Consider the following 56,752-nt stretch of genomic DNA (forward strand, 5'->3'; position numbering starts at 1 on the left):
CCGTCTCCAACAACAGCGGGTCCGGCCTGACCAAGACCTGGGAGAAGCTCGACCACGGCTGCTGGACGAACGACATGCTGCCGCCCGACTACGTCCCCAACTCGAAGTCCGCCACCTGGCAGAGCGAGTCCTGCGGGTTCGCGACCGGGACGGAGGGGAGCATCACCTACACGCTCTCCGACGGCGGCGAGGTCAAGCTGCACTGGAACAACCCCTACTGGGGCTCCAACGACTACAGCTGCACCGTCCCGTACGGCTACACCTGTTCCCGCAGCGGCGGCAGCGGGGACAACACCTCGGTCTCGTTCTCCATCGGGCGCGCCTCGTTCGCCGCCGCGTCCCCGGCCGCTGCGGAGGCCCCCGCCCTCACCAGTGCCGCCCGCAGCACCTCCGTCAACTTCACCAACAACTCGGGCAAGCTGCTCACCCGTTCCGGCGCGAGCCTGCAGTGGGGGATCTGGTCCGACAACGGGATGCCGCCGTCCATGATCCAGTCCGGCGTCACCGCGAAGTGGGAGAGCGAGTCGGACGGCTTCATGACCGGCACCGAGGGCGACGTCACCTTCGACGTCCTCGGCGAGCAGGGCAAGGTGAAGGTGCACTGGAACAACCCCTACACGGGCAGCAACAGCTACAGCTGCGACGCCCCCTGGGGGTACAAGTGCACCTGGCAGGGCGGCGGTGGCGACAACGCCGCGGTCTCCTTCACCCTGTCGAAGTCCTGATCGCGCCGGCCTGACCTGAGCCGCTCCGCCCGGGTTCATCCGCACCCGGGCGGAGCGGCGTGCTCCTACTGCCCCAGCACCGCGACCAGTTGGGTCCGCCGGGCGATCCGCAGCTTGCGGTAGGCGTTGGTGAGGTGCGTCTCCACGGTGCGGCGGGTGAGGAAGAGCGCGTCGGAGATCTGGGCGTTGGTGTGCCCCGCCGCCGCCAGTTCGGCCACCCGCCGCTCGGCGGGGGTCAGTTCGTGCCCGGCGCTCCGGTTGCGCACCCCGCCCTCGCGCAGCGCCCGCGCCGTCAGGTCGAGCAGTCGGCCGGTGGCCGGCGCCCCGTTCTCCGCGGCGGGCCCGGCCAGCCGCAGCGCCACGGCGTGCGCCTCGCGCAGCGTGTCGCGGCCCTTGCGGGCGTTGCCCGCCCCGATCCGGGCCCGGCCCAGGTCGACCAGGACCTCCACGAGTTCCACCGGCGCGCAAGCCGGCCTGAGCAGCTCGGCGCCCTCCGTCAGCGCCCCCAGGGCCACTCGGCCGCCGACGGTCGCGGCGAAGGCCCGCAGCGCCCGGCCGACGGCTCGCGCGGTCCCCCAGGTCCGGGCGTGGCGCAGCTCCTCCTCGGCGAGTTCCCGGGCCTCCTCCCGCCGCCCGAGCCGCACCAGGGCGAGCGCCGCCCCGGAACGCCACGGCGTGGCGACCGGGCTGACGAAGTCACGGGCGCTCTGGCCGGCTCCGCAGCGCAGGTGGTCGTCGAGCGCCGCCTGCCAGTCGCCGTCCGCCGCGTGCAACAGGGCCCGGGCGTGGCTGAGTTCGTTCCACTCCCAGGAACTGTCGCTGCCGCAGGGGCCGGCGAGGTCCACGGCCTGCCACGCCCCGGCGCGCCGCCCGGTCTCGCACCGGGCGGTCGCCACCATGGCCGCCAGGTGCGGCAGCCGGACGCCCCGCCCGGCGGTCGCCTCCACCAGGGGCGCGTTCTCGGCGACGACCCGCTCGAACTCGCCCGCCCAGAGCGTCGCTTCGGCCCGGACGCTGAGCAGGCTCTGGAGGCCCGCGTCCGTCAGATCCGGCGGGACGGGCGGGGCGGGCAGGCAGAGGCCGGTCAGCTCGCGCGCCTCCGCCAGGCGGTCCGCCCACTGCAACAGGGTGGCCGCGCTGCCCAGCCAGGCGGTCCGCAGCCGCGGGTCCACCGGCGCCGCCAGCCGCGGCCGGACCCGGGCGAGCGCCTCGGCCGCCGAGCAGAGGCCGGCTCCGGCTTCGTACTCGGTGATCAGTCCGCACACCAGCGGCTCGATGGCCGGGGCTGCCGTGGGGGCGAGCGCGCGCAGGCCCGCGACGGCGCCGCGCCACGCGTCGCCGTCGTGCGAGGAGACCAACGCGCCGAGGGTCTGCAACACCTGGACGAGCTCGTCGTCGGTGGCGCCCCGGCCGGCCTGGTGGAGGATCCGCAGGGCGGTGTCCGGGTCCCGGCCGGCGACGAGGGCCGCGCTGAGGGCGGTCGCCGCGGTCGCCCGGTCCCGGAGATCGGTGTGCAGGTCCAGTCCGGTGTGGAGCCTGCGGATGCCGGCGGTCGCGTTGCTCGGGAGTTCCAGCGCGCCGAGGCGCATGGTGAGGGCGGCGCGCCGATCCGGGTCGAGCGGGCCGCTCAGGGCGTGGCGCAGGTACGCGGCGGACTCCGCGACGTGGCCGGCGCGCATCGCCTCCTCGGCGGCCTCGGCCAGCGAACGGGCCATCCACACCTCGCCGGGCCGGTCCACCCGCAGGAGCCGGGCGGCCACCGCCCTCGCGGGCGCACCGCTCTCGTCGAGCAGTTCCGCGATGCGGGCGCGCAGTGCGGCGATCTCCTCCGGCTCCGCGGCGGCGAGGACGGCCTGCCGCGCGAGGGGGTGGCTCAGCAGTCTGCTCAGGCGACGCACCGGCCGCTCGCCCGGGGAACGCCACGACGGGCGGCGGCCGGAGAGCCGGCGGAGCAGGCCGGGGCCGGCCGGCATCCCCTCCTCGGCCGCGGCGGCGAGCGCGAGGCAGGCGTGGCGTAAGCACGGATCGGCCCCCCTCAGCCAGTCGGCGATCGTGTCGCGGTAGCGGCTGCGGGACCGGGCGGACGGTCGGCGGGGGATCCGTCCGTCGCCGAGGTCGGCGGCGAGGGCCCGTACCAGGGCCGGGTTTCCGGCGCTCGCCTCGACGCAGGTCACGGTGGACCCCTGGTCCAGGCCGGCGGCCCGGGCGATCCGGGCGACCGCGGACGCGCTGAGGGGGCGGAGGGCGACGGACACGCCCGTGGGGCCCGGGAAGGGGGCCGGACCGCACGGGTCGGCGCGCTCGGTGGCCACCAGCAGGACGGGGATCCCGCCGATCCGGCGGGCGAGGTAGCCGATCCAGCGCCGGGACGGCTCGTCGGCGTGGTGGAGGTCGTCCACCGCGAGCAGCGTCGGCCGTTCGGCGGCCGAGCGGGTCAGCCGTGTCGTCAGCCGGTGGAACAGCCGCTGTTCGTCCGGCCCGGCCGGCGCCGAGAAGGGGACGGCCTCGTCGTCCGCGAAGAGCTGCCGGACGAGCCCGAACGGGAACGCCGTCTCCTCCGGCACACCGCGCGCGCGGCCCACCCGCATCGCGTCGCCGTCCGCCTGCTGCCGGACGATCGCCTCCAGGGCGGCGCTGCGCCCCATGCCCGCCACCGGCGCCGAGAGCAGGACCCAGCGTCCGCTGCCCGCCCGCGCGGCGGCCGCGGCCGCCGCGGCCGCCCCCAGCACCTCGTCGCGCTCCAGGAGCATCTGATCCCATCCCCTTCTTCCTGTTCACCACAGGAATGTCCGCCACCGGAATACCGTGACCGTCTCCCCTCGTCGGATCCTCACCCGGTTACGGCACGAACCGACTCGCCGCACGGAAAACGGCGCGATCACGCGCGTGGCGGAGCCTGATCTCGCCGCTGTTATCACGTTTCACCCACGAACTTTCCGCCCGCGCCGACCGAGCACCGGAATTCACCGGCCGGGTCAGAGCCAGCCCTCCTTCGCCGCGCGCACCCCCGCCTCGAAGCGGCTGCGCGCGCCCAGCCGGTTCATCAGCTGGGAGCTCATCCGGCGCACCGTGCGCAGCGACAGCCCGAGCCGCCGCGAGGCCGCCTCGTCGGTGCAGCCGATGCTCAGCAGGAGCAGCAACTCCCGTTCCTGGGGCGTCAGGTCGTGCTCGTTGCGGGGCGGGTCCTGGCCGAACGGCGTGCCCGCCGCCCAGAACTGCTCGAACAGCAGGGCCAGCGCGGTCACCACCCCCGGGGTGCGGACCTCCAGCGCGCCGGCGCGGCCGTCCTGCGGGTCGATCGGCACCAGCGCCGTCTCCCGGTCCACCACCACCAGGAGCATCGGCAGCAGGGGCACCGTGCGGGCCTCGCCGCCGAGCCGGGTGAACCAGCGGACGTACTCCAGCGTCGGCGGGTCGTTGCGGAAGCTCTCCTGGTAGACGCTCCTGATCCGCACCCCGCGTTCCAGCGCCTGCCGGTCCAGCGGTTCGCTGGCGTCCATGGTGTCCGGCAGCTGGGCGCCGCCGGGCAGCAGCGAGAGGCACTCGCGCTCGGCGGTGGAGGCCAGGTCCTCCAGGCGCTTGCGGACCACGTCCAGCCCCTCCAGCCGGTGGATGATCTCGTGCCGGGACGGCCGGTTGGCGTTGAACCGGGCGCTCAGCGCGGTCACGGCCTGCTCGGCGGACTCGATCTGCCGCTGTCGGCGGCTGAGGTCGGCGGTGGCGCGCGAGAGCAGGAACCCGAAGCCGATGTCCGGGTTGAACGGCACCGCGTCCAGGCAGCCGTCCTCCAGGTTCACCAGGTCGAGCTCGGCGAGCTGGTTCAACGCGGAGCGCACCCGCTCCTCGCTCCACCCCAGCCGCTCGGCCATGTCGCCGATCCGGAATCCCGGCTCGTCGACGAGCAGCCGGTACACCGCCTCGGCCGATGGTTCGATGCCCAGAACTTCAAGCACAGCGTTCCCCCGCCTGATCCCGCCCGATTCTTCAGGGAGGCTAAGCCAGCTCGCCGATCAGGTCTAGACCAAGTTTCCTCGGATGCCCGCCGTCCGGCCATCCCCGGGCCGGGCTCCGTTCAGTCGCGGTCCGTTCCCGCCGGGCCGGCCCGGCGCCCGCGCCGCCCGAACGGCGCCGGCTCCCCGCCGTGCCCGTCGCGGGCCGGGTCGGGGCGGCGACGAAATCCGTCCGCGGCGTCATCCGGTCGCTTTTCCCCGGCATTCGGACGGCACCCGCCGACACCGCTCGCCGGAATTCCCTCCGCGGCGTGCCCGTTGAACCGCAATCCCGCATCGGGCGCCGCCGCATCACGCCACGCCCCCCTCGTTCACGACCCTCCGCCCCCCGCGGAACGACGGAACGACCCTCAGGCCCCGGCGACCAGCATCCCGCCCATGGCCAGCATGGTCGCCGCGACCACTCCGTCCAGCACCCGCCAGGCCTTCGGCCGGGACAGCACGCCGCTCAGCAGCCGGGCGCCGAAGCCGAGGGCGGCGAACCAGCCCAGGCTGGCCAGCGCCGCGCCCGCGCCGAAGGCCCAGCGCAGGTCGCCGCGGTGGGAGGCGAGCGAGCCCAGCAGGACCACGGTGTCGAGGTAGACGTGCGGGTTCAGCCAGGTCATCGCCAGGCAGGTGAGGACCGCCCGCCGGACGGAGCCCGCCCCCGGCCCGCCCTCGGTGAGCGCGGCGGCCGGGTCCGGGCGCAGCACCCGCCGGGCCGCCAGGACGCCGTAGCAGAGCAGGAAGGCCCCGCCCGCCAGGCCCACCGCGGTCAGCGCCGTCGGCCAGGCCGTGACCACCGCGCCCACCCCGGTCACGCCGAGGGTGATCAGGACCGCGTCGGAGAGCGCGCAGATGGCGACCACGGCCAGGACGGCCTGCCGGCGGGCGCCCTGGCGCAGGACGAAGGCGTTCTGGGCCCCGATGGCCACGATGAGGGAGAGCCCGGTGCCGAAACCGGCGACCACGGCCGCGATGGTGCTGCTGTTCATGGCTCCGACCGTAGGGATCGCCCGGCCATGAGTACAGCTAAGAATTTTTACGTATCCTTAGCCCCACTTATGGACGAACTCCCCCTGGACCAGGTCCGGACCCTGCTCGCGGTGGTCGACGAAGGCACCTTCGACGCCGCGGCCACCGCCCTGCACGTGACCCCCTCCGCCGTCAGCCAGCGCGTCAAGGCCCTGGAACAGCGCACCGGGCGGGTGCTGCTGATGCGCACCAAGCCGGTACGGCTGACCGATTCCGGCGAGGTGGTGGTCCGGTTCGCCCGCCAGCTGGCCCGCCTGGAGCGGGACGCCCGCGCCGAACTGGGCCTGGCGGCCGAGCAGGGCCCGGCCCGGGTGCCGATCGCGGTCAACGCCGACTCCCTCGCCACGTGGTTCCTGCCCGCGCTCACCCGGGTGCCGCAGGACCCGCCGATCTGCTTCGAGCTGCACCGGGAGGACGAGGCCCACACCACCGCCCTGCTGCGCGAGGGCCAGGTGATGGCGGCCGTCACCTCCTCGCCCGACCCGGTGGCCGGCTGCACCGTGCGGCGGCTCGGCCTGGCCCGCTACCTGGCCGTGGCCACCCCGGAGTTCGCCGCCCGCTGGCTCACCGGCGACGTGGCCGAGGACCTGTGCGAGGCACCCACCGTGGTCTTCGACCGGCGCGACGAGCTCCAGGACGCGTTCGTCCGCTCCCTCACCCGGGGGCGGTCCGGCGCCGGCCGGATCCGCCACATGGTGCCCGCCTCGGACGGGTTCCGGGACGCGGTGGCCGCCGGTCTCGGCTGGGGCCTGGTACCCGAACCGCAGGCCGAACCGCTGCTGCGCTCCGGCCGACTGGTGGAGCTGGCACCCGGTCGGCCCATGGACGTCCCGCTGTACTGGCAGCAGTGGAAGCTGGACTCGCCCGCCCTGTCCACCGTCGCGGAGGTGGTCGCGACGGCCGCCGCGGAGGCCCTGCGGGCCGGTTGACGGCGCGGGAGGGCCTGGGCGGCGGAGCGGGCGCACGGAGTGCGGCGCCCAGCCTGTGAGCTGGACTCACAGGATCACCGCCTGTCTGGCTGGGCGTCCCGCCGGTCCGCAGGATGGCCGCATCGGACCTCTGTCAGCCGTCGCGCGGCCGCTTCCGCCTGCCGTCCGAGGGCCCGGCCGCGCCCCCGTACGAGAAGGCGGTACTTCGCCGTGAGCAGCATCTCCGACCCGCCCCGGCCCTCCGACGAGGCCGAGGACGTCCCCCAACTGCCCGCGTCGGCGCGGGCCTTCGACCGGTGGCGCTACGCCGGGGTGTTCCTCCTGCTGTTCCTGTTCGGCACCGAGACCTTCCTGGTCTCGCCCCTGCTGCCGACCATCGCGGACTCGGTCCGCACCAGCGAGGCCGCCGCCGCCTCCAGCGTCACCGCCTACGTGCTGGTGTACGCCGTCGCGGCGCCCTTCCTCGGGCTGCTGAGCGACCGTCTGGGCCGCCGCCGGACGCTGGTCGCGGGCACCCTGCTGTTCGTCCTGTCGAACGCGGCGGCGGCCCTGTCCACCGGGCTGACCCTGCTGGTGGTCTCCCGCGCGGTGGCCGGGCTGGCGGCGGCCGCGGCCGGGCCGGCCATCTGGGCGCACATCGCCGAGAGCGCGCCGGAGGCGGTGCGCGGGCGCGCACTGGGCCTCGGCATGGCCCTGTTCTCCTGCGGCCAGGTGATCGGTGTGCCGCTCGGCGGCTTCCTGGCCGGGCTGGCCGGCTGGCGCTCGGCGTTCTGGGCGCTGGCCGTCGGCACCGCCGCGGCCGTGCCGCTGCTGCTGCGCCAGGTCCGGGGCCGTACGGAGGAGCAGGCGCAACAGGCGGCCGCGCCGCGGGTGGGCGCCGTCCGGGCGATCCTGGCGGGCTGGGCCGATCCCACGCTGCGCCGCGCCCTGCTGGTCAACACCGTCTTCAACACCGCCAACCTGGGCGCCTACACCTTCCTCGGCGCGCTGCTGGTGCAGCGCTTCGACCTGTCGGTGCAGGCGCTCGGCCTGGTGGGCGTGCTGGTCGGCGCGGGCAGCGTGGCCGGCTCGCTGCTCGGCGGGCGGCTCGGCGACCGGGCCAGGACCGCCGGCCGCTCCGACCTGCCGCTGCTGCCGCTGTGGGGCGTCCTGCTGGCGGTGGGCGTCGCGGTGGCGGCCGAGGGGCCGGGCCTGGTGCTCGCCCTGGCCGGGGTGACGGTGTGGTTCGTGGCCTCGGGCGGCTTCGTGACGGACCAGCAGACGCTCGCGGGCACCATCGCCCCGGAGCTGCGCGCGACCTCCAGCGCGTGGCTGACCTCGACCATGTACGCGGGCACCGGGGTCGGCGCCTGGGCGGTGGGCACCTTCGACGACGTCGCGGACGGCATTCTGGTGATCGGCGCGGGGCTCGCGCTGCCGGCCGCGCTCGGCGCCCTGGCGGTCAGCCTGGGGCTGCGCCGGGCCGCCGGACGGAAGGCCTGAGATCCGGGCTCAGCCGACCCGGCGCTCCCCCTCCGCGTCGCCGACCGCGCGCAACGGGTGCTCGACGAGTTCGGCCATCCGCGCCCGGTCGGCGGCGCCGCTCGGGGTGAACAGCAGCACCGTCGCCGAGGGGTCGTCCACCGGGTGGAAGGAGGACAGGGCCATCCGGACGGGGCCGAGCCCGGCCGGCTCGACCGTGACGGTGCGGACGGTCAGCTCCGCCACCGAGTGGCACCCCCACCAGTGGCGGAGCTCCGGCGCGTCCTCGTCCAGGTGCCGGTAGACCTCACCGGTGCGGGCCTCGGCCAGAGCGGCGCCCGCCTGGGCCCGGAAGTGCTGGAAGACGTTCATCGCGAGCGGTTCCCAGTCCCGCAGCACCGCGCGGACCCGGCGGTCGGCGGCCATCACCCACATCAGGTTGCGCCGGTCGGCGGGCACGAACTCGGGCGAGCCCCACAGCGCCGCCCACGCCGCGTTCCAGCCGCGCAGGTCGAAGTGGCGGTCCAGCAGGACGGCCGGGCTGGTGGGCCAGGAGTCCAGGACGTGCTGGATGGCCCCGGTGATGCGGTCGGTGCCCTCCGGGCCGGCGTCCGGCGCCGGCTCGTGGAAGCCGGCCAGGCGCAGGGCGTGCCGCAGGCCGGCGTCGTCCAGCTTCAGCACCCGGGCGATCGCCTCCAGCACCTGCCGGGAGGCGGCGACCCTGCCCTGCTCGATCCAGGTGTACCAGGCGAGGCCGACGCCGGAGAGGGAGGCGACCTCCTCGCGGCGCAGCCCGGGGGTGCGGCGGCGGGTGGTGGCGGTGAGGCCGACGTCGGCAGGCTTGAGGAGTTCGCGGTGGGCGCGCAGGAAGGCGCCGAGTTCCCGTCCGGTGGGGGGAGTTGACACGGTGGGGCTCCTCGGCCAGGTCCGGTGGTGCGGGTTCGTGACGAACCCCAGCGTAAGGCGCGGCCCGCCGCCCGTCCCAGGGATGAGCGGCGGGCTACACACGCTGTTAACGAGGGGTGAGCGTCCAGAGCAGGACGGGCATGCTGCTGACGTGTCCCCGCTCGCGCTGCCGGCGCCAGGCGCTCTCGCCCACGGCGCGGAAGAACGCGGCCCGCCGCTCCTCCGGCACCAGGCGGCTGTAGTAGTCGCCGAAGGTGGCGGCGTGGAAGTGCTCGTACTGCTCGGCGCTGTCGATGGTGACGACGGCGTCGCGCTCCAGCCGCCCGGCCACCCGGAGGTGCGGGCCGATCACCGCCGCGAGGTCCTCGGCGGTCCTGGTGCGGGTCGCGATCGGCAGCACCCCGTGGCGCGCGAACACCGCGGGCACCTCCTGGTGGGGGGTGCCGAGGGCGACCAGGGCGTCGCGGACCAGCTCGTCCTCGCCGCCGAGGCCGTGCTCGTCCCGGGCGGGGTGGTAGGTGGTGAGCAGGAAGCTGCCGTCGGGGGTGAGGTGGGCGGCGGCCCAGGCGAAGACGCGCTCCTCGTCCGGGTGGAGCCAGTGCAGCACCGAGGTCTGGGTGATCACCTCAGCCCGGAACGGCAGCGGCTCGGGCGCGGTGAGGTCGGCCCGGTGCAGGGCGACGCGGTCGCCGTACGGGCGCAGCCGGTCGGCGGCCTCGGCGAGGCGGTGTTCGGAGCGTTCCAGGCCGACGGCGCGCCGCAGGGTGGGGAACCGTTCCAGCGCGGCCTGCAGCAGCTGGCCGATCCCGCTGCCCAGGTCGATCAGGGACTCGGGGGTGCCGGTGATCCGGTCGAGCACCCAGTCGCGGTCCTGGACCTGGCGCAGTCGGCTGGCGTCGGCGTACCCGGCGAGGGTGCGGGCCTGGATCTCGACGGCGGACGGGCTCACTTCTGGTCCTCCTCGGTGCCTGCGGGCCGGTCGACCAGCTGGAGCAGGCGCTCACGGGCGCCGCTCTGGTCGTACCGCTTGAAGATGTTGATCCGGTTGCGGGTCAGGTCGCCCCGGTGGACGTACTCGTAGAGGTCCTGGCGCTGGCCGAAGCCGTCGCCGGTGAGCTCCCAGGCGATCCGGAACAGCCGGGACTTGCGCTCGGCGTCGATGCCGCGCCCGCGCATGTAGCGGTCCAGGTGCGGGCGCAGCCGGGGGTGGGCGAGGTCGGCGGCGGTGGGCTGGATGAGCAGCCCGGAGGCGCCGATCCGGCGGACGATCTCGACGGCGCTGCCGGCCACCTCGGCGGACCAGACCCGGGAGGCGGCGGTGTCGCCGGGGGCGAACAGGCCGCCGTCGGTGGGGCCGCCGCGGGCCTCGGCGGCGTCCAGGAAGTACTCGGTCAGCTCGGCGTAGCCGGCGAGGCGGCCGAGGTCCTCCTGGATGTTGCGGAAGCCGTCCACCCCGATCGACTCGGCGACGAGGGTGGCGGTGGCGAGCAGGGTGCGCAGCCGCTCGCGGTAGCGGATGTGGCCGACGTAGGCGCTCCAGGCGTTGATCCGGCCGAGGCCGAGCCGGGCGAGGCCGGCGTCGCGCAGCAGGAAGACGCGGTCCCAGGGCACCAGGACGTCGTCGAAGAAGAGCATCGCGTCCTGCTCGTCGTACCGCGCGCCGAGCGGATGGGCGTGGCCCCAGGGGGCGCCGCCGAGCGGCTCGCGGGCGAGCGTGACCAGCCCGGGCGTGTTCAGCGGCAGGGCGAACCAGCTCACGAACTGCTCGCCGCGGCCCTCGGTGAAGGAGGCCGAGAGGTAGACCAGCACCTCGTGGGCGAGCGGGGCGAGGGTGGTGAGCTGCTTGGCGCCGCGCACCACGATGCCCCGGTCGTTCTCCTCGATGACGCGCAGGGCGAGGTCCGGGTCGTCGACCGGGTCGGCGGAGCGGTCGATCTGCGGGTCGCCGAGGGCGTGCGAGAGGACGAGGTCGTTGGTGGCGCAGTGGCGGTACCAGGCTTCGGCGTTGGCGCCGAAGCGCGGGTCGGCGGCGGCCAGCCGGTGCCGGAAGTCGTAGACGCCGACGGCGATGGAGGCCATGAAGGCGGGCGAGCGGCCCTGCTGTCCGAGCGCCTCGGCGTGCCAGAACTCGGCGCTGCGGCGCTGGAGCCGGAGCTCGTCGAGGGTGCGCGGGGGCTGGTAGGCGCGGGCGAGGCGCAGGCCGCTGTCCGGGTCCTGCCAGGTGAGCAGGTCGCGGTGGTCGGGGTGGTGCTGGAGGTCGAGCAGGCGGGCCAGCTCGTCCACGGCCGGGCGGAACGCGGGGTGTCCGGCGGGGTCGGTGATCCGCCGGCCGTCGAGGTAGAGCTCGCGCCCGTCGTCGAGTTCGGCCCGGTAGCGGTCGCCGGTGAGCAGGCCTCGGGCGGTGGCGGGCGCGCCGCGACCGGGGGCGGTGTCCAACAGTGTCATGCGCCAACTCCGGTGGGATTCAGGGGTGTCGGGGCCAGTACGCGGTACCGGGCGTCGTGGTAGAGCAGGGGTGCGCCGGCGCCGTGGTCCGCGGCGGCGACCAGGCCGACCAGGATGGTGTGGTCGCCGCCGGGCAGGGCGGCGTGCAGCCGGCAGTCGAACCAGGCGAGGGCGGACTCGACGAGCGGGGCGCCGGTGGCGGCGGTCCTCGTCGGCACGGCGGCGAAGGCGCCCGCGGCGGTGAAGTCACCGAGCGCGCGGCCGGCTCCGGGGGTGGCGAACCGCCGGGCGACCGGTTCCTGACGGTCCGTCAGGACGGACAGGGCGAATCGTCCGGCGGTCCGGGCGGCCGCGACCAGCGGGCTGTGCCGGCCGACCGCGACGGTGACCAGCGGCGGGTCGAGGGAGAGGGTGCTGAAGGAGGAGACCGTCTTGGCGAAGACCTCCTCGCCCGCGCGGGTGGTGACCACCGCGACCCCGCTGGTCCAGCCCCGGGAGGCGGCCCGGAAGTCCTCCTCGGTGACGTGCTCGGCGGCCGGCCGGGCGGCGGGCTGAGCGGTGGGCTCGGCGGAGGTCTCGGCGGCGGGCTGGGCGGCCCGGGTGAGGGCGCCGCTCACCGCAGCCCCACCCGGTAGGCGCGCAGCCACTCGTCGACCTGCACCAGGTGGTCGAGGCCGCCGACCGGGTTCGGCGCGGTGCGCGGGCTGGGCAGCGGACGGCCCTCGGCGAGCAGTCGGCGGACCGCTCCACGGTCCACCAGCTCGAAGACCGGCGCGTTCGGGTCGGCCAGCAGGTCCCGTGCCCGGCTCGTGAGCACCTCGGCGTAGCGGACGGCCGGGGTGGACGGGTAGCCGCTCTTGGGCCGGTCGGCGACCTGCGGCGGAAGGAGGTCCCGGACGGCGTCGCGCAGCAGCCCCTTGGCCCGCCCGTCCGGCGCCTTGAGCGCCCACGGGACGTTCCACAGGTACTCCACCAGGCGGTGGTCGCAGAACGGCACCCGTACCTCCAGCCCGACCGACATCGACACCCGGTCCACCCGGTCCAGCAGCGGGGGCAGCCAGCGGGTGAGCGCGAGGTGGAAGACCTCGCGGGTGCGCGCGTCGGCGGCCGACTCGCCGGGCAGGCGCGGCACTTCACCGAGCGAGCGCCGGTACGCGGCGGCGGTGTACTCCTCGGGGCGCACCTCGGCCCGGACGTCCGGGCGCAGCAGGTCCGCCGGGGTCGCCCTGCCGTGCAGCCACGGGAAGGTCGGGGCGGCGAGCGCGTCGGCGTCGTGGAAGTACGGGTAGCCGCCGAAGATCTCGTCCGCGGCCTCGCCGGAGAGGGCGACGGTGGAGCGCCGCCGGACCTCGCGGAAGAGCAGGTGCAGGGAGGCGTCCATCTCGCCCCAGCCGGGGCGGTCGCGGGCGCGCAGGACGGCGTCGCGGGCGTCCAGCAGGTCGTCGTCGGGCACCAGGACGGTGGTGTGCAGGGTGCCGATGTGCTCGGCTGCGGCCGCCACGTAGGGGGCGTCCAGGGTGGTCCGCCAGGCGTCGGGGGTGCGGTCGGCGCTGCCGGGGAAGTCGACGGAGAAGCTGGTGATCTTCCCCTGGCCGGCGCGTTCGCGGGCGGCGGCGGCCAGGGCGGTGACGGCGCTGGAGTCGACGCCGCCGGAGAGCAGGGTGCACAGCGGCACGTCGCTGACCAGCTGGCGCTCGACGGCGTCGGCGAGCAGCTCGCGGACGGTCGCCCGGGTGGTCGCGGCGTCGTCCCGGTGCTCGGCGGACTCCAGCCGCCAGTACCGGACTTCGCGGGTGGCGGCGCGGGTGGCGACCACCAGGTGGCCGGGCCGGACCTCGTGCAGGCCGCGGAAGATCCCGTGGCCGGCGCTCGGCGCGGCGGGCAGCGCGAACAGTTCGGCGACGCCCTCGGCGTCCAGCTCGGCGCGGAACAGCGGGTTGGCGAGGACGGCCTTCGGCTCGGAGCCGAACAGCAGGCCGCCGCGGTGGGCGTGCCAGTAGAGCGGCTTGACACCGAGGTGGTCGCGGACCAGCAGCAGTTCCTCGCGCCGGGCGTCCCACAGGGCGTAGGCGAAGATGCCGTTGAACCTGGTCGGCGCCTCCTTCCCCCACTGGAGGTGGGCGCGCAGGACCACCTCGGTGTCCGAGCGGGTCCGGAAGGCGTGCCCGAGGGCCTCCAGTTCGGTGCGCAGCTCGCGGTGGTTGTACAGCTCGCCGTTGTAGGAGAGGACGGCCGCGGCGTCCGGCCCGGGGCGGTCGGCGAGCGGCTGGGCGCCGCCGTCCGGGTCGATCACGGAGAGCCGGCGGTGGCCGAGGGCGGCGTGCCGGGAGAGCCAGACGCCGTCGGCATCCGGGCCCCGGCAGGCCAGGGTGGCGGTCATCTCCCGGACGGTCCGGGCCTGGTGGAGCAGGTCGGTGTCCCAGTCGATCCAACCGGTGATTCCGCACATGTCAGGACTCCCCGGGGTCGTCGGTGGCGGTGGGCGCGGCGGCGGTGGCGGCGGGCGTCGCGGTGGCGGCGGTCTCGGCGGTGGCGGCCGGCCCGTTCGCGGCGGTGGCCTCCCAGCGGCAGCCGTGGCCGGTCGGGCCGTGGGTCAGCCGGTGCGCCGGCCGGTAGCCCTTGGCGCGGATGTTGGCGGACAGCGCCTCGGTGCAGTACGTGCAGGGCGAGGCGAGGGTCAGCCGTACGCCCGAGCGCCGGGCCTTCTCCCGGTAGTCCCAGATCGCGCAGTGCGTGATGGTGAGCGCCGCGCGCTCCCGGCCGGGCGCCGCGTCGTCGTCGAACTCGTAGTCGGAGCCGTACAGTTCGGCCTGCCGGGCGATCCGGTGGATCGGGTCGGCGGCGCCCCGGCCGTGGTCGGGCTCGACCTCGCGGTGCACCTCGGCGTTCGACCGGGCCCAGTCCCCGAGGACCTCCTCGCCGTAGCGCAGGACGAGGAAGCGCTCCATCAGGGCCTGGTCGCGGAAGAACACCCGCTGCCACTCGACGGCCGGGGCGTCCGGCTCGGGCAGGTCGGCGAAGAGCTCGGACTGCAGCACGAACCAGTCGGTGAGGTGCGGTTCGTGCCCGCGCGACACCAGGTAGCGGGTCAGCCCGGCCTCGGCCTCGTGCAGCCGCTGCCGCCAGAGCGCGGACCGCTCGGCGTCCGCCATCGCGCGGTACGGGGACCTCGGCTGCTCCGCACCGGGGCCGCCGCCCCGGATCGACGCGGCGGCCAGCACCGCCGTGACCGGACCGGCCTCGACACCCGCCCCGTCACCGGCGCCGGTCGGACCGCCGGTCCCGTCGGACACACCCCCCATCGGGCCATCTCCCTTCGGCTGGACGATCCTTCGGACCGTCGTGTCGTCGTCGTTCCCGCCACGCTACGAAGCGGCTCGGGCGCCCCGGTAGCCCCGAACGGCGCCGGTCAGGGCGCCGATCGTCGCCGTGCGGATGCTCCGAAGGTCGCCCCGCGCCGAGCGGGTGGACGGACACGACGGAGGGCGGGCCCCGCGGACCGGCGGGACCCGCCCTCGGGCGGTGTGGGTGGGCGGAGGCGGAACTACCCGGCGAGCCCGTGCCGGTGGGCGTACAGCGCGGCGCGCAGCCGGTCGGGCTGCCCGATCTTGCGCATCGCCTGGGTGAGGTGCTTCTTCACGGTGGCCTCGGCCAGGGCGAGTTCGCGCCCGATCTCGGCGTTGCTCAGCCCCTGTCCGAGCTTGACCAGCACCTCCCGCTCGCGCTCGGTCAGCCCGGCCTGCTGCGGCGGCAGCTCGCCGAGGTGCCGCGCCGGGGCGGCCGGGTGGATCCGGGCCGACGGCGGGGCCGGCAGGAACACCGACCCCCCTGCGGCGGCGAGTTGGACCGCTCCGATGATCCGTTCCCCCGCCAGGTCGAGCGGGAAGCAGCCGCCGGCCCCGGCCAGCAGCATCCGGCTCGCCTCGGCGGTCGACTCGGCGCGGCGCAGCAGCAGGACCCGGGCGTCGGGCGCCCCGTCCGGTCCGCGCAGTGCCACCACGGCCGCGAGGTCCTCCTCCAGGCTCGCGCCGCGGCCGAGCAGGACGACGTCGGGGGCGGTGCGGCGCACGGCCGGCACCGCGCGCAGCCGGTCGCCGGTGGAGCCGACCACCGTCAGTCCGGGCGCGGTGGCCAGCACGCTGCGCAGTCCGGCGCTGGTCACCGGGTGCCGCTCGACCAGGAACACCCGGGCCGCCGCGGTGCGTTCGCGGTCCTCGTCCACGCACATCGGGTGGCCGCAGCCGCACCCGGCAGCGGCCCGGGCCGCGCCGGGCGGTGCGGGTTCGGCCAGCAGCTGGTGGCCGGCGATCAGGTCGAGCGGATTGTCGATCTCGGCGTGCAGCGGGGGCGCTCCCGTGGCGGGGGCGTCTCCCGGGCCGGTGCCGCCGCAGGCGCCGCGGCGGGCGGGGTACCGGCGGCCGCGCGGGCCGGCCGGGGCAGCGAAGGTGCTCACTGCTGCCATCGGGCACCTCCGGGAACGGAGGCAGGACGTCTGTGGTCGGGCATGGCTCTGCGGTCCCCCTTGCTGGTGGCCGGTCGGCCCCGTGAACGCGGGTGCGACGCGGTGCGCGACGCGGTCCGCTGCCGGACGTCGCGTGCGGAGCGGCACGCTGCGACAGGGATCGGCCGGCGACGCGGACGGGCGTCGGGTGTGGATCCGGGTGAGGAGAGGGCGTCGACCGCGGCGGGTGTGGAGCAGGGCGGTCAGCGCGTCGCGCGCGGTCGACAGAGCTCGTCGAAGCACCTGCGGTGCCACGAGCCGCCGATCCCGACCAAGGTGAAGTCGGTCCGCCGAATAGCCATGCGGGCACCCTAGGTCCGGTTCCTTGTGCAGGTCAAGGACGGGACCGGGCCTCGGCGGCCCGGGCAGCGGTACTGCGGGTCACTGCGGATGCTGTGAGCCGGAGTAACAGCATCAGGAGCTGACTGGCTGTCCGGGCCGTCCGTCCGCGACGCTCCTCCCAGCGGCCGCGGCCCTCGCGGCGTCGCCCCGACGCCCGGTGGCGGCCGCCGCCCCCGTGCCGGACCCGCGCTCGCCGACGCCGAGACGACGGCACCACTCGTCCCCGCCTCCCGTCCGAGGACTCCGACGCCCGAAGGAGCAGCAGCGCCATGCCCGCCCCGCCCCACCGGCCCGCCGCCGGCCCGTCCGGCGCCCCGCCCCGGAGGGCCGACGGGTGACCCGGTTCCTGCTGCGCCGGCTCCTGCTGGCCGTCCCCACGCTGCTCGGCGTCACCGCCGTCGTCTTCGCGACCGTCGCGCTCGTCCCCGGCGACCCGGTCACCGCCTTCCTCGGCCCGGGCGCGCCGCCCGAGGCCCGTCGGCAGCTCGCCGAACGGCTCGGCCTGGACCAGCCGTTGCCGGTCCGCTACGCCGACTGGCTCGGCCACGCGCTCACCGGCGACCTCGGCACCTCGGTCTCGGGCCAGCGCCCGGTCGCCGACCTCTTGCTGCCCGCGCTCGGCCAGACCCTCACCCTGACCGCGGCCGCGTTCGTCCTGGTCCTGGCCGGCGGGGTGGCGCTCGGCGCCGTCGGCGCGCTGCGCCCGCGCGGCCCCGGCGGGCGGATCTCCGGCGCGCTCTCCACCCTCGCGGTGTCCGCCCCGCAGTACTCGGTGGCGCTGCTGCTGATCGCCGTCTTCGCGGTCGGGCTGCGCTGGCTCCCGGCCGGCGGCACCCACGACGCGTTCGGCTCCGGCGGCCCGGCCGACCTCGCCCGTCACCTGGTCCTCCCGGCGGTCGCCGCCGCGCTGGTGCCGCTCGGGCTCACCGCTCGGGTGTTCCGGGCCGCGCTGGGCACCGTCCTGGCCGGTGAGCTGGCCGACTCGCTGCGCGCCCGCGGCCTGCGCCCGGCCGCCGTGCTGCGGCACTGCGCGCACAACGCCTCCCCCGCGCTGCTGACCATCGGCGGCCTGCAACTCGCCTACCTGCTGGAGGGAGTGGTCTTCGTGGAGACCCTGTTCACCTGGCCCGGCGTCGGCCGGCTGCTGTACGACGCGCTCACCGCCCGGGACCTGCCACTGGTGCAGGGCGGGGTGCTCGTGGTGGCGGTCGCGTTCGTCGGCGTCAACCTCCTGGTGGACGCGGCGCACGCGGCCGTCGACCCGCGGGTGAGGGCCTGACATGACGTCGCACCCGCCCGTCGCACGCCACCTCGGCCTGGTCGTCCCCGCCGCCCTCGCCGTCCTGCTCGTCCTGCTCGCCCTCGCCGCACCGCTGGTCGCCCCGTACGACCCGGCCGCCGGCCGGCTCGCGGACCGGCTGCTCGACCCCGGCAGCCCCGGCCACCCGCTCGGCACCGACGGACAGGGCCGCGACCTGCTGAGCCGGCTGGTCTGGGCCGGACGCGCCTCGCTCACCGGCGCCCTGGTACCGGTCACCGTCGCCACCCTCGCCGGCACGCTGCTCGGCATCGCGGCCGGCCTCGGCGGCCGGCTCACCGAACAGGCCCTGCTGCGCACGCTGGACGTGCTCTACGCCTTCCCCGGGGTGCTGCTGGCGATCGCCGTCGCCTCCCTGCTCACCCCCGGCCTGGGCGCGACCGTGCTCGCGCTGTCCGTGGTGCTCACCCCCGCGGTCGCCCGGGTCGCATTCACCGAGACCCGGCGGATCCGGTCCGCCGAGTACCTGGAGGCCGCCCGGGTCAGCGGCGCCGGCTGGGGCGCGCTGGTGCTCCGCCAGGTCGCGCCCGTGGTGGCGCCGGTGGTGCTGGTGTACGCCTCCTCGCTGGTCGGGCTGGCCGTCGTGTACGCCGCCGGGCTGTCCTTCCTCGGGCTCGGGGTCGCCCCGCCCGCCGCCGAGTGGGGCGCGATGCTGGACGAGCTGCGGCCCGCGCTGCTCACCCACCCCTGGGTGGCGGTGCTGCCGGCCCTCGTCATCCTCGCGGTCTCGGTCGTGTTCAACACCCTCGGCGAGGCGCTGCGCACCCGCATCGGCGACGCCGCCGCCCACCTGCCGCGGGCCGCCCCGCCGGCACCGCGACGAGCCCCGAAGCAGGTGACCCGGTGAAGGAGTTGCTGGAGGTCGACGCCCTGACCGTCGAGTACCCCGGAGGCGTCCGGGCCGTCGACGGGGTCTCCCTCACCCTGCGCCCCGGCGGCGCCCTGGTACTGCTCGGCGAGTCCGGCAGCGGAAAGACCACCGTCGCCCGGACGGTGCTCGGCCTGCCCGGCCGGGGCGCCGCCGTCACCGGGGGCGTCCGGCTCGGCGGAACCGACCTGCGGGCGCTCGACGAACGCGCGCTCTCAAACGTCCGCGGCCGGCGGATCGGCTACGTGCCGCAGGACCCGAGCGCCTCGCTCGACCCGCTGCGCCGGATCGGCCCGCAGCTCGCCGAGGTGCTGCGCCGGCACGGGGTCGCCGACGGCCGCCGGGCCGCCCGCGCCGCCGTGCCCGGGCTGCTCGCCACCGCGGGCGTCCCGGACCCGGAGCGGGTCGCCCGGGCGTACCCGCACGAGCTCTCCGGCGGGCTGCGCCAGCGCGCCGCGATCGCCCTCGCGGTCTGCTGCGGCCCGGAGCTGCTGATCGCCGACGAGCCGACCACCGCGCTGGACGCCCTGGTCCGCGGCCGGATCCTGGACCTGTTCGCCACCCTGCGCGCCGACTGCGGCATCGCCCTGCTGCTGGTCACCCACGACCTCGCCGTCGCCCGCCGGACCGGCGGCACGGTGGCGGTCATGCGGGCCGGCCGGGTCGTCGAACTCGGGCCCGCCGAGCGGGTGCTCGGCGAGCCCGACCACGCCTTCACCGCCGCCCTGGTGGCCGCCGACCCGGGAGCACGCCGATGAACCCGGCCCCGCCCGCCCTGCTCACCCTGGACGCCGTCGGCAAGCGCTACGGCGACCGGACCGCCGTGGACGGCGTCAGCCTCGCCGTCGCGCCCGGCGAGACCGTCGGCCTGGTCGGCGAGTCCGGCTCCGGCAAGTCCACCCTGGCCCGGCTCGCCCTCGGCCTGCTCGCCGCCGACTCCGGCACCGTCCGTTTCGCCGGCCGGGACCCGTACCGGCTGCGCGGCCGCGCCGACCGCGCGCTGCGGGGCCGCCTGCAGTACGTCCCGCAGCACCCGCGCGGCTCGCTCAACCCCGCTCTGCGGGCCGGGGAGGCGGTCGCCTTCGCGCTGCGGCTGCACGGCACACCGCGCGCCGAGCGCGCCGCCGCCGTCGCCCGGCTCTTCGACCGGGTCGGCCTGGAGCCCGCGCTCGCCGCCCGCTACCCGCGCGAGCTGTCCGGCGGGCAGCTCCAGCGGGTGGCCGTCGCCCGGGCCCTGGCCACCGGGCCTGAGCTGCTGGTCTGCGACGAACCGACCTCCGCCCTGGACCGCGGCGTGCAGGCCCGGCTGCTCGACCTGCTCACCGAGCTGCGCGAACGCACCGGCCTGGCCTACCTGTTCATCTCCCACGACCTCGCCGTCGTACGCCGGCTCGCCCACCGGGTGCTGGTGCTGCGGCACGGCCGGGTGGTCGAGGAGGGCCCCGCCGACCGCCTCTGGGACTCCCCCGCGCACCCGTACACCCGCGCCCTGCTGGAAGCCGCCACCGGCACCGCCCGACCCACGACCTGACGCCCCCCGAACGCCGAACCACGAACCACGAACCACGAACCACCGAACCGACGAGGACCCGCCATGACGCGCACCGCCCGTACCCGCTCCAGAGCCGTCGCCCTGCCGGCCGCCGTCGCCCTGCTCACCGCGGCCGCCGGCTGCGCCGGAACCGACGGCGCCGGCACCGGGGCGGGCGGCGGCGACGGCCGCGGCGGGACGCTGGTCATCGGCGCCACCGGCAAGCTGCCCAACCCCGACACCGTGATCGGCGGCGCGGGCTTCGAGGGCAAGCGCCTGGTCTCCTTCCAGCTCTACGAGGGCCTCACCCGCTACGAGCTGCTCCAGGGCACCGACAGGCCGCCGGTCGTCACCGGCGCCCTGGCCACCGACTGGCAGGTCGCCGCCGACCACAGGACCTGGACGTTCACCCTCCGCAAGGGCGTCACCTTCCAGGACGGCACCCCCTTCGACGCCGACGCCGTGGTCTTCAACCTGGCGCGCTACCTCGACAAGGGCAGCCCCGAGTACACCGACGCCCTCGGAGCCGCCGCCGCGGAGTACGCGGGCGACATCGCCTCCTACCGCAAGACCGACGCCGACCACGTCGAACTCGTCACCAAGCAGCCCAACGGCCACTTCCCGGAGGACCTCGCGCACGTCCTGATCGCCAGCCCCACCGCCGTCCGCCGGACCGGCTCGGCGAACTTCGCCCAACACCCCGTCGGCACCGGCCCGTTCAGCTTCGTCTCGCAGACCGAGGGCCAGCAGATCGAGCTCGCCGCCAACAAGGGCTACTGGCGCGGCGCCCCCAGGCTGGACCGGCTCGTGGTCAAGGCGCTGCCGGACGCCGCCGCCCGCACCGCGGCCCTGCGCTCCGGCGGCGCGAACTGGATCGAGTACCCGAACCCCGACGACCTCGACAGCCTCCGGGCCGACGGCGTCACGGTCGCCACCAACAGCTACGACCACCTCTGGTACTGGATCCTGGACACCTCCAAGGCCCCCTGGAACAACCCGCTGGTGCGCCGGGCCGCCAACTACGCCATCGACCGCGGGGCGATCGCCGACACCCTGCTGCACGGCACCGCCGACCCGGCCTACCAGGCCGCGCCGCGCGCCACCGCCGCCTACGACCCCGCCGGGGACGCCTACTCCTACGACCCGGCCAGAGCACGGCAGTTGCTCGCCGAGGCCGGCGTCCCGAACGGCTTCGCCACCTCCGTCACCGTGCCCACCGGCGGCAGCGGCAACCTGCTCCCGGTACCGATCGCCGAGGCGATCCAGCGCGACCTCGCCGCCGTCGGCATCAGGGCCGAACTGCGCACCACCGACTGGACCACCCTGATCGGCGCCGAGGCCAAGGGCCAGGTGGCGCTCGGCTCCGACGCCGTCGCCCAGTCCACCACGCTGTTCCAGTCCGAGGCGCTGCTGCCGCTGTTCGTCGGCTCCGGGAGCCCGTTCTGGACCGGCCACTACGCGAACCCGCAGGTCGACGAACTGCTCGCCGCCTCGGCCGCCGACACCGACCAGAGTGCCCGGCAGGCCGGCTACCGCAAGGCACTCGCCCTCGTCACCCAGGACGCGCCCTGGCTCTTCGTCGTCAACGACCGCAATCCGCGGGCGCTTTCGCCGAAGGTCCACGGGCTGGTGCAGCCGCGGTCCTGGTTCATCGACCTCACCACGGTGTGGGTCCGCTGAAGCCCGCTCCCCCTCTCCCGAGCCCCACAGAACGGACACCCGCCCGATGACCACCCCGCACCCGCCGCACCACCACCCCGAGGCCGAACCGCCCAAGTGGGGCATCACCCTGCCGCTGCCGGGCCTGACCATCGACCGGCACCGCTTCCTGGTCGAGCGGCTGCCCGAGCTCGGCTACACCGACGTGTGGAGCGCCGAGGGCGGCGGCACCGACGCCTTCACCCCGCTGGCCGCCACCGCCGCGTGGTCCCCGTCGCTGCGGATCGCCACCGGCATCGTCCCGGTGCACACCCGCGGCCCGGCCGTGCTCGCCCAGACCGCCGCGACGCTCGCCCAACTCGCCCCCGGCCGCGTCCTGCTGGGCATCGGCGCCTCCGTCCCCGCCCACGTCACCGACATCAACGGCATCCCCTTCGACGAGCCCTTCAAGCGCACCCGGGACGTCCTGCGCTTCGTCACCCGGGCGCTGCGCGGCGAGTACGTCACCGGCGGCTTCGACACCTTCGACATCACCGGCTACCGGCTGCCGCACCCGCCGGCCGAACCGGTCAAGGTGATCCTCGGCGCACTGCGGCCCAACATGCTCCGGCTCGGCTTCACCGAGGGGGACGGCGCCATCACCAACCTGCTGTTCCCGCACGACGTGCCGAAGATCCTGGAGACCGTCGGTCCGCAGCCGCCCGGCAAGGAGCTGGTGGTCAAGGTCTTCGTCTGCCCCACCGAGGACACCGACTACGCCCACCGCGCCACCCGGCCCTTCCTGGCCTGGATCCTCAACCGCGAGCCCTACCGGAAGTTCCACGAGTGGCTGGGCCACGGCGAGCTGCTCGCCGAGACGCACCGCCGCTGGGCCGAGGGGGACCCGGAGGGCGCCCAGAAGGCCCTGCCCGACGAGGTCGTCGACGGACTCTTCGTCAGCGGCTCCCCCGAGGAGTGCCGCGAGCGCATCCTCGCCTACCACCGGCCGGGCGTCACCACCATCCAGCTGTACGTGTCGCTGCCGCCCGAGGTGTTCGTCAGCCGGGCCAAGCTGCTCGACACCCTCGCCCGGCTCGGCCCGGCCGCCCGCTGACCCGCCCCGTCCCTTCCCATCCGAGGAGAGCCCGTGCCCCTGGAGATCCGCGGCGGGGTCCGCGCCGCCCCCGTCCCCGGCGACACCCCGCAGGAGCGCCAGGCCCTGCGCTGGGCCCCCGACGGCCGCGACCGCACCGCCGACCCCGCGTACGTCGCCCGCACCGCGCGCGAGAACGAGGAGGACGGGCTGGACAGCGCCCTCGTGGTGCAGTCCAGTTCGTGGCCCGACCCCTGGCTGGTGGCCTCCTGGGCGCTGGCCGCCACCACCCGGCTGCGCGTCGCCGTCGCCCACCGGATCGGCACCACCGCGCCCACCGTCGCCGCCCGCTCCCTGGCGACCCTGGACCGCCTCTCCGGCGGGCGGGCGGCGGCGCACGTCATCATCGGCTCCAGCGACCTCGACACCGCCCGCGACGGCGACCGCCTCGACAAGGCGGAGCGCTACCGCCGGGCGGAGGAGTACCTCGACCTGTTCACCCGCTACCTGCGCGCCGACCAGGACATCGACCACGAGGGCGAGTTCTACACCGTGACCGCCGCCCGCCCCGGCCTGCACCCGAGACCGGGCGGCGAGCTGCTCTCCTTCGGCGGCTCGTCCCCGCAGGGCCTCGACCTCGCCGCCCGCTACGCCGAGGTCTACGCCGTCAGCCCGCTGCCGCTGCCCGACACCCGCCGCCGGATCGCCCAGGCCCGCGCCGCGGCCGCCGCCCACGGCCGGTCCCTGCGGATCTGGCGGCACCTCACCGTCGTCCTCGCCGACACCGACGAGCAGGCCCGCGACCGCGTCCGCCGGCTGCGCCGCGACGCCCTGCGCCTCACCTCCGGAGCCGGCGCCGGCCGCTGGCGGGAGGCCGTCCAGCTCGACCGCGACCGCGAACGCGGCCGCTCCGACCCCGCGCACGGCGACGAGCAGGTCGCCGCGTACGTCCGCCGCTCCCTCACCGCCGCCTACACCGGCTCCCCCGCCACCGTCGCCACCCGCATCGGACTGCTCCGCTCCGCGGGCGTGGACATCGTCCAACTCGACCTCCCCGTCGAGACCGACCACGACCGCGACCTGCGCCGCACCCTCGTCCGCCGGCTCCGCACCGGCCACGGCACCCCGGCCGAACGCCGCCTCTGGTGACCCCGGCGAGCCCGGCGGCCCCGTGCGTCCCGGTCCCCGGGCCGTCCGGTCATTCAGGTGGCGGTCAGCGTGCCGGGGTGAAGTCCGGCAGTCGCCGCACGCTGTCGGCGACGGCGGCGAAGCCGTACTCCAGCATCCGCCGCTCGTACCGCCCGACGGCGTCCGGGAGTTCGGCCCGCCCGCGCTGGACGGCGGTGAGCGTACGGGCCAGCAGGGCGGCGTCGCGCAGGGCCGAGTTGGCCCCCTGGCCGCCGCTCGGCGGCATGGTGTGGATCGCGTCCCCGAGCAGGGTGACCCGCCGGCTGCCGGCCCAGTGCGACACCGGTTCGGCGTAACGGGCGCTCAGCGGCGCGCTGTTGACGACGTCGGCCCGGTGGACGAGGTCGACGAGGTCCGGGTGCCAGCCGTCGAGCAGGTCGAGCAGGTCCGCCCTGACCGCCTCCCAGTTCCGCGGCCCGGCGGGGAGCGGCTCGGCCGGCATCACCACCCAGCGCAGGTAGCTCCCGGTGTCAGGCAGCCGGACGTCGGGGGCCAGCTCGGCGGCCGCCAACCGGGGCGGGCGGCGGAACTCCATCCGGCCGAGCAGCATGCTCACCCGGGTGCCGCGGGCACCGGCGCCCTGGACGACGGTGCCGAAGCCGGGGACGAGGGCGGCGAACCGCTCGGTGAGCGGGGTGCGCCCGAGGACGGCGCTGCCGGGGAGGGTCACCACCCGGGCCCCGGGCAGCAGTTGGCGGCGCACCGCCGAGCCCACGCCGTCCGCGCCGACGAGCAGGTCGCCGACCGCGCCGCCGCCGTCGCCGAGGTGCGCCTCGACCGTGCCGTCCGCCCGCTCGGTGTAGCCGGTCACGGGCCTGCCGAACTCGACCCGGTCGCCGAGCCCGGCCAGCAGCAGTTGACGCAGCACGTGGCGGTCGACGGCCGTGCCCTCGTCCGCGACACCGAGCCGACGGACCTCCCGCAGCCGCTGGTCCACCACCAGCCGCTCGCCCGCCATCGGACCGGAGACGGCCGCCAGCAGGGCGTGCAGCCGCTCCGGCAGGCAGGCGTGCAGAGCGGCCAGGCCGTGAGCGTTCAGCGCGATCCGGAAGCCCTGGTAGCGGCTGTCCGGGCCGTCCTCCCGCTCGTGGACCCGGACGTCCACGCCCGCCCGCAGCAGCCCGTGCGCGAGGCAGAGCCCGCCGAGTCCGGCTCCGGCCACCAGTACCTTCATGTCCGCTCCCCTGTCCGTCCCGCCGTGCGGGCTCTCCGTGGGTCGAGCCTGTCGCACGGGGCCGGCCCGGTGTCAGTGAGTTCTGTGGCCGGAAGGTCATGACGGATGTCATGGGGACGGCCTGACCAGGCGGAGCGCGGCCCGTAGCATGGCCACCTTCGACGGACAGCGGTACGACGAGGGGAACAGGACGTGCGCGGGGGCGAGTTGGTGGGCGGTCTGGGGCGGCTGGTCGGAGCGGCGGCCGGGGCGGCCGCGGGGGCGGCGGCCGGGTTGGGCGAGGCGGGTCGGCAGGCCGTCCAGCGGGGCGGACGGGGAGCGGCGGCGGGCGGCCGGTGGGCGCACACGGCGCTCACCTCCGTCGCCCCGCCGCTGGTGCCCGCCACGGCGCCGTGGAAGCTGTCGGTGGGCACCCTGATCGGCCGCCACCCCCTGACCCCGGCCGTGGTGCACAAGCTGCTCGGGCTCCTGGACGGCCTCGGCGCCGTCCACCTGGGGCCGTCCCAGGTCGGCTTCGACGGCGAGGAGGTCGACTGGGAGAAGGTCGTCGAGATCCGCACCAGCAACGCCTTCGAGGTGCTGACCACCACCGCGCTGGAGCAGGAGGTGGACCGGATCCGCGAGTTCCTCCCGCCGGTGCCCGGCCGCAAGTGGGTCGTCACCCGGGCCGGCGAGGCACTGACCACCGTCGTCCTCGCCGCCCTCGAACGCGCCTCGGACGACCAGCGCCTGGACGAACTGACCGTCCCGGCCCGCATCGTCCACCGCGGCCTGCTCGGCCGGGAGAAGACCCTGGACGCGGGCGCGTTCGCCGCCGCGGCGCTCGTCGTGGCCGACCGGGCCGGCGAGAGCCTGATCGCCACCGCCCGCAGCCGGGGCATCCCGGTGCTGCCCGTCGACGAACCCGCCGAGCCGACCGGCACCTCCCGGGTCGCCCTCCTACGGGAACGCACCGACTCCGTCGCCCGGCTGCTGAGCCGCATCGAGCAGAGCGACCCGCAGACCCCGCAGACCCCGCAGGCCGCCGGAGCGGCCCCGCAACCGCCTCTGTCGCTCGACAAGGGCCCGCACGACACCGGCGCGGGTGACGACGGCCGGCCGCCACAGGCCGGTTGAGCCCCCATCGGCCCGTCCCGGACCGACCCTCGGGAACCACCTAGGCGTGCGGCCCGGCGACGTCGTCCTCGCGGACGGCGACGGCGTCGTCGTCGTGCCCGGAGCGGCTCGACCACCAGACCGAGCCGAAGAGGAGTGCGCCGGGGAGGATGCCCGCGACGGTGGAGACGGCGGGGGCGGGGGCGCCGAGGAAGGCGAGGGCCATGCCGAGTGCACCGCAGGCCGCCATCGAGCCGCCGAGGACGCGGAGCGGGGGCCGGCTCCACGCGGTCGCGAGGCCGAAGAAGTGGACGCCGACGACGAAGGCGATCCAGCCGGCGGTGGCGGCGGGCGTGTGGAGGACCTTGTTGATGACGGCGAGGCCGACGGCTATGCCGACGACCTCGGCTGCGGCGACGAACCAGTAGGACCGGCCGAAGCGCAGCGGGGAGGCGGTGGTGGTCTCGGGGACGGGCCGGCGGTTGAAGACCCCGAGGAGTAGGAGCGCGACGACGGCGAGGACCCGGAGGGGGATGCCGACGGCGTTCGGAAGGGCACCGGCATTGGCCTGGACGAAGAATAGCCCGAAGCTCGACCCGATGAGCCTGGTGGCTCGTACTCTGTTCATGATCGCGAAGATAGCGCGACGGTCGTCCTCACCCGAACGCACCCTCCACCCGCCTGCCGGGCCGGTTGGTCCGCGTGCCGGGACGTGGGCGCGGGGCGGCCCGTACCGGTGGCGGCGGTCGCCGCGCGGGCTTCGTCAGAAGTGCAGGACGCCGATGTCGCGGACGGTCTGGGCGAGGGCCCGGACGAGGTCGTTCTCTCCGTCCCTGCGCCACACCAGGGCGTAGGGAATCGTCCCCATGTCGGGGACGGGGACGAAGCGGACGTGGGACATGGACCAGTAGCGGGTGACGTGGGAGGGAAAGGGGTGGACGATCTCGCCGGTGCTGACGAGGTGGATCAGTTCGTCGGCGTTGGCGACCTGTTCGATGCGTTCGATCGGCTTTCCCCGGGCCGTGTGGAACGACAGGTAGGCGTCCTCCCAGTAGTCGGGCATGTCGGGCGGCATGGCATGGGCGTAGTCGGCCAGGGCCTCGAACGGGACGGAGTGCCGTTCGGCGAGTTCGTGGCCCGCGGCGACGGCCAGGACGCGGGGGTCGCGGAAGAGGACGGGGCCGACGGTGAGGTCGGGCTCGTCGACCGGCAGCCAGGTGAGGAAGACGTCCATGTCGCCCTCGCGCAGCCTGGCGAACGGGTCGAGGTAGGGCGCCCGGCGCAGCTGCAGTTCCCACTGGGGATGACGGGAGCGGAAGGTCTCCCAGTAGGGGTACATGTCGGGCACGTTGAACGGCATCATGCCGACGCGCAGGCGTGCGGTCTTGCCGCGGGTCGCCATCCGGGCGCGTTCGAGGCTGTCGCGCAGGTTCGCGTAGACCGGCCGCAGGTCGCTGCGGAGCTGCTCGCCGAGCGGGGTCAGGCGGATCTGGCGGCGGTTGGAACGGTCGAACAACAAGCCGCCCAACTGCCGCTCCTGGCGTCCGATCACCTGGCTGACGCGGGCCTGCGTGAGGTGCAGCCGGGCGGCCGCCCTGCCGAAGTGCAGTTCCTCGGCCAACGTCAGAAAGATCTCGATGTCGCGTATTTCCACCCGTGCCGACCCCCGTCATAAGCCTCGGTTATCGAATCCTACTGATCTTCGACGTTGATGGGCGCGGTGGGGGGCTGGAAGATCGACGACGGCCGGACCCGCCGCGCGTGGCCCGTGGGCGCTGCGGCACCCGTACCGGCAGCCCGCGCACCAGGCGCGCACGCACCCGGGCCACGGCAGACCGATCGTTCCACTTCCGAGGAGTTGCGGCATTGACGTTCCGTACCACGGCCGAGGTGATCCACTGCTTCAACCGCGCCTTCATCGAGCATGACGCCTCCCTGCTCGCCGACCTGATCGCCGACGACTGCGTCATGGAGGCGAGGGAGCCGGCTCCTGACGGAGCCCGCTACGAGGGCCGCGCCGAGTGCCTGGAGTTCTGCCGGGCACTCGCCGATGACCGCACGATCCAGTTCGAGCCGGAGGCCGTCGTCGTCACCGGTGAACGGGCAACGGTCCGCTGGCGGTGCCACTTCCACGACGGACCCGTCGACTCGGTCCGCGGCGTGAGCCTCACGCTCGTACGGGACGGCCTGATCGTCGAGTCCCTCGGCTACAGCAAGACCACGGGCGACGCCTCGCCCGCCCTCCGGGCGAACGACGGGAGTTAGAAGACGGACCCTGGTACGCAGCAGCGGCCCGGCGGTGCGGACGCGCGACGGTTGAACCGATGACATCGTCAGCCACGCTGACCGAAGGAGGGGACAGCATCAGATGACCGACGTGGTCCGGGCAGGCAGCGCCGATCGGAGGCCCGCCGGTCTCAGCGGCCGGCAGCACGAACAGGAAGAGCTCGCCGGGCTGTTGAGTGCAGCCCGGGAGAGCCGGGGCGGGGCCGTGGTGCTCCTCGGTGAGTCGGGGTCGGGCAAGACGGCGCTGCTCGACCGGTGCGCCTGCGCGGCGGCGGCAGCCGGAGCCCGGCTGTTGCGGTGTACGGGTGTCCAGTCGGAGGCCTCGCTGCCGTACGCCGGTCTTCAGGTGCTCCTCCAGGGCACCCTGGGCCTGGCCAGGCGCCTGCCGGAGCGGCAGTTGACGGCGCTGCGCGGGGCGATCACACCGGACGACGTGCCCGCCGGGGACCGCTTCCTGGTCGGGGCCGCGACGCTGGGCCTGCTCGACGAACTCGCCGAGGAACGTCCGGTCGTGGTCCTGGTGGACGACGCGCACTGGCTGGACCTGGAGACCGTGGACGCCCTGCTGTTCGCCGCCCGCCGGCTCGGCAGGGGGCGGGTGGCCATGGTGGTCGCAGCGCACGACGATCCGGCGGCCTTCGACGGCGCGCCGGGGCTGCCGGTGCTGCACCTGGGGCCGTTGACCGACGAGGAGGGGGCGGCGCTGCTCGCGGACCGGGCGCCCGAGCTGCATGCCGCCGTGAGCAGCCGCATTCTCGGGCTCGCGCAGGGCAATCCGCTGGCCATGGTGGAACTCGTGGGGGCCCTGACGGCGGCCCAGCGGGACGGGAGCGAACCGCTGGACGCACGGGAGATCGCCGTGCTGCCGGCCTCGTGGCGGGTGCGGCGGATCTTCGACGAGCGGATTCGAGCACTGCCCGCGCCGACCCGTCTCCTGCTGACGATCGCCGCAGCCGACGACACCGGCGACGTGGCGCTGCTGGTGGCGGCAGGGCAACGGGTGGGCGCGGCCGCCGGGGACCTCGGGCCGGCGGAGGCGGCGGACCTGGTGAGAGTGTCCGGACGCCGACTGGTGTTCCGGCATCCGCTGGCGCGCGCCGCCGCGTACCAAGGTGCGGTGCTGGCCGAACGGACGGCCGCGCACCGGGCGCTCGCCGAAGCGGCCCCGGCCGCCGACGACATGGGCCGCCGGGCCTGGCACCTGGCCGCGGCGACCGTCGGCTACGACGACGAGGTCGCCGCCGAACTGGAGCGCAGCGCCGAGCTGTTCCGCTCACGGGGCGGCCGGGCGGCGGTCGCCGCCGCCTATCGGCGGGCCGCACGGCTGTCAGGGGACCAGGAGGCCCGGTCGCTGCGGCTGACCGCCGCGGCCGCCGCCGCGGCCGAGGCGGGACAGGTGGAACTCGCGGGGATGCTCGCCGACGAGGCGGGGCCGGTGAGCAGTCCACCGGCGGTCGCCCGGCTCGCCAGCGTCCGGGCAGCGCTCGAACACGAGCAGGGCCGTGCGGAGTCGGCGCGGCTGCTGCTCGTCGAGGCGGCTTCCGAGGTGACGGCGGACCGTCCCGCCATGGGGGCGTCGCTGCTGTTCGAGTCCACCGCGATGGCCTGGGAGGCGCCGGACCCGGTCGCGGCGGCCCGGGCCACCCGCGCGCGGGTGGCCGGTCTCGACTTCGGTGGGCATCCCGTGCACCGGGGCGCGGTCGGGGTGCTCGACATGCTGGCGGGTGATCTGGTGGACGGGGCGACGGCGGTACGGGAGTTCGCCCGGTACGTCGCGCGGACCCGGCACCAGCGCAGCCTGACCGAGCAGGTGCGGCTGCACGGCTGGGACATGCTGCTCGGCGAGTACCGCACGGTGCACGACGAGGCCGTGGCCCTGGAGCGGGAGTGCCGGGTGGAGGGTGCCGTCGGGGTACTGCCGCGGGTGCTGCTGCGGCTGGCGCGGCTGCGGCTGTTCCTGGGACGGCACCGGGACGCCCGCACGACGGCGGTCGAGGGTCTGGAGATCGCCTGCGACACCGGTCAGCGCCATCTCGCCACGATGCTCAGCGGCGTCCTGGCGGTGCTGGCCGCGCTCGACGGGACGGAGCCGGGCACCGCGGAGGGGCCGGCGGGAACCGACGGCCCGGTGGGCGGGGACCTGCTCGGCCGCGGCTCCGCCGGACGGCCGGGACAGGGCCTGTGCCCCGAGGTCGTACCGTCCCCGTTCTGGCTGACCAGGGCACACGGCCTGCTCGACCTCGGACTCGGACGCTACGACCGGGCGCTGCAGCATTTCGCCGCCCTGACGGGGGGCCCGCACCGGCACCTCATGGTTTCCGTGCACAGCCTGCCCGACCAGGTGGAGGCCGCCGTGCGCGCGGAGCGGCCCACCGAGGCCGGGCCGGCCGCCGAGGGTTTCGCGCGCTGGACCGGGGCCACCGGAACCGCGTGGGCGAGGGCGGTGGAACTGCGCTGCCGCGCCCTGCTCACCGCCGACGCCGCAGCCGCGGAGGAGTTCTACCAGCGGGCGCTCGCCGCCCACGACGGGGACGGCCGCCCGTTCGAGGAGGCGCGCACCCGGTTGCTGTACGGGGAATGGCTGCGCCGGGCGAAGCGTCGGGCTGACGCCCGGGAGGCGCTGACCGTGGCGTTGGAGTCGTTCGAGCGGATGTCGGCCGCCGCGTGGGCGAACCGGGCCCGCACGGAGTTGCGGGCCGCCGGTGTCGCCCCGGCCGCGTCAGCGGCGGGCACGGCTCCCGTGGACCGGCTGACCGCTCAGGAGCTGCGGGTGGTCCGGCTCGCGGCAACCGGCCTGAGCAACCGGGACATCGGCGCGCGCCTGTTCCTGAGCCCGCGCACGGTCGGCTACCACCTGTCCAACGCCTACCCGAAGCTCGGCGTGACATCGCGGGCCGCCCTGGGAGCGCTCGACCTGGGCTGACCTCCGCCCGGTCCCGCCACCCCGTCACCTCCTCGCCCGTCGGCCCGGTCGACCCGGTCGGCCAGGTCGACCGTCGGTCCCCTTGCGGGTGAACGCCGGTACGCGCCCCGGTCATTCGACGGATCCGCGGGTGCGAGCGCGGTTCCTACGGTTGTCGTGTTCGACGAACGTCTGCTGGGAGGGTTCATGAAGGTTCTGGTACTCGGTGCCACCGGCTACATCGGCTCCGCGGTGGTGTCCCGTCTGACGCTGGACGGCCACGACGTGGTGCCCCTGGTCAAGGACGCGGCCGCGCTGCATCCGGACGTGCCGGTACGGGTCGGCGACCTGACCGACCCGGCGTCACTGCGCGCGGCGGTGACGGACGACGTGGACGCGGTGGTGAACCTCGCCACCCCGACCGGCGACGAGTCGGTGGACACCGCCGCCCTCGAGGCGCTGCTCGCACCGCTGCGCGGCACGAACCGGGCGTTCGTCTACACCAGTGGCGTCTGGGTGCTCGGCGCCACCGGGGACACCCCCCTGACCGAGGACGCGCCGACCAACGCCATCGCCATCGTCGGCTACCGCCCGCGGATCGAGCAGCGCGTGCTGGCCGCCGCCGGGGACGACGTGCGCGCCGTCGTCCTGCGGCCCGGCATCGTGTACGGCCACGGCGGCGGTATCCCCGGCATGATGACCGGCTGGGCACGCGAGCACGGCACCGGCCGGTACGTCGGCTCGGCCGCGACCCGCTGGCCCATGGTGCACGTGGACGACCTCGCCGAACTCTTCGGGCTGGCGGTGACCAAGGCGGACGCGGGCAGCGTGCTGCACGGCGTGGCGCACGAAGCGGTGCCGGTCGCCGCACTCGCCGCGGCCGCCGACATCGCCGCGGGCGGCACCGGCCGGGCCGAGCCCTGGCCGGTGGAGCAGGCCGCCGAGGCCGTGGGCGGCCCGTTCGCCGAGGCCCTCGGCCTGAACCAGGTGGTGTCGGGACGGCGCGCCGTCGAGGAACTGGGCTGGCTGCCGAGCCGCCCGTACGTCCTCGACGAACTCGCCGGAGGCGACCGTGGCTGACACCGCCGCCCCGACACGTCCGATCTGCCGCACCTGCGGCACCCAGTACGCCGCCGCGCGTCCGGACTGTCCGGTCTGTCTGGACGAACGCCAGTACGTGGGCCGGGACGGCCAGCAGTGGACGACACTGGCGGGCCTGCGGGAGGAAGGCCACACCGGCCGCTTCGAGGAGCAGGGGCCCGGTGTGCTCGGCGTGGGGGTCACCCCGGAGTTCGCCATCGGCCAGCGGGCCCTGCTGCTGCGCACCGCCGCCGGGAACGTGCTGTGGGACTGCGTGCCGTACCTCGACGACGCGATGGTGCGCGCCGTCGAGGAGCTCGGCGGCATCGACCACATCGCGATCAGCCACCCGCACTTCTACTCCGCGATGGTGGAGTGGGCACACGCCTTCGACGCACCGGTCCATCTGCACGACGCCGACCGGCAGTGGGTGGGCCGACCGGACCCGGCCGTGCGGTTCTGGAGCGGGCGCACGCTCCAGCTCACCGACGAGGTGACCCTGATCAACCCGGGCGTGCACTTCCCGGGCAGCGCGGTGCTGCACTGGAGCGCCGGCGACGGGGCGCTGTTCACCGGCGACGTCGTCAACGTCTGCCCGGACAGCCGGTGGGTGACCCTCATGTACAGCTACGCCAACCACATCCCGGAGCGCCCGCAGGCGGTCCGCGCGGCAGCGGACCTGCTCGCCGGCTACCGTTTCGAGCGGATCTACGGCGCCTGGTGGGACCGGGCCGTCACCTGCCACGGCAACGAAGTCCTGAGCCGGTCCGTCGAGCGCTACCTCCGCTTCGAGGAGGGCACCGTTCCGCGCGACTGACACACCCCACCGCACAGCTGCCCCGTCACCGCGACGCAGGACCACGCGGGGAGTCCTGCGAACCGGCCGGCCTCCGGCGGGTGGTGGCGGGGCAGCGGGTCGGACGGTCCGCACGACCCCGACCGACCCCGGCAGCCGCGGGAACACCCCCAGGTGCCTTCGTGCTCATCCGGTACGAGGCGCCCGTCGCCGAGTTCCTCGGCCGGCAGCGGGTTCCGGCCCTGGTCGGTGGCAGCGTCCAGCAGGGCCTTCGGGTCGTGATGCCCACCGCATGGTGGATGTCTCACCAGGATCACCTGACGCATCGAGAACTCGACGAGCACCTGTCCCACCCGTGGCCGCGACTACCGTCGCTGCGGCTGCCGTGACGAGAGCCGACGACGGTTGGGCGCCTCCTGGAGCGATCGTGGACGCCTCGCTCCGGCCTGGTGGGCAGCTGGCCGCCGCTCAGTCGGCGGGGGTCAGGAAGGTGAGGACGGAGGCGTCCTCCTCGATCATCGGCACCAGCCGGGCGTTGAACGGCCCTCCGTGCGGGGCGGCGAGGTGCGCGGCGAAGGCGGCCTCGTCCCGGTACTCCTCGAAGATCCAGTAGGCGCGGGGGTCGGACGCCCTGTGGTAGACGTCGAAGGCGAGGTTGCCGGGTTCGGCCCGGACCAGCAGGGCGAAGTCCGAGACCAGGGCGGCGACCTGCTCCTCGCAGCCGGGCTTGGCGGTGAACTCGGCCAGCAGGGTCTTCTTCATCGCTGTCGCTTTCCGTACACAGGGGCGGGGGCGTCGTCACCGGGAGGCGGTGACGGGGACGGACTCCATCTGGTGCGCCCAGGGCGGGTTCGGGCCGGCGACCGAGCAGGTCAGCGCGGCGACGCGGGCCGCGTACCGGCAGGCGTCGGCCACCTCGTCGGCGGTCAGCTGCTCCAGCCGTCCGCCCAGGCGGTCGGCCAGGGAGAGCCGGTGGAGCAGGCCTGCGGTGAACGAGTCGCCGGCGCCGATGGTGTCCACGACCTCGGTCCGCGGGGCGGGGACGAGGACCCGGACGCCGTCGAGCGAGGCCAGCGCGCCGCGACCGCCGAGGGTGATCACGACCAGCCGGACCCCGGCGAGGTGCCAGGCGTCGCAGGCGCGCTCGGGCGTGACGCCGGGCATCAGCAGTTCCAGGTCGTCGGAGCTCAGGCGCAGGATGTCGGCGAGCACGCACCAGCGGGACAGCCGTTGCCGGTAGACGGCCGGATCGACCAGCAGGGGGCGGACGTTGGGGTCGATCGAGACGGTCGCGCCGCCGCGGGCGTGCTGCAGCATCTCCTCGATGCGCTCGTCGCCGGGGGCGCGGACCAGGGCGAGGGAGCCGGTGTGCAGGCAGGCCGCGTCCTCGGGGCGGGCGGCGGCGAGTTCGGCGTCGGTCCACTGCCAGTCGGCGGTGGCTTCGGCGTGGAAGGAGTACTGGGCCTGGCCGTGCGGGTCGAAGGTGGCGATGGCCAGGGTGCTGGGCTCGGGGGCGGCGACCGCGCCGGAGAGGTCGACGCCGGAGGCGGCGAGGTGGGCGCGGAAGAGCGCGCCGAAGGCGTCGGTGGAGATCCGGCCGAGGAAGCGGGCGGGGGTGCCGAGCCGGGCCAGCGCCACGGCGGTGTTGGCCGGTCCGCCGCCCGGCAGGACGCGCAGGGCGAGCTCTCCGGGGCGGGGCTGGAGGGCGTCGGCGAAGGCGTCTGCGACGCACTCACCGAGGACGGCGATCGGGCGCTGGGCCATCGTTGCGCCTTTCGGATGCTAGGAGGAACAGGGGCGAACCGGACGCCCTGGGGGCCGGAGACCGGCCGGGCGGGTCTTCGCCGGCGGCGCGGATGATTACGGCCGCGTTACCCAGTCGTTACGCGGAAGGGGCTTGTGGCCCGGCTTTCGCAGACTTCATCATCACTCCCAAGCCGATGTCAACGATGACATAAGTCAACGATGACATCCTCGATGCTGCTGACTCCCCGCCCTGTCCCCCCGGCCGCACCCCCAGGAGTTGCAATGACTGAGTCAAGCCGACTGCGTGACCGGCTGGGCGGGGGTGAACTCTCGTCCGTCACGCAGGAGGGCCCACAGGACGTTGACCCGGCGTCGCGCCAGGGCGATCAGCGCCTGGACGTGGCCGCAGCCCTCGGCGCGCTTCTTGAGGAGGAAGTCCCGATTGGGGCCGTCCTTGATGATGCCGGTCTGGGCGGGAATGTAGAACACCCTTCGCGGGCGGCGGCTGTAGCGCTTGGGCCGGTGCAGGTTGCCGGTGCGGCACCCGGAGTCCCGCGGGACCGGTACCAGGCCGGCTGCGGAGGCCGGACGACCGGCGTCGGCGCAGGCCGCGAGGTCGCCGGCGGAGACGACGAACTCGGCGCCCGGGATCAGCACCCGTCGGCCCGGGGAACACCCCGCCGTCAGCTCCGTAGACAGCGACCGGAACGCAGATCTCCATCAGCAGCCAGGGCGCCCCGGAGAACCGGACGGCCACTCCTGGGGAGCCCCCAAGGGCAAGCCGCCATCAGCCACATCCGGCCCTCCCGGGCCGCCTGACAACTTACGGAGCCACCATGTCCCTCGCCCCTCGCCCCACCCTGACCAGAACCGCGGCCGTCGTGCTGGCCGGCGGCCTGGCGCTCACGCTGGCCGCGTGCGGCTCCGGCTCGAAGGGTTCCGCGGGAGCCGGTTCCTCCGGCGGTGCGGTCAAGGTCGGCCTGATCACCAAGACCGACACCAACCCGTTCTTCGTGAAGATGAAGGAGGGCGCGCAGAAGGCCGCCAAGGAGAACGACGTCACGCTGAGCACCGCGGCGGGCAAGTTCGACGGCGACAACGCGGGCCAGATCGCGGCGATCGAGAACATGGTCGCCTCCGGGGTCAAGGGCATCCTGATCACCCCGAGCGACTCGAAGGCGATCCTGCCCGCGATCAAGAAGGCCCGTGACAAGGGCGTCCTGGTGATCGCCCTCGACAGCCCCACCGACCCGGTGGACGGCACCGACGCGCTGTTCGCCACCGACAACGAGAAGGCGGGCAGGCTGATCGGCGAGTACGCCAAGGCCGCGATGGCGGGCAAGCCCGCCAGGATCGCCACCCTGGACCTCGCGCCGGGCGTCGCCGTCGGACAGTTGCGCCACAACGGGTTCCTGCAGGGCTTCGGCGTCAAGGAGGGCGACCCGTCGGTGGTCTGCTCCCAGGACACCGGCGGCGACCAGGCCAAGGGCCAGACCGCGATGGAGAACTGCCTCCAGAAGGCGCCCGACATCAACGTCGTCTACACCATCAACGAACCCGCCGCGCTGGGCGCCTACACCGCGCTGAAGGCCAAGGGCCGGGAGAAGGACGTCCTGATCGTCTCGGTCGACGGCGGCTGCACCGGCACCCGGGCCGTCAAGGACGGGAAGATCGCCGCGACCTCCCAGCAGTACCCGCTGGTGATGGCGGCGCAGGGCGTCAAGACCGTCGCCGAGTACGCCAAGTCCGGGGTCAAGCCCACCGGTTACACCGACACCGGCGTCAACCTGGTCACCGACAAGCCTCAGGCCGGCGTGGAGGCCAAGGAGACCGCCTACGGCCTGGAGAACTGCTGGGGCTGATCCGCGCCCCGCCGAACCAGCGGTCCGGGCCGGATCTCCTGCCCCGACCCGGCCCGGACCGCTCCCATCCGTCGCGACGCCGTCCGCTCGGCGCTCCCGATCCGCTCCACCGGCAAGGACCTTCCATGACCACATCCACCGTCCCGTACGGAAACCTGACCGGGCCGTCGAGGCTGCGGCGACTGGCGACGGCCCCGATCGCGGGCCCGCTCGCCGCGCTCGTCCTGGCCTGCGCCTTCTTCTCCCTGATGACGGACCAGTTCTTGTCCGGCGGGAACTTCTCCCTGATCATCCAGCAGGTGATGGTGGTCGGTGCGCTGGCCGTGGGGCAGACGCTGATCATCCTCACCGCCGGAATCGACCTGTCCTGCGGCGCGGTGATGGCCTTCGGCTCGATCGTGATCGCGAGGATGGCCGCCGAGGGCACCGTCCCGCCGCTGGTGGCCATCGCGCTGGGCCTGGCGGTGTGCGCGGGCTTCGGGCTGCTCAACGGCCTGCTGGTGAAGCTGATCCCGCTGCCGCCGTTCATCGTGACGCTCGGCATGCTGAACGTGGCCTTCGCGCTCACCCACATCTACTCCGACGAGCAGACCGTCAGCAACCTGCCCCGCGAGCTGACCTTCCTCGGCGAGACGTTCCCGCTCGGCGGCACCGACGTCACCTACGGCTCCCTGCTCGCCCTGGCGCTGTTCGGCGCGTTCGCCTACCTGCTGAGCAGCACCTCCTGGGGCCGCCACGTCTACGCCCTCGGCAACAGCCCCGAGGCGGCCCGGCTCAACGGCATCCGCACCGGCCGCCTCACCATCGGCCTCTATGCGATCGCCGGACTGATCTACGGCGTCGCCGCGCTGCTGCTGACCTCCCGCACCGGGGTCGGCGACCCCCAGGCGGGGCAGACCGACAACCTCGACAGCATCACCGCCGTCGTCCTCGGCGGCACCAGCCTGTTCGGCGGCCGCGGCAGCGTGCTGGGTTCGCTGATCGGTGCCCTCATCGTCGGCGTGTTCCGCAACGGCCTCCAGCTGATGGGCGTCGCCTCCATCTACCAGACCCTGATCACCGGCGTCCTGGTCATCCTCGCCGTGACCGTCGACCAGATCTCCCGGAAGAGGATCCGCTGATGAGCACCACCACGGTCACCCCCGTGATCCAGGCCCGGGGCCTGGTCAAGCGCTACGGCCACGTCACCGCCATCGACGGCGCCGACTTCGACCTGCTGCCCGGCGAGGTGCTGGCCGTCATCGGCGACAACGGCGCCGGCAAGTCCAGCCTGATCAAGGCGCTCACCGGCGCCGTCACCCCCGACGAGGGCGAGATCCGCCTGAACGGCGAGGTGATCCGCTTCAACGGGCCGCAGGACGCCCGGGCCCACGGCATCGAGACCGTGTACCAGGACCTCGCGGTGGCGGCCTCGATGGACATCGCCTCCAACATGTTCCTCGGCCGCGAACTGCGCCGCCCCGGCCCGCTCGGCGGCATCCTGCGGATGCTGGACAAGAAGCGGATGCGCGAGGAGGCCGCAGCGCACATGGCCGACCTCAAGATCGGCCTGCGCTCGCTCACCCAGCCGGTGGAGACCCTCTCCGGCGGCCAGCGCCAGGCCGTGGCGGTGGCCCGCGCCGTCGCCTGGGCCCGCAGCGTCGTCGTGATGGACGAACCCACCGCAGCCCTGGGCGTCAAGGAGTCCGGCCAGGTCCTCGACCTGATCCGCCGGGTCCGCGACAAGGGCCTGCCGATCATCCTGATCAGCCACAACATGCCGCACGTCTTCGAGATCGCCGACCGCATCCACGTCCACCGGATGGGCCGGCGCGAGGCCCTGATCAAGCCGTCCGACTACTCCATGTCCGAGGTCGTGGCCATCATGACCGGTGCGCTCGACGTCGACCGGGACGGCGGCGGTACTGTCGTGGCGGACGCCGCCGCCGAGGCGGCCGGCATCCGCCCGAACTGACCAGACCGGGCCCCGCCCGCCGTGGCGGGGCCCGCACCCGACGAAGCCGGAACGGTGGTCCATGGCCTCGCCCCGTCGCACGACGCTCGCCGACGTCGCCCAGGAGGTCGGCGTGAGCGCCAAGACCGTCTCCCGGGTGCTCAACGGCGACGGGCCGACCTCCCGGGAGACCCGGGAGAAGGTCATGGCGGCGGTCGAGAAGCTCGGCTTCCAGCCCAACCTGATGGCCCGCAACATCCGCGTGGGCGGTCCGGACAGCACCGTCGGCCTGATCATCCCCGACATGGGCAACCCGTTCTTCGGCTCCGTCGCCGGCGGGATCGAGAGCGCGGTGCGCGAACGAGGACTCACCCTGCTGATGGGCTCCTGCGCCGACGACCCCGCCCTGGAACGGGCCCTGATCAGCACCTTCCTGGCCCGCCGGGTCAGCGCCCTGATGGTGGTGCCCACCGCGGGCGCCGACCACGCCCAGCTGCGCACCGCCCGGGCGAACGGCCTGCCGGTGGTCTTCCTCGACCGCCCCGGCACCGGCCTGACCGCCGACAGCGTGGTCAGCTCCAACCGGGACGGCGCGCGCGAGGGCACCGCCCACCTGATCGCCGCCGGGCACCGCCGGATCGCCTTCGTCGGCGACCGCCCCGCCACCCTCTACACCCGCCGCGAGCGCCTCGCCGGCTACCGCGAGGCCCTCGACGCCGCCCGCATCCCCTACGACCGCTCGCTCGTCCTCGACGGCCACACCGAGGCCGAGGCCGCCGACACCGTCCAGCGCGCGCTGCGCGACCCGCAGCCGCCGACCGCGATCCTCGCGGCCAACAACTTCGCCGCCATGGGCACCGTTCTGGGCACCACCCGGGCCGGCCGACGCGACGTCGCCCTCGTCTCCTTCGACGACCTGCCGTTCGCCGAGGTCCTGGAACCCGCGATCACCACCGTCGCCCAGGACCCGACCGCCATCGGCACCGCCGCGGCCGAGATCGCCCTGGCCCGCCTCGACGGCGACCGCACCCGGGCCCGTACGGTCACCGTCCCCACCCGCCTCATCCCCCGCGGCTCCGGCGAACTCCCGCCCCCGGCACAGTAGTTCCGCGCCACCGCACACCGCACACCGCACACCGCGAACGACCCGCTCACCCTCGGCGCCCGTCGTCGCGCCGCCCTGCCCCGGCCCAGCCATGCCCTGGGAGCGCCGTGCTCCGGCGAACCAGTGAGCGCCTCCCCCCATTCACCCCCCGCCCAAGCTCGGCGAAGGAGCTCGCCATGCCCGCCTCCCGACCCACCCGTCGCACCTCGCCGGCCATCCTGGCCACCGCCGTCTGCCTCGCCCTGACCGCCGGCTCCCCCGCCGTGGCCGACACCGCCCGATTCCAGGAGCCGTACCGCCCCCAGGTGCACTACACCCCCGCGCAGAACTGGATGAACGACCCCAACGGGCTCGTGTACGACCAGGGCGAGTACCACCTCTTCTACCAGTACAACCCGAACGGCAACTCCTGGGGCGACATGTCCTGGGGCCACGCCGTCAGCACCGACCTCGTCCACTGGAAGGAGCTGCCGCCGGCCATCCCCCGCAGCGACGACGAGATGGTCTTCTCCGGCAGCGTGGTCGTCGACACCGACAACACCTCCGGCCTCGGCACCCGCGCGAACCCCGCCATGGTCGCGGTGTACACCAGCGCCTACACCGACGGGAGGCAGGCCCAGTCGCTGGCCCACAGCACCGACCGCGGCCGCACCTGGACCAAGTACGCCGGCAACCCGGTGCTCGACATCGGCTCCCACGCCTTCCGCGACCCGAAGGTGCAGTGGTACGCGCCGACCCGCAGCTGGCTGATGACCGTCTCCCTGGCCGACGAGCACAAGGTGCAGTTCTACACCTCCAAAGATCTCAAGTCCTGGGCTCTCCTCAGCGAGTTCGGCCCGGCCGGGGCCACCGGCGGTGCCTGGGAATGCCCGGACTTCTTCCCCCTCGCCGTCGACGGTGACCCCCAACACGTCAAGTGGGTCATGGTCGTCAACCTCAACCCCGGCGGCATCGCCGGCGGCTCCGGCGCCCAGTACTTCGTCGGCGACTTCGACGGCACCACCTTCACGCCCGACGACGACGGCTCCTACACCCCGCCCAGCGGCACCGTCCTCGCCGACTTCGAGGGCGACACCTACGGCGACTGGACCACCACCGGCACCGCCTTCGGCACCGGACCGGCCCAGGGCACCCTCCCGGGCCAGATGGACGTCTCGGGCTACACCGGCCACGGGCTGGCCAACAGCTTCCTCCAGGGCGATACCACCACCGGCACCCTCACCTCGCCGACGTTCACCATCGACAAGAAGTACCTCGACTTCCTGATCGGCGGCGGCGCCCACCCCGCCGGCTCCGACTCCCCCACCACCATCGAACTCGTCGTCGACGGCAAGACCGTCCGCAGCGCCACCGGCAGCAACGACGAGCACCTCGACTGGGTCTCCTGGGACCTGTCCGACCTCCAGGGCAAGACCGCCCGGATCAGGATCGTCGACCAGAACACCGGCGGCTGGGGCCACATCAACGTCGACCGGATCGTCCTGTCCGACACCCGGGCCAGGCCCCGGTCGAGCGAAACCGCCGTCAACCTGGTCGTCGACGGCCGGGTCGTGCAGAGCGCCACCGGCTCCGACAGCGAAACCCTGGACTGGGCCTCCTTCGACCTACGCCCCCACAAGGGCAAGCAGGCCCGGATCCAGATCGCCGACCTGAACACCGGCGGCTGGGGCCACATCATGGCCGACCAGTTCACCGCCGCCGACCAGCCCGCCCTCTCCACCCTCCAGCGCGCCCACTGGGTCGACTTCGGCAAGGACTTCTACGCCGCCGTCACCTACAACGACGCACCCCGCGGCGAGCGCACCATGATCGGCTGGATGAGCAACTGGCAGTACGCCGGCAACACCCCCACCACCCCCTGGCGCAGCGCGCAGAGCCTGCCCCGCACCCTGCAACTGCGCACCGTCGACGGGCGCCTCCGGCTCACCCAGCAGCCGGTGCGGTCCCTGAACACGCTGCGCCGGGGACCGGCCGTCGCGCTGAACCACGCCACAGTCCCGGCCGGCACCACCGCGCTGCCCTCCCGCAGCACCGGCAAGGCCCTCGACGTCGACGCCGTCTTCTCCCCCGCCGACGCGAAGACGTTCGGCCTCAAGGTGCGCACCGGACCCGGCCAGGAGACCGTCATCGGCTACGACACCGCCAACCAGCGGCTCTACGTCGACCGCACCAGGTCCGGCGCGGTCGACTTCGACCCCGACTTCCCCGGCATCCAGACCGCCCCGCTCAAGCCGCAGGAGGACGGCAGGATCCACATCCGGGTGGTCGTCGACTGGTCCTCGGTCGAGGTGTTCGGCGGCCAGGGCGAAGCCGTCATCACCGACCAGGTCTTCCCCGACCCCGGCAGCCAGGGCGTCCAGCTGTTCGCCGAGGGCGGCTCGGCCCGCCTCGACACCCTCACGCTCTGGCACCTCGGTTCCTACCGGAACAAGTAAGAGCTCACCGAGAAGCTCAGCGGCCTGCCCGCCGTCCTGCGCCTCGAATCCCACCTGACCATGAAGAAGACGCCGACGACTGTTCCAGCCCCGGGGCCGGGCGGTGGTCGGCCACCAGCGCGGGCCAGGCCTGCCGTGCAGCCTGGTGCTGCTGATCATCTCCATGCCACGCACTCTGCGTGTGATCGCCTCCCGCACAGGATTCGGCCACGCCCCCGGCCGAACTGGACACGGCGCGCCGCGCCATCGCGGTGTCCCCGCGGAGCGAGCGCCCCGCGCCACCGTCTGCACCGTCATGGCCCGTCGCCTGCTGCCCTATCCGCAGTGAACGCACGGTCGCCCTCGGCGGCACCGTGATCATGCTCCACCGCCACCGGAGCTCCCCTACGACGGCGACGCTTCACCGTTTGCCGCTGAGGCTTCACCGGCGGTGCGGTCGTCGCGGTGACGGCCCAGTGCGCGGCCGAAGCGTTCGGTCAGGGCCGGCATCAGGCTCTGACCGTCGACGGGGCGGTCCAGGCCGAAGACGTAGCCGGGAAAGTCCAGGTCTTTCTGAACTGCCCAGATGGCTTCGTGCTGGTCGGGCGGCAGGATGCGGGCCGGGTCGCCGACTGCGACCCAGCCGATCGGCACCATCGCATCAGCCGGCAGGACGGTGCGCAGGTGCACGACCGCGTTGATGCGGACCTCGGCGCGCGTGCCGATGTGAGCACCGTTGAAGACCCAGCCGGTGGCCAGGAACACCTCGTCCTCCACCGTGCAGCCGGTCAGGTAGGACTGGGGTCCTACCAGGACCTGGTCGCTCGTGCAGGTAGCGCAATGGGGCCAGAACCCAACCTCTTCATCATTTCGTGGTCCCCGACATGGAGCGACCTCGATGTTCGTCAGCTCACCCGGACCGGACCCTGAGGATCGACCCCTAAGGGCGTAGATGCGTTCGTCGGCGGGCATGGCAGGTCATAGTGCAACGCCATCAGCCATGAGAAGGTACCGAGCATGAGTGCCCTGAAGTTCGTCCTCAATGTCATCTGGCTGCTTTTCTGCGGCATTTGGATGGCTCTCGCCTATGTGCTCGCCGGAGTTATCTGCTGCGTACTCGTCATTACCATCCCATTCGGCATTGCTTCATTCCGGATCGCCGGCTTCATCCTGTGGCCGTTCGGGCGCACGGCGGTGGAACGGCCGGACGCCGGGCCGGCGTCCTGCGTGGGGAACGTCATCTGGCTGGTGTTCGCCGGGTGGTGGCTGGCGCTCGGGCACCTGATCACCAGCATTCCGCTGTTCCTGTCGGTCATCGGCATCCCCTTCGGGTGGGCCAACCTGAAGATGATCCCGATCTCGCTGATGCCGCTCGGCCGCGAGATCGTGCCGACCGACCGGGAATGGGGCGCGCGGTAATCCGTACCGACCTCACCGATGGCCGGCGCAGGGCGGCAGCCCTCGCCGGCCGTCGGCGTTCCCGGTCCTCCGGGGCTCAGGCCCGGGCGAGGGCCTTGCGGACGAGGTAGGCGGCGGCGCCGAGGGCGAGGACGGCGGCGCCCTGGAGGACGGAGGCGGCGGGGAGGGCGAAGGCGAGGGCGAGGCAGCCGACGAGGCCGAGGACGGGGACGGCGCGCGGGGGGCGGCCCTCGGCGGGGGTGAGGGTCCAGGCGGCGGCGTTGGCGACGGCGTAGTAGGCGAGGACGCCGAAGGAGGAGAAGCCGATCGCGCCGCGGACGTCGCCGAGGGCGGCGGCGACGGCGACCACCGCGCCGACGGTCAGCTCGGCCCGGTGCGGGACTCCGAAGCGGGGGTGGACGGCGGCCAGGGCGTGCGGGAGGTGGCGGTCCCGGGCCATCGCCAGGGTGGTGCGGGAGACGCCGAGGATCAGGGCGAGCAGCGAGCCGAGGGCGGCGACCGCCGCACCGGCCCGCACCACCGGGGCGAGGGCGGGCGCTCCGGCGGCCCGTACGGCGTCGGCCAGCGGCGCGGCGCTGTGGGCGAGCCGGTCGGGGCCGAGGACGGCCAGGACGGCGAGGGCCACGGCGGCGTAGACCACCAGGGCGATGCCGAGGGCCAGCGGGATCGCCCGGGGGATGGTGCGCCGCGGGTCGCGGACCTCCTCGCCGAGGGTGGCGATCCGGGCGTACCCGGCGAAGGCGAAGAACAACAGGCCGGCGGCCTGGAGCACGCCGTGGAAGCCCGCGTCCGCACCCGGGGCCCAGCGGCCGGTGTCGGTCTCACCGCTCGTCAGACAGGCGGTGACGACGGCGGCCAGCACCGCCAGGACGACGGCCACGATCGCCCTGGTCAGCCAGGCGGCCTTCTGCACGCCGACGTAGTCGACGGCGGTCAGCGCCACCACGGCGGCGACCGCGACGGCGTGGGCCTGGGTCGGCCAGACGTAGGAACCGACGGTGAGGGCCATCGCGGCGCAGGAGGCGGTCTTGCCGACCACGAAGCCCCAGCCGGCCAGGTACCCCCAGAAGTCGCCGAGCCGCTCCCGGCCGTAGACGTAGGTGCCGCCGGACCGCGGGTAGCGGGCGGCCAGCCGGGCCGAGGAGGTCGCGTTGCAGTACGCCACCGCACCGGCCAGCGCCAGCCCGACCAGCAGCCCCGAGCCGGCGGCCCCGGCGGCGGGCGCCAGCGCGGCGAAGACGCCCGCGCCGATCATCGAGCCCAGCCCGATCACCACGGCGTCGAACACCCCCAGGTGCCGCCGCAGCTCCCCCGGTCCTGCCGCCGTCGGCGACGAACTCATGCCCCGCACCTCTCCCGCTCCGGCTTCGACGTCGGCGCACCCTACCGGAGGGAGGGAAACGGCGGGCGCCGGACGGACCGCGGACGAGCACCGGGCGCCGCGCGGACGCGCCGGTGGGAAGGCGGCCCGCCCCGGGGAGCGGCGGTCAGCGGCCGAGCCGGTCCTCCAGGGCGCGCAGGTCCGCCGTGAGCGCGGCCCGGACCGGGCGGGACGCCAGCGGGCCGGCCAGGCGGAAGCCGCCGCGGACGCGGATGCGGGCGAAGGTGCCGTTCAGGGTGGGCTCGAAGGTGTAGGTGACGCGCATCGGCATCGGCCCGGCGACGGAGACCATGTCGAGCACCGTCGGCGGGTCGTGGCGCGCCACCCGCAGCACGTACGAGAAGGACCTGCCCAGGAAGTGCGCGGTCCGGGTGACCTCCGCGCCCACGCCGAAGCCGCCGCCGTCGGCCTCCCGGGTGAGGGTGGCGTCGCGGATGCCCCTGGTCCACGCGGAGTCGTGGCGCCAGTCCATCGCGTAGGCGGCGACCGTGGCGGGCGGGAGGGGGATCAGGCGTTCCACTGTGACGTCGAGGGGCATGATCACACTCTCCCGCCGGACGGGCCACCGCGCTCCCCGGACGCACCGGGGGCGAGGGCCGAACGGGCGAACCCGGTCCGGCCCGGCGGCCTGTCACGGCCCGAGGGGCCGTCAGAGCCCCAGGATCCGCTGCGCCTGCGCCCGCATCTCGACCTTGCGGATCTTCCCGGTGACCGTCATCGGGAACTCCTCGACCACGTGCACGTAGCGCGGGATCTTGACGTGGGCGAGCCGGCCGGCGCAGTACGCGCGGACGGTCTCGGCGGTGAGCGGCTCGGCGCCCTCCCGCATCCGGATCCAGGCCATCAGCTCCTCGCCGTACCTAACGTCGGGGACGCCGATCACCTGGACGTCGAGGACGTCCGGGTGGGTGTGGAGGAACTCCTCGATCTCGCGCGGGTAGAGGTTCTCGCCGCCGCGGATCACCATGTCCTTGATCCGGCCGGTGATGGCGAGGTAGCCGTCCTCGTCCATCACCGCGAGGTCCCCGGTGTGCATCCAGCGGGCGGCGTCGACGGCCTCGGCGGTGCGCTCGGGCTCGCCCCAGTAGCCGAGCATGACGGAGTAGCCGCGGGTGCACAGCTCGCCGGGTTCGCCGCGCGGGACGGTCCTGCCGGTGGCCGGGTCGACGACCTTGACCTCCAGGTGCGGGCCGACCCGGCCCACCGTGGCGACCCGCCGCTCGACCGGGTCGTCGACCCGGGTCTGGGTGGAGACCGGCGAGGTCTCGGTCATGCCGTAGCAGATGGAGACCTGCGTCATGCCCATCCGCCCGATGACCTCCTTCATCACCTCGCTGGGGCAGGGCGAGCCGGCCATGATGCCGGTGCGCAGGCTGCCGAGGTCGTAGCGGTCGAAGTCCGGGTCGGCCAGTTCGGCGATGAACATGGTCGGTACGCCGTACAGCGAGGTGCAGCGCTCGGCGGCGACGGCGGCCAGGGTGGCACCGGGCTCGAAGGAGGGGGCCGGGATGACCGCGCAGGCGCCGTGCGAGGTGGCCGCCAGGTTGCCCATCACCATGCCGAAGCAGTGGTAGAAGGGCACCGGGATGCAGATCCGGTCCTGCTCGGTGTAGTCGAGCAGCTCGCCCACGAAGTAGCCGTTGTTGAGGATGTTGTGGTGCGAGAGGGTCGCGCCCTTGGGGAAGCCGGTCGTCCCGGAGGTGTACTGGATGTTGATCGGGTCGTCGGGGGACAACTCGGCCTGGCGCTCGGCGAGTCGGGCCGGGTCGGCCCGCCTTCCGGCGGCGGTCGTGGCGTCCCAGTCGGAGCTGCCGATCAGCAGGACGCGCTCCAACCCGGGGCAGCGGGGCCGGACTTCCTCGATCATCCCGGCGTAGTCGGAGGTCTTGAAGCGCTCGGCGGCGACCAGCAGCCGGATCCCGGCCTGGTTCAGCACGTACTCCAACTCGTGGGCGCGGTAGGCCGGGTTGACCGTGACCAGGATCGCGCCGAGCTTGGCGGTGGCGTACTGGGTGAGCGTCCACTCCGCGCAGTTGGGGGCCCAGATGCCGACCCGGTCCCCCTTGGCGATCCCGAGCTCCAGCAGGCCGAGCGCCAACGCGTCGACTTCGGCGGCGAGTTCGGCGTACGTCCAGCGGCGGGCGGTGGCCCGGTCGACCAGGGCGTCGCGGTCCGGGAAGGCGCGCACCGCGCGGTCGAGGTTCTCCCCGATGGTGTCGCCGAGCAGCGGGACGTCCGAGGCGCCGGAGGCGTAGCTGCGCGGGATCGGCGTGGTCGGCACGGGCTGGCTCCTGGGGACGGCGGTGCGGGACAGGGACCATGGTCGCGGTCCGGTGCCCCGCACCGCCACCCCCGAACGGGGGTACCGACACGGCGCCGGGGCCGCCCGTCGCTCTCGACGGACGGCCCCGGCGCGCGGGGTCACTGGTTGATGCAGATGTTGCCGAACGCCGGGTTGAGGATCCCGATGACGTCGATCGAGTTCCCGCAGACGTTGGCCTCCAGGTTGATCGGGACCTGGATCACGTTGCCGGACAGGATGCCGGGCGAGCCGATGGCGGCACCGTTGGCGGTGGCGCTGCCGGCGAAGGCGGTCCCGGTTCCGGCGAGGACCGCCGCCGCGGTCAGGGCGGTGGCGGCGAGGGTGGTACGCATACGCATTGCGTCGCTCCTTGTGAGCAGGGCGGTTCGAAGTGTGACGATCACACTCGCTTACGATCACAAGCGATCCGGTCCGCCGCACGCGGGATTGGCCCGTCCTAGGGAGTGTCGCCCTCCCCACCGTCCTCCCGGCCCCCCGCCGCCGGGGCCGCCGAACCGGCGACGCTCAGTGATCCCAGCAGGTCCCGGGCCGGACGCAGCCCCGGCTCGGCCGCCACCGCACGGTGCAGCAGCCCGAGCGCGAGCGCCCCGTCACCGGCCGCCAGGGCCTGGAGCGCCCGGTTGTAGTCGATCCGTCCGGCGTAACGCAGCCGGAACAGCACGGACAGGTCCTCCCGGCAGGACGGGCAGCGCAGCGTCCCCGGGTCCGCGGGCACCCTGCACAGCGGGCAGGGCACCTCGGGCGCCTCCGGGTCCTGCGGGCCCTGCGAACCCGCCACGGCCTCCGCGGCCTCCAGGTCTTCCACGGCGCTCATCGCGGCCCCGCCTCCTCCGGCCGGACCGGGCCGAGCGACTCCTGGGCCGGCTCGCTGCCCAGCTCCCGCTGCGCCTGCGCGTACAGGGCCAGCAGGTTCGACATGTGGGTGTTGACGTCCGCCATGTTGGGTGCCTCCACGGCCGCGTCCAGCCCGCGCAGCTCGGCCATGATCAGCTGGGCCAGCGCGGGCGAGACCATGTTCTGGGTCACGTAGACGTTGCACATGGTGAGCATCCGCATGGTGTGCCCGAGCGCGTCGCACAGCTCGTCCGCCTTCTGGGCCGCGCGCACCGCGCCCTCCCAGTCGGCGGCCTCCCGGCGCAGCCGCAGCTCGGCGGCCACCGACCGCAGCCGGTCCAGGTCGCTCGGGTCGAGGTGCTTCTCGCAGTAGTGGATGAACAGGCTCAGGTACGCCTCGGAGCCGCGCACCCAGCGCTGGGCCTTGAGCTGCTGCTGGGCCCGCTCCAGCGCGGCGTCCACGGACTGGCCGCGGGTCTGCCCGGCCGCCAGGTCGTCCAGGGTGTCCATCAGCCGCTGGGCCTCGCGCATCTCGGCCTCGGTCAGCTCGCCGCCCCAGCGGTCGGTGAAGGTCTCGATCTGCCGCTGCTGCTCCTCGACCTGCACCTTCAGCTCGGGGTCGAGGGTGACCCGCTCCAGCTTGACGGTCTTCTCGGCGCCGCCCTGGATCCGCACCGACAGGGTGATGGTGCGGTCCCGGTCGAGGCCGAAGGACACCTCCACCGGGGTGCGGCCGCCCAGGCCCTCGGGCAGCCGCAGGGTGAGGTGGCCGATCAGCTCGTTCTGCTGGGCGATCTCGTGCTCGCCCTCGTAGACCGCGACCTCCAGCCGCTGCCGGCCACTGCCGGAGACCACGAACTCCCGGCTGACCGGCGAACTCGTCGGGTAGCTGGTGTTCTTGGGGATGATGACGGCGAGCCGGCCGTCGTTCAGCTCGATGCCGAGGTTCTTCGGCGTGATGTCGAACGGGTTGGTGACCTGCGCCAGCTCGCCGCAGCCCGGGCAGACCTCGCAGCCGGGCGGGTTGACCACGCCGCAGGAGGCGCAGCGCAGGCCGACGTCCTCGGCGGCGGTGGTGGCCACCTTGGTGTGGCCGGGGGCGGCCGAGTTGAGCGGCTCGCCGCACAGTTCGCAGGCCGTGACGCCGGGGGCGGCCGGGGTGCCACAGCGCGGGCAGTTGCCGCCGTGCACCACGGCGGTGGTGCCGGTCTGCCGCGGGATCGCCGCGCCGCCGCCCGAACCGTCCAGCGCCTGCTCGCACTTGGGGCAGGCGGAGGCCTCGGCGTCGACCGGGATGTGGCAGGTCGGGCAGGAGATCCGGGCGCCGCCGAGCAGGGTGGTGGCGCAGTTGGCGCAGTTGGAGGCGGACAGGTCACCGGGGGCCCGGCACTCGGGGCACTCCACCTCGCCGACCAGCGCGGACTGCACGGCCGCGCCGAGCGCCACGCACTGCATCGGGTTGACGCCCCGCCGGATCCGGCGGGGGCCGAAGACCTCGCCGAGCCGGCGGGCGACCAGCGGGATCGCGGTCGAGCCGCCGACCAGCACCACCTCGTCGATGTCCCCGACGGTCAGGTTGGCCTGCATGATGGCCTTGTGGGTCAGCTCGATGGTGCGCTCGATCCGGCCCTCGATCAGCTCCTCGAAGCGGGCCCGCTCGAACTCCGTCTCCAGCACCAGCTGCCCGGCGCCCAGGCCCGGCAGGATGACCTCGGAGGACTCCTGGTTGGAGAGCTCGATCTTGATGGTCTCGGCGGTGGCGGCGATCTTGGGACGGTCGCGCAGGTCCGGCTGGTACTCCGAGCCGTACTCCTCGCGGATGTCCTCCAGCAGCGCGGTGGTGATCCCGCGGTCGAAGTCGTCGCCGCCGAGCAGGTTGTCGCCCTCGATGCCGAGCACCGAGACCGAGCCGGGCACCAGCAGCAGGATCGAGATGTCGAAGGTGCCGCCGCCCAGGTCGTAGACCAGGACGGTCCTGCCCTCGTCGCCCGCCTCCGAGGTGATGCCGTAGGCGAGGGCGGCGGCGGTCGGCTCGTTGATGATCCGCAGCACGTGCAGGCCGGCCATCCGGCCCGCCTCCTGGGTGGCCGCGACCTGCCGCTCGCCGAAGTACGCGGGGACGGTGATGACGGCCCGGGGGAAGGGCTCGCCGAAGCGCTGCTCGGCGTCCTCCTTGAGGCGGTGCAGGATGATCGCGGAGATCTCGATCGGGGTGTACGAGCGGCCGTTGAACCAGACGTTGACGTCACCGTCGGTGCCCGCGGTGACCTTGTAGTCCACCTCCTTCAGGGCCGCCTGGACCTGCGGGTCCTTGAACTTGCGGCCCATGAAGCGCTTGACCGAGCGGATCACGTTGGCGCCGTCGATGGCGATCCGGCTGCGCGCGGTGGAGCCCACCAGCAGCTCGCCCTTGCGGCCGCTGCCGACCACGGAGGGCGTGGCCTCCTGGTTCTGCCGGTTGAAGATGATCTCCGGCTCGCCCCGGCGCAGGTGGGCGACCACCGAGTTGGTGGTGCCCAGGTCGATGCCGAGTGTGCGGTACATGTCGTTCCCCTCTTGCCCCTCGTGGTCCTGGCTACTTCTTGCGCTTGGCCTGCTTGGCCACGGCCTTGCCCCGGCGCCGGGCGCGGGGCGGGACCGCCTTGGGCTGGGCGCGGACGACCGGCGCGGCGACGGCGGTGACGGCGGCGGTGACGGCGGCGGACGGCTCGTCCTCGACGGGCCCGGGCGGCTCGGGTGCCCCGGGTGCCTCAGGCGCCGCCGGAGTCCCGGGGCCGGCGGCCTCGGCCTCGACGGGTCCGGGCGTCGTCGGTGCGGGGCCCGCGGGCTCCGACAGTGCGTGGTCCGTCGCCGGCTCCCGGGGATCCGGCTGCGGGTCCGGCTCCGGTGCGGCGACCACCACCTGGGCCCGGCGCAGCACCTCGTCCCCCCAGAAGAACCCGGTCACCACCGTCCGCACCACCGTCTCCGGCGCCACCCCGGACCGGGCCTCGGTGCCCACGATCTCGGTCAGGTCCGGGTCTGCCGTCATGCCCTCCAGCCGCATCGGCCGCACCTTGGCCTTGGCGAGCTGCCCGAGCAGCCGCCGCCGGGTGGCCTCCAGGCCGGCGCCGCGGCCGAGCGCCACCAGCTCGCGGTCCAGGCCGAGGGCGGCGAGCGCGTCGTCCACCTCGACCAGGATGCCCAGCAGTTCGCGCTGTTCGGCCCGGGCGGCCTGCTTCTGCTCGGTCAGCTTGCTGCCCAGCAGGGAGGCCCGGAAGAGCAGCCGGCCGAAGGCCTGCTCCAGGTCGACCTCCTCGACGCCGGGCGGGACCTCCAGCGGCCGGTGGCCGTCGGGCAGGGCGGCGGCGGGCGCCTCGGCGGGCGCGTCTGCGGGTGCTCCGGTGGGCGCGTCGGCGGGTGCGTCGGTCATTCGGGTACCTCGATCTGCGGCAGCACGGACAGGTCCGCCGCGTAGCGGGCGGGGACGGGCGGTTCGGGGTCGGCACCGCCGGGGGCCGGCTCGGCGAAGTCGGCGGCCAGCTCGGCCCGGTGGAGGACGGCCAGGGCGGTGGGCGGCAGCGGCGGGCGCTCGATCACCAGCAGCGGTTCGGCGAGGGCCGGGGCGAGCAGCTCGGCGGCCTGGTCGACCGGCTCCGGCGGGAGGGGCTGCTGGAGGTCCGCCTCCAGGCGCCGGTCCGGGTTGCGCAGCAGCGCGGCGGCCTCCTGGATCTGCTGGCGGCTGTACCGGCCGGCCCGCATCGCCGGTCCGACGGCGAGGTTGATCTCGCGCACGCCGGCCGTGAGCGGGATGCCCAGGACCTCGTACGGCGACGGTTCGTGCAGTGGCATGGCGGGCGGTCTCTCTCCTCACGGTGGCGGGACTGCTCGGGTGGCTCGGACTGCTCGGGTGGCTCGGGCTGCTCGGGCTGCTCGGACGACTCGGCCGGCGGCGCGACCGCGGCGTACGCTCTAGGACGACGCCGACTGCCGTGCGGTTGCCGTCAGTAGAGCGAGTTGATCCGCCTCTGCATGGTCCGCAGCTCGACGTCGTCCGGGCTGTGCTCGACGGCCTTGCGGGCCAGGTCGCGGGCCTCGCGCAACTGCCGGGCGTTGGCCCGCTGGACGGCGTACGAGCCGTAGACGATGCCGAGTTCGCGGTGCAGCTTGTCGGTGTCCTCCGGGGTGCGGGACAGGCCGAGGGCCTCCTCCAGCAGCCGGACCGCCTCGGGGTAGCGGCGGGCCTCGTAGTGGCCGATCGCCTCGCCGCGCCAGACGCTGACCATCAGCCGGCGGATGTCGGCCGAGTCGTCGTAGGACCTGGCCTTCTGGAGCATCGCGGCCTGGGCGGTGAACGGCTGGTCCTGCATGGCGTCCACCACGTGGTTGGCGAGCATCACCGAGACCCTGCGCGGGGCCTCCTGGTCGACGGCGCCCTCCCACTCCGGGTCGGCGCGCAGCGCCTCGGCCATCCGCTCGACGGCCCGGCGGCGGTCGTCGGCGAAGGCGGCCGAGCGGGCGAGGTGGCGCAGCACGAAGGCGAGGCCGAGCCGGTGGTCCGGGTCGGGGTTGAGTTCGATCAGCGCCCGCCAGGCCTCGGCGGCCTCCTCCAGTTCCGCGTCGGTGGCGTCGGGACGGCTGAGCTGGCCGGCCCGGTTGCCGAGGGCGGCCTCCAGGAAGTGCCGGGCGGTCGGGTCGCCCGGGGCCAGCTCCATGCTCTTCTCCAGCAGGGCGAGGGCGCGGGGGTAGTCCTTGTCCTCGTTGTTGATCTTGCGTGCCCACTGGGCGTAGGTGGCGCCGAGGTCGCCCCGCACCTCGGGGTCGTCGGGGGCCAACGCCAGGGCCTTCTCCAGGAGTTCGGCGGCGCCGGCCTGGTCGTCCAGGCTGTTCTTGAGCAGTGCGCGGGCGGCCCGGACGCCGGACTCGGCGGCGATCGCGGCGGCGTCGGCGGGCAGCCGGGCGCCGGGGACGGAGCGGGCGCGGGTGAGGCTCTCCAGGGCCTCGCGCCAGTCCTGGTTGCGGTGGTGCTCGCGGGCCTGGCTGACCAGGGACTCGCCGAGCAGCGCCTGCCAGTCCTCGCCGCGCCGCTGCTCGGGCACCGCGTCCAGGGCGGCGACGGCGGCGGCCTGCCGGCCCTGGAGCTGGAGGTAGCGCTGCGGCCCGAGCTCGCCGAACAGGCCGAGGGCCCGGACGGGCGCGGGCGCGTCGGGGCCGGCGGGCCGCCGCCAGGGCCGGACGGCCTGCTCGAAGGCCTCGGCCCAGCCGGCCGGTCCGCTCCCGGCGCGGAGCAGCCGGTCGAGGGCGGGGCCGAGTGCGAGGCGGCGGGCCGGGCGGCCGGGCAGGGTGATCCGGATGTCCTCCTGGGCGAAGGCGTCCGCGCAGTGGGTCTCCATGCCGAGGCGCAGCGTCCAGGCGGTGACCTCGTCGCCGCTGAGCCCGGCGGCCCGGTCCAGGGCGCGCAGGTCGTCGCGGAGGCGGTCGAGCAGCCCGGTACGGGCGGCGGCCAGCCGCTGGGGTTCGGCGGTGCGGCCGGTGATCCGGGCGGACTCGGCCCACAGGTCGGGCTGGTGCAGGGCGGCGACCAGGCAGCCGAGCGTCCAGTCCCAGACCTCCTCGTCGGAGGCCTCGGCGCCGGCCGCGAGCCGGTAGCCGGCCAGGCCGAGCGCGTGCAGCAGCCGGGGGTGGGCCGGGTCGTCGAGCAGCAGCGCGCGGTAGCCCTCCCAGGCCTCCCGGTGGCGGCCGTCGAGGGCGGCCTGGTGGGCCTCGTGCTCGGCGAGCAGGACGAGCGCGCCGGCCGCCCGCTCCTGGCCGGGGGCCAGTCGCAGCGCCTCGCGCAGGTCGACGGCGGCCCGGCCGGGCCGGTCGGCGGCGAGGGCGGCACCGGCCCGGCGGACCAGCACGGCGGCGCGGGCCTGCCCGGCGTCCTCGGGCAGACCGGCCAGGGCCTCGTCCGGTCGGCCGAGTTCGGCGCGCAGCAGGGCGAGGTCGGTGCGGACGGGCGCGCCGGCGGCGCCGTCGCCGAACGCCTCGGCCCAGCGGGCGAGCACGGGTTCGGCTTCCTCGGGGGTGCCGGCCCGGCGGGCGCAGTCGAGGACGGCGCGCAACGCGGGGGCGGCGCAGTGGACGCAGCGGGGCGAGGCGGCGGCCCCGGGGGCGTGCTGGTGGTCGGGGCAGGCCTCGCGGCCACAGCCGCCGCAGGTGGCGGCGGCGGGGCGGTCGCAGAGCGCGCAGTCGCCGGTCGGCGCCGGGCTCTGCGCCGTACCGGAGGCCAGGAAGTGCCGGTACCAGTCCAGGGCGGCGGCCCAGTTGCCGGCCCGTTCGGCGAGCAGGGCGCGCAGCCGGGCGGTCGCCGGGTCGCCGGCCGGGTCGGGCGGGCCGAGCAGGGCGATCGTCCGGGCCGGACGGCCCGCCAGCAGGGCGACGGCGGCCAGGTGGTAGCGGTCGCGCAGGCCGCTGCCGGCGTCGAGCAGGGCGGCGACCGGCTCCGGGTCGCCCTCGGTCAGGGCGAGGGCGGCGCGCAGCCGGGCCTGGCGGTGGGTGAGGGCGCCGGGCAGGGTGTCGGCGAGGGCGAGCGCGGCGGCGGCGCGGCGGCGCGGCTCGGCGTGGTCGCGGCCGGTGACCAGCAGGTGGGCGGCCTCGCGCAGGGCGGCCTCGCGCAGCGCGGCGCGGTAGCCGGGGGCGGCCGGGTGCTCGGCGGCGGCCCGCTGCCAGAGTTCGCGGGCGGCCGTCGGGTCGGCGGCCAGCCGGGTGCGGGCGAGCCGGTCCCGGGCCAGGGCCCGGCGGGGGTTCAGGTCCTCGTCGTCCAGCGCCTCCCAGCGGGCGAGGGCGCCGGCCGGGTCGTCGGTGCGGGCGAGGGCGAGGCCGTGGTGGAAGACGGCGATGGTGGTCCAGCGGGTGCCCGGTTCGGTGTCGGCCTCGGCGCGCAGGACCGGTTCGGCCTCCTCGGCCTGTCCGGCGGCGAGCAGGGCGGCGCCGAGCCGGACCCTGGCGGGGCGCCAGTCGGGGGCCCCGCCGAGGCCGGCCCGGTAGTCGGCGGCGGCCTCGGCGAAGCGCTCGGCCCGTTCGTGGACCAGGGCGAGGCCGAACCGGGCCGGGGCGAAGTCGGGTCGGACGGTCAGGGCGGCGGCGAACTGCTCCCGGGCCTGCTCGTCGGCGCCGAGCAGCAGGGCGAGCCGGCCCAGGGCGTAGCGGGGGCGGGGGTCGGTCGGGCTCTCGCCGGTGGCGGCCGCGAGGTCGGCCCAGGCCTCCTCGGTGGCGCCCAGGCGCTGGCGGGCCAGGCCGCGGAAGAGCAGGCCGTCGGTGCGCAGGGCCGGGCCGCGCCCCCACGGGGAGGGTTCGCCGGGGCCGCGGCGCAGTGCCTCGTCGAAGGCGGTGACGGCGGGTTCGTCGCGGTGCAGGGTGTAGAGCTGGGCGCCCCAGCGGAACCAGAGCTCTCCGCTTCCGGCGGGGGCCGCGGCGGCGAGCAGGGCCTCGGCCTCGGCGGCCCGGTCGGTGGTGTTCAGCAGGGCGGCCCGGGCGAGCACCGGCCAGTCCCGGCCGGGCAGGGCGGCGAGGGCGCGGGCGGTGACGTCCTCGCGCTGGTCGGGGGCGCCGTCGCGGCAGCGGTGCTGCAGCCAGTCGACGGTTCGGGCGGCGGCCTCGGCCTCCTCACCGGGTTCGGCGCCGGCGGCGGTGGCCTGGAGGAAGGCGAACAGCGGGCCGAGGTCGCCGTCGGCGGCCCGCATCCGCTCCTCGGCGAGACGGCGCAGGCTCCACCGGGGCAGCTGCCGGGCCGGGTCGGCGAGCAGCGGGTAGGCCTCGCGGTGCAGGGCGAGGGTGGCCTGCTGGTCGCCGGTGGGGATGGTGGCCTCGGCCTGGCCGAGCAGTGCGAGACCGCGCTGCGGGCGCAGTTCCTCGGGGGCGTCGGCGAGCCGGCGGGCCAGCCGGGCGTAGCGGCGGCGGGCCTGGGCGGCCTGCCCGGCGGCGAGCCGTTCGGCGGCCGCCGCCAGGGCCTTCGCCACCGCCGCGGCGTCCAGAGCCCGCCGGCGGACCAGGACGACGGCGGCCGCACCGGCCAGCGCCATCACGACCAGCAGCACCGCTATCAGCGCCATGCACCGTCCCCCTGAGTTCGGACACCACCCATCTCATGATCAACTGGCGTGGAGCGATCATGAGTTGACGTCATGTCGTGATGTTGCTCGAGCGCCATCAGAATAGGCCCTCGGTCGGACGGACGAACAGGAGAGAGCACTATCCTGGGCATCACATCAACAGCAGGACGACAGCACAGCAGCGGCGCGCGGACGGCGCGTCACCAGCGGTCAGAAGCGTCGGGGGTCGTGTGTCCGAGTCGCGTTGGGTGCCCGGCCTCCGGTTCGGGCCGGAGTTCGACCCCGAGCAGTACGAGCTCCTGGAGTTCCACCACCGGGGCGGCGAGGCCGAGGTGTGGCGGGCGGTGCGCACCGGGCACAA

Annotated in this window: 48 protein-coding genes and 1 pseudogene (2 of these 49 running past the window's edge); 23 read left to right on the forward strand and 26 right to left on the reverse strand. The window is 74.8% G+C overall.

The features are described 5' to 3' along the window. Window positions 1-725 carry the 3' portion of an aegerolysin family protein gene (locus ACZ5GH_RS05600; RefSeq protein WP_387751485.1) on the forward strand. The gene continues 211 nt to the left of window position 1, outside the view, so only the last 725 of its 936 coding nucleotides appear in the window; its start codon lies off the left edge, out of view; it ends in the stop codon at window positions 723-725. Window positions 726-790: 65 nt separating this feature from the next. On the opposite strand, the gene ACZ5GH_RS05605 is transcribed toward ACZ5GH_RS05600, so the two are convergent. The 3 genes from ACZ5GH_RS05605 to ACZ5GH_RS05615 form a co-directional block, all read right to left on the reverse strand. After that, the gene (locus tag ACZ5GH_RS05605) at window positions 791-3,475 is read right to left on the reverse strand and encodes a helix-turn-helix transcriptional regulator (protein ID WP_464333615.1); all 2,685 of its coding nucleotides are present in this window, start codon (window positions 3,473-3,475) and stop codon (window positions 791-793) included. 225 nt (window positions 3,476-3,700) lie between these two features. After that, window positions 3,701-4,678: a LuxR C-terminal-related transcriptional regulator gene (locus tag ACZ5GH_RS05610; RefSeq protein WP_387751479.1), complete on the reverse strand. Its 978-nt coding sequence runs from the start codon at window positions 4,676-4,678 to the stop codon at window positions 3,701-3,703. A 407-nt stretch (window positions 4,679-5,085) separates the two neighbouring features. After that, window positions 5,086-5,709, reverse strand: a complete 624-nt coding sequence (locus ACZ5GH_RS05615; protein ID WP_387751477.1) for a LysE/ArgO family amino acid transporter — start codon at window positions 5,707-5,709, stop codon at window positions 5,086-5,088. A gap of 69 nt (window positions 5,710-5,778) precedes the next feature. On the opposite strand from ACZ5GH_RS05615, the gene ACZ5GH_RS05620 reads away from it, so the two are divergent. Beyond that, window positions 5,779-6,678 carry a LysR family transcriptional regulator ArgP gene (locus ACZ5GH_RS05620; protein ID WP_464333616.1) on the forward strand — a complete coding sequence of 300 codons (900 nt, stop codon included), beginning with the start codon at window positions 5,779-5,781 and terminating at the stop codon, window positions 6,676-6,678. Window positions 6,679-6,888: 210 nt separating this feature from the next. Next, window positions 6,889-8,160, forward strand: coding sequence for an MFS transporter (locus ACZ5GH_RS05625; protein ID WP_387751471.1), 1,272 nt, complete (start codon window positions 6,889-6,891; stop codon window positions 8,158-8,160). Between the two features lie 9 nt (window positions 8,161-8,169). Here ACZ5GH_RS05625 and ACZ5GH_RS05630 read toward each other — a convergent pair whose 3' ends face one another. The 7 genes from ACZ5GH_RS05630 to ACZ5GH_RS05660 form a co-directional block, all read right to left on the reverse strand. Then, complete coding sequence (locus ACZ5GH_RS05630; protein ID WP_387751468.1) at window positions 8,170-9,045, reverse strand: helix-turn-helix transcriptional regulator; 876 nt, start codon at window positions 9,043-9,045, stop codon at window positions 8,170-8,172. 106 nt (window positions 9,046-9,151) lie between these two features. Then, window positions 9,152-9,994 (reverse strand): class I SAM-dependent methyltransferase, encoded by an 843-nt coding sequence (locus tag ACZ5GH_RS05635; RefSeq protein WP_387751465.1) that lies wholly within the window; start codon window positions 9,992-9,994, stop codon window positions 9,152-9,154. Further along, window positions 9,991-11,490, reverse strand: coding sequence for a 4-hydroxyphenylacetate 3-hydroxylase family protein (locus ACZ5GH_RS05640; protein WP_387751462.1), 1,500 nt, complete (start codon window positions 11,488-11,490; stop codon window positions 9,991-9,993). Before ACZ5GH_RS05640 ends, ACZ5GH_RS05635 begins: the two co-directional genes overlap by 4 nt. Beyond that, window positions 11,487-12,107 carry a flavin reductase family protein gene (locus ACZ5GH_RS05645; protein WP_464333617.1) on the reverse strand — a complete coding sequence of 207 codons (621 nt, stop codon included), beginning with the start codon at window positions 12,105-12,107 and terminating at the stop codon, window positions 11,487-11,489. The genes ACZ5GH_RS05640 and ACZ5GH_RS05645 overlap by 4 nt, the downstream gene beginning before the upstream one ends. After that, window positions 12,104-13,939: an asparagine synthase (glutamine-hydrolyzing) gene (gene asnB / locus ACZ5GH_RS05650; protein WP_387751456.1), complete on the reverse strand. Its 1,836-nt coding sequence runs from the start codon at window positions 13,937-13,939 to the stop codon at window positions 12,104-12,106. Before asnB ends, ACZ5GH_RS05645 begins: the two co-directional genes overlap by 4 nt. Before the next feature lies 1 nt (window position 13,940). Further along, complete coding sequence (locus ACZ5GH_RS05655) at window positions 13,941-14,792, reverse strand: hypothetical protein (protein WP_464333618.1); 852 nt, start codon at window positions 14,790-14,792, stop codon at window positions 13,941-13,943. Window positions 14,793-15,034: 242 nt separating this feature from the next. Then, window positions 15,035-15,952: a LuxR C-terminal-related transcriptional regulator gene (locus ACZ5GH_RS05660; protein WP_387751452.1), complete on the reverse strand. Its 918-nt coding sequence runs from the start codon at window positions 15,950-15,952 to the stop codon at window positions 15,035-15,037. Between the two features lie 715 nt (window positions 15,953-16,667). On the opposite strand from ACZ5GH_RS05660, the gene ACZ5GH_RS05665 reads away from it, so the two are divergent. The 7 genes from ACZ5GH_RS05665 to ACZ5GH_RS05695 all read left to right on the forward strand — a co-directional run bounded on the left by ACZ5GH_RS05665 (window position 16,668) and on the right by ACZ5GH_RS05695 (window position 23,930). Then, window positions 16,668-17,612 (forward strand): ABC transporter permease, encoded by a 945-nt coding sequence (locus ACZ5GH_RS05665; protein WP_387751449.1) that lies wholly within the window; start codon window positions 16,668-16,670, stop codon window positions 17,610-17,612. Window position 17,613: 1 nt separating this feature from the next. Beyond that, window positions 17,614-18,498 (forward strand): ABC transporter permease, encoded by an 885-nt coding sequence (locus ACZ5GH_RS05670; protein WP_387751447.1) that lies wholly within the window; start codon window positions 17,614-17,616, stop codon window positions 18,496-18,498. Continuing rightward, on the forward strand, window positions 18,495-19,277 hold the full coding sequence (locus ACZ5GH_RS05675) for an ABC transporter ATP-binding protein (RefSeq protein ID WP_387751444.1): 783 nt from the start codon (window positions 18,495-18,497) through the stop codon (window positions 19,275-19,277). Before ACZ5GH_RS05670 ends, ACZ5GH_RS05675 begins: the two co-directional genes overlap by 4 nt. Continuing rightward, window positions 19,274-20,050 (forward strand): ABC transporter ATP-binding protein, encoded by a 777-nt coding sequence (locus ACZ5GH_RS05680; RefSeq protein WP_387751442.1) that lies wholly within the window; start codon window positions 19,274-19,276, stop codon window positions 20,048-20,050. The genes ACZ5GH_RS05675 and ACZ5GH_RS05680 overlap by 4 nt, the downstream gene beginning before the upstream one ends. Window positions 20,051-20,113: 63 nt before the next feature. Continuing rightward, entirely contained in the window at window positions 20,114-21,730 is a 1,617-nt protein-coding gene (locus ACZ5GH_RS05685; RefSeq protein WP_464333619.1) for an ABC transporter substrate-binding protein, read from the forward strand. A gap of 46 nt (window positions 21,731-21,776) precedes the next feature. Next, complete coding sequence (locus ACZ5GH_RS05690) at window positions 21,777-22,802, forward strand: LLM class F420-dependent oxidoreductase (protein ID WP_387751437.1); 1,026 nt, start codon at window positions 21,777-21,779, stop codon at window positions 22,800-22,802. A 33-nt stretch (window positions 22,803-22,835) separates the two neighbouring features. Continuing rightward, window positions 22,836-23,930, forward strand: coding sequence for an LLM class flavin-dependent oxidoreductase (locus ACZ5GH_RS05695; RefSeq protein WP_387751434.1), 1,095 nt, complete (start codon window positions 22,836-22,838; stop codon window positions 23,928-23,930). Window positions 23,931-23,994: 64 nt separating this feature from the next. Here ACZ5GH_RS05695 and ACZ5GH_RS05700 read toward each other — a convergent pair whose 3' ends face one another. Continuing rightward, window positions 23,995-25,143: an FAD-dependent oxidoreductase gene (locus tag ACZ5GH_RS05700; RefSeq protein WP_464333620.1), complete on the reverse strand. Its 1,149-nt coding sequence runs from the start codon at window positions 25,141-25,143 to the stop codon at window positions 23,995-23,997. A gap of 192 nt (window positions 25,144-25,335) precedes the next feature. Between ACZ5GH_RS05700 and ACZ5GH_RS05705 the strand changes: the two genes are divergently transcribed. Then, window positions 25,336-26,259 carry a hypothetical protein gene (locus ACZ5GH_RS05705; RefSeq protein WP_464333621.1) on the forward strand — a complete coding sequence of 308 codons (924 nt, stop codon included), beginning with the start codon at window positions 25,336-25,338 and terminating at the stop codon, window positions 26,257-26,259. Window positions 26,260-26,299: 40 nt separating this feature from the next. Here the strand turns inward: ACZ5GH_RS05705 and ACZ5GH_RS05710 are convergent, their stop codons facing one another. Both ACZ5GH_RS05710 and ACZ5GH_RS05715 read right to left on the reverse strand, forming a co-directional pair. After that, entirely contained in the window at window positions 26,300-26,866 is a 567-nt protein-coding gene (locus ACZ5GH_RS05710; protein ID WP_464333622.1) for a hypothetical protein, read from the reverse strand. A 135-nt stretch (window positions 26,867-27,001) separates the two neighbouring features. After that, the gene (locus tag ACZ5GH_RS05715; protein ID WP_464333623.1) at window positions 27,002-27,892 is read right to left on the reverse strand and encodes a LysR family transcriptional regulator; all 891 of its coding nucleotides are present in this window, start codon (window positions 27,890-27,892) and stop codon (window positions 27,002-27,004) included. A gap of 212 nt (window positions 27,893-28,104) precedes the next feature. Between ACZ5GH_RS05715 and ACZ5GH_RS05720 the strand changes: the two genes are divergently transcribed. The 5 genes from ACZ5GH_RS05720 to ACZ5GH_RS05740 all read left to right on the forward strand — a co-directional run bounded on the left by ACZ5GH_RS05720 (window position 28,105) and on the right by ACZ5GH_RS05740 (window position 33,691). Continuing rightward, on the forward strand, window positions 28,105-28,503 hold the full coding sequence (locus ACZ5GH_RS05720; RefSeq protein WP_464333624.1) for a nuclear transport factor 2 family protein: 399 nt from the start codon (window positions 28,105-28,107) through the stop codon (window positions 28,501-28,503). Between the two features lie 103 nt (window positions 28,504-28,606). Next, window positions 28,607-31,447, forward strand: a complete 2,841-nt coding sequence (locus tag ACZ5GH_RS05725; protein ID WP_464333625.1) for a helix-turn-helix transcriptional regulator — start codon at window positions 28,607-28,609, stop codon at window positions 31,445-31,447. Window positions 31,448-31,633: 186 nt separating this feature from the next. Beyond that, window positions 31,634-32,506 carry an NAD-dependent epimerase/dehydratase family protein gene (locus ACZ5GH_RS05730; RefSeq protein ID WP_464333626.1) on the forward strand — a complete coding sequence of 291 codons (873 nt, stop codon included), beginning with the start codon at window positions 31,634-31,636 and terminating at the stop codon, window positions 32,504-32,506. Next, on the forward strand, window positions 32,499-33,323 hold the full coding sequence (locus tag ACZ5GH_RS05735; RefSeq protein ID WP_464333627.1) for an MBL fold metallo-hydrolase: 825 nt from the start codon (window positions 32,499-32,501) through the stop codon (window positions 33,321-33,323). The genes ACZ5GH_RS05730 and ACZ5GH_RS05735 overlap by 8 nt, the downstream gene beginning before the upstream one ends. A gap of 161 nt (window positions 33,324-33,484) precedes the next feature. Then, a complete protein-coding gene (locus ACZ5GH_RS05740; RefSeq protein ID WP_464333628.1) occupies window positions 33,485-33,691 on the forward strand; it encodes a hypothetical protein in 207 nt (68 codons plus the stop codon). A 79-nt stretch (window positions 33,692-33,770) separates the two neighbouring features. Here the strand turns inward: ACZ5GH_RS05740 and ACZ5GH_RS05745 are convergent, their stop codons facing one another. The 3 genes and pseudogenes from ACZ5GH_RS05745 to ACZ5GH_RS05755 all read right to left on the reverse strand — a co-directional run. Then, entirely contained in the window at window positions 33,771-34,064 is a 294-nt protein-coding gene (locus ACZ5GH_RS05745; RefSeq protein ID WP_464333629.1) for a putative quinol monooxygenase, read from the reverse strand. Window positions 34,065-34,100: 36 nt separating this feature from the next. Further along, window positions 34,101-35,066, reverse strand: a complete 966-nt coding sequence (locus ACZ5GH_RS05750; RefSeq protein WP_464333630.1) for a carbohydrate kinase family protein — start codon at window positions 35,064-35,066, stop codon at window positions 34,101-34,103. Window positions 35,067-35,339: 273 nt separating this feature from the next. Further along, a pseudogene (locus ACZ5GH_RS05755) lies at window positions 35,340-35,693 on the reverse strand (transposase); the annotation flags it as partial. 191 nt (window positions 35,694-35,884) lie between these two features. Here ACZ5GH_RS05755 and ACZ5GH_RS05760 point away from each other — a divergent pair. The 5 genes from ACZ5GH_RS05760 to ACZ5GH_RS05780 all read left to right on the forward strand — a co-directional run bounded on the left by ACZ5GH_RS05760 (window position 35,885) and on the right by ACZ5GH_RS05780 (window position 42,383). After that, complete coding sequence (locus ACZ5GH_RS05760; protein WP_387751402.1) at window positions 35,885-36,910, forward strand: sugar ABC transporter substrate-binding protein; 1,026 nt, start codon at window positions 35,885-35,887, stop codon at window positions 36,908-36,910. A gap of 125 nt (window positions 36,911-37,035) precedes the next feature. Beyond that, a complete protein-coding gene (locus tag ACZ5GH_RS05765) occupies window positions 37,036-38,031 on the forward strand; it encodes an ABC transporter permease (RefSeq protein ID WP_464333631.1) in 996 nt (331 codons plus the stop codon). Then, on the forward strand, window positions 38,031-38,864 hold the full coding sequence (locus tag ACZ5GH_RS05770) for an ATP-binding cassette domain-containing protein (RefSeq protein WP_387751397.1): 834 nt from the start codon (window positions 38,031-38,033) through the stop codon (window positions 38,862-38,864). Before ACZ5GH_RS05765 ends, ACZ5GH_RS05770 begins: the two co-directional genes overlap by 1 nt. 61 nt (window positions 38,865-38,925) lie before the next feature. Next, entirely contained in the window at window positions 38,926-39,948 is a 1,023-nt protein-coding gene (locus tag ACZ5GH_RS05775) for a LacI family DNA-binding transcriptional regulator (protein WP_387751394.1), read from the forward strand. Between the two features lie 176 nt (window positions 39,949-40,124). Next, a complete protein-coding gene (locus ACZ5GH_RS05780) occupies window positions 40,125-42,383 on the forward strand; it encodes a GH32 C-terminal domain-containing protein (protein ID WP_464333632.1) in 2,259 nt (752 codons plus the stop codon). A gap of 384 nt (window positions 42,384-42,767) precedes the next feature. Here ACZ5GH_RS05780 and ACZ5GH_RS05785 read toward each other — a convergent pair whose 3' ends face one another. After that, the gene (locus tag ACZ5GH_RS05785; RefSeq protein WP_464333633.1) at window positions 42,768-43,127 is read right to left on the reverse strand and encodes a hypothetical protein; all 360 of its coding nucleotides are present in this window, start codon (window positions 43,125-43,127) and stop codon (window positions 42,768-42,770) included. A gap of 252 nt (window positions 43,128-43,379) precedes the next feature. On the opposite strand from ACZ5GH_RS05785, the gene ACZ5GH_RS05790 reads away from it, so the two are divergent. Next, window positions 43,380-43,781 (forward strand): YccF domain-containing protein, encoded by a 402-nt coding sequence (locus ACZ5GH_RS05790; RefSeq protein ID WP_387751386.1) that lies wholly within the window; start codon window positions 43,380-43,382, stop codon window positions 43,779-43,781. Between the two features lie 76 nt (window positions 43,782-43,857). Here ACZ5GH_RS05790 and ACZ5GH_RS05795 read toward each other — a convergent pair whose 3' ends face one another. The 9 genes from ACZ5GH_RS05795 to ACZ5GH_RS05835 all read right to left on the reverse strand — a co-directional run bounded on the left by ACZ5GH_RS05795 (window position 43,858) and on the right by ACZ5GH_RS05835 (window position 56,391). Beyond that, complete coding sequence (locus ACZ5GH_RS05795; RefSeq protein ID WP_464333634.1) at window positions 43,858-45,123, reverse strand: APC family permease; 1,266 nt, start codon at window positions 45,121-45,123, stop codon at window positions 43,858-43,860. Window positions 45,124-45,268: 145 nt separating this feature from the next. Next, window positions 45,269-45,700 carry an SRPBCC family protein gene (locus ACZ5GH_RS05800; protein ID WP_387751381.1) on the reverse strand — a complete coding sequence of 144 codons (432 nt, stop codon included), beginning with the start codon at window positions 45,698-45,700 and terminating at the stop codon, window positions 45,269-45,271. Between the two features lie 111 nt (window positions 45,701-45,811). After that, window positions 45,812-47,443, reverse strand: a complete 1,632-nt coding sequence (locus ACZ5GH_RS05805) for an AMP-binding protein (RefSeq protein ID WP_387751378.1) — start codon at window positions 47,441-47,443, stop codon at window positions 45,812-45,814. 140 nt (window positions 47,444-47,583) lie between these two features. Continuing rightward, window positions 47,584-47,823, reverse strand: coding sequence for a chaplin (locus tag ACZ5GH_RS05810; protein ID WP_387751376.1), 240 nt, complete (start codon window positions 47,821-47,823; stop codon window positions 47,584-47,586). A 98-nt stretch (window positions 47,824-47,921) separates the two neighbouring features. Continuing rightward, entirely contained in the window at window positions 47,922-48,299 is a 378-nt protein-coding gene (locus ACZ5GH_RS05815) for a hypothetical protein (RefSeq protein ID WP_387751373.1), read from the reverse strand. Continuing rightward, on the reverse strand, window positions 48,296-50,863 hold the full coding sequence (locus tag ACZ5GH_RS05820; RefSeq protein WP_387751370.1) for an Hsp70 family protein: 2,568 nt from the start codon (window positions 50,861-50,863) through the stop codon (window positions 48,296-48,298). The genes ACZ5GH_RS05815 and ACZ5GH_RS05820 overlap by 4 nt, the downstream gene beginning before the upstream one ends. 31 nt (window positions 50,864-50,894) lie before the next feature. Next, window positions 50,895-51,731 (reverse strand): nucleotide exchange factor GrpE, encoded by an 837-nt coding sequence (locus tag ACZ5GH_RS05825; protein WP_464333635.1) that lies wholly within the window; start codon window positions 51,729-51,731, stop codon window positions 50,895-50,897. Next, on the reverse strand, window positions 51,728-52,150 hold the full coding sequence (locus tag ACZ5GH_RS05830; RefSeq protein WP_401105317.1) for a hypothetical protein: 423 nt from the start codon (window positions 52,148-52,150) through the stop codon (window positions 51,728-51,730). The genes ACZ5GH_RS05825 and ACZ5GH_RS05830 overlap by 4 nt, the downstream gene beginning before the upstream one ends. Before the next feature lie 152 nt (window positions 52,151-52,302). Next, on the reverse strand, window positions 52,303-56,391 hold the full coding sequence (locus ACZ5GH_RS05835; RefSeq protein ID WP_464333636.1) for a CHAT domain-containing protein: 4,089 nt from the start codon (window positions 56,389-56,391) through the stop codon (window positions 52,303-52,305). 230 nt (window positions 56,392-56,621) lie between these two features. Here ACZ5GH_RS05835 and ACZ5GH_RS05840 point away from each other — a divergent pair, with 230 nt between their 5' ends. Next, a protein-coding gene (locus ACZ5GH_RS05840; RefSeq protein WP_464333637.1) for a protein kinase domain-containing protein crosses the window boundary here: on the forward strand, window positions 56,622-56,752 show its 5' portion. 1,657 nt of this gene lie beyond the right edge of the window; 131 of the gene's 1,788 nt are visible here — the first part of the coding sequence; the start codon lies at window positions 56,622-56,624; its stop codon lies beyond the right edge, outside the window.

Source organism: Kitasatospora sp. Xyl93 (assembly GCF_055383135.1).

Coding starts and splice junctions, on each gene's coding strand:
- ACZ5GH_RS05690 (WP_387751437.1), top strand. CDS start 21,777: ATGACCACCCCGCACCCGCCGCACCACCACCCCGAGGCCGAACCGCCC.
- ACZ5GH_RS05820 (WP_387751370.1), bottom strand. CDS start 50,863: ATGTACCGCACACTCGGCATCGACCTGGGCACCACCAACTCGGTGGTC.
- ACZ5GH_RS05795 (WP_464333634.1), bottom strand. CDS start 45,123: ATGAGTTCGTCGCCGACGGCGGCAGGACCGGGGGAGCTGCGGCGGCAC.
- ACZ5GH_RS05660 (WP_387751452.1), bottom strand. CDS start 15,952: ATGGCAGCAGTGAGCACCTTCGCTGCCCCGGCCGGCCCGCGCGGCCGC.
- ACZ5GH_RS05830 (WP_401105317.1), bottom strand. CDS start 52,150: ATGCCACTGCACGAACCGTCGCCGTACGAGGTCCTGGGCATCCCGCTC.
- ACZ5GH_RS05730 (WP_464333626.1), top strand. CDS start 31,634: ATGAAGGTTCTGGTACTCGGTGCCACCGGCTACATCGGCTCCGCGGTG.
- ACZ5GH_RS05605 (WP_464333615.1), bottom strand. CDS start 3,475: ATGCTCCTGGAGCGCGACGAGGTGCTGGGGGCGGCCGCGGCGGCCGCG.
- ACZ5GH_RS05710 (WP_464333622.1), bottom strand. CDS start 26,866: ATGAACAGAGTACGAGCCACCAGGCTCATCGGGTCGAGCTTCGGGCTA.
- ACZ5GH_RS05780 (WP_464333632.1), top strand. CDS start 40,125: ATGCCCGCCTCCCGACCCACCCGTCGCACCTCGCCGGCCATCCTGGCC.
- ACZ5GH_RS05670 (WP_387751447.1), top strand. CDS start 17,614: ATGACGTCGCACCCGCCCGTCGCACGCCACCTCGGCCTGGTCGTCCCC.
- ACZ5GH_RS05810 (WP_387751376.1), bottom strand. CDS start 47,823: ATGCGTATGCGTACCACCCTCGCCGCCACCGCCCTGACCGCGGCGGCG.
- ACZ5GH_RS05760 (WP_387751402.1), top strand. CDS start 35,885: ATGTCCCTCGCCCCTCGCCCCACCCTGACCAGAACCGCGGCCGTCGTG.
- ACZ5GH_RS05620 (WP_464333616.1), top strand. CDS start 5,779: ATGGACGAACTCCCCCTGGACCAGGTCCGGACCCTGCTCGCGGTGGTC.
- ACZ5GH_RS05790 (WP_387751386.1), top strand. CDS start 43,380: ATGAGTGCCCTGAAGTTCGTCCTCAATGTCATCTGGCTGCTTTTCTGC.
- ACZ5GH_RS05770 (WP_387751397.1), top strand. CDS start 38,031: ATGAGCACCACCACGGTCACCCCCGTGATCCAGGCCCGGGGCCTGGTC.
- ACZ5GH_RS05655 (WP_464333618.1), bottom strand. CDS start 14,792: ATGGGGGGTGTGTCCGACGGGACCGGCGGTCCGACCGGCGCCGGTGAC.
- asnB (WP_387751456.1), bottom strand. CDS start 13,939: ATGTGCGGAATCACCGGTTGGATCGACTGGGACACCGACCTGCTCCAC.
- ACZ5GH_RS05765 (WP_464333631.1), top strand. CDS start 37,036: ATGACCACATCCACCGTCCCGTACGGAAACCTGACCGGGCCGTCGAGG.
- ACZ5GH_RS05835 (WP_464333636.1), bottom strand. CDS start 56,391: ATGGCGCTGATAGCGGTGCTGCTGGTCGTGATGGCGCTGGCCGGTGCG.
- ACZ5GH_RS05815 (WP_387751373.1), bottom strand. CDS start 48,299: ATGAGCGCCGTGGAAGACCTGGAGGCCGCGGAGGCCGTGGCGGGTTCG.
- ACZ5GH_RS05775 (WP_387751394.1), top strand. CDS start 38,926: ATGGCCTCGCCCCGTCGCACGACGCTCGCCGACGTCGCCCAGGAGGTC.
- ACZ5GH_RS05750 (WP_464333630.1), bottom strand. CDS start 35,066: ATGGCCCAGCGCCCGATCGCCGTCCTCGGTGAGTGCGTCGCAGACGCC.
- ACZ5GH_RS05825 (WP_464333635.1), bottom strand. CDS start 51,731: ATGACCGACGCACCCGCCGACGCGCCCACCGGAGCACCCGCAGACGCG.
- ACZ5GH_RS05680 (WP_387751442.1), top strand. CDS start 19,274: ATGAACCCGGCCCCGCCCGCCCTGCTCACCCTGGACGCCGTCGGCAAG.
- ACZ5GH_RS05615 (WP_387751477.1), bottom strand. CDS start 5,709: ATGAACAGCAGCACCATCGCGGCCGTGGTCGCCGGTTTCGGCACCGGG.
- ACZ5GH_RS05685 (WP_464333619.1), top strand. CDS start 20,114: ATGACGCGCACCGCCCGTACCCGCTCCAGAGCCGTCGCCCTGCCGGCC.
- ACZ5GH_RS05800 (WP_387751381.1), bottom strand. CDS start 45,700: ATGCCCCTCGACGTCACAGTGGAACGCCTGATCCCCCTCCCGCCCGCC.
- ACZ5GH_RS05700 (WP_464333620.1), bottom strand. CDS start 25,143: ATGAAGGTACTGGTGGCCGGAGCCGGACTCGGCGGGCTCTGCCTCGCG.
- ACZ5GH_RS05745 (WP_464333629.1), bottom strand. CDS start 34,064: ATGAAGAAGACCCTGCTGGCCGAGTTCACCGCCAAGCCCGGCTGCGAG.
- ACZ5GH_RS05640 (WP_387751462.1), bottom strand. CDS start 11,490: ATGACACTGTTGGACACCGCCCCCGGTCGCGGCGCGCCCGCCACCGCC.
- ACZ5GH_RS05725 (WP_464333625.1), top strand. CDS start 28,607: ATGACCGACGTGGTCCGGGCAGGCAGCGCCGATCGGAGGCCCGCCGGT.